45 protein-coding genes, 1 tRNA gene, 1 pseudogene and 1 riboswitch (2 of these 48 cut by a window edge) are annotated in these 57,671 nt (G+C 54.4%); of the genes and pseudogenes, 21 read left to right on the top strand and 26 right to left on the bottom strand.

The features are described 5' to 3' along the window. A riboswitch (FMN riboswitch) is annotated at window positions 1–63 on the bottom strand (it extends 113 nt beyond the left edge of the window). A gap of 132 nt (window positions 64–195) precedes the next feature. Next, the gene (ubiK, locus tag EYY67_RS08065; protein WP_131693274.1) at window positions 196–468 is read left to right on the top strand and encodes a ubiquinone biosynthesis accessory factor UbiK; all 273 of its coding nucleotides are present in this window, start codon (window positions 196–198) and stop codon (window positions 466–468) included. A 77-nt stretch (window positions 469–545) separates the two neighbouring features. Here the strand turns inward: ubiK and yjeH are convergent, their stop codons facing one another. The 4 genes from yjeH to EYY67_RS08085 form a co-directional block, all read right to left on the bottom strand. Then, window positions 546–1,796 carry an L-methionine/branched-chain amino acid transporter gene (yjeH, locus tag EYY67_RS08070; protein WP_095923560.1) on the bottom strand — a complete coding sequence of 417 codons (1,251 nt, stop codon included), beginning with the start codon at window positions 1,794–1,796 and terminating at the stop codon, window positions 546–548. 103 nt (window positions 1,797–1,899) lie between these two features. Beyond that, complete coding sequence (gene hldE, locus EYY67_RS08075; protein ID WP_095925217.1) at window positions 1,900–3,327, bottom strand: bifunctional D-glycero-beta-D-manno-heptose-7-phosphate kinase/D-glycero-beta-D-manno-heptose 1-phosphate adenylyltransferase HldE; 1,428 nt, start codon at window positions 3,325–3,327, stop codon at window positions 1,900–1,902. 87 nt (window positions 3,328–3,414) lie between these two features. Continuing rightward, complete coding sequence (glnE, locus tag EYY67_RS08080; protein WP_095923561.1) at window positions 3,415–6,252, bottom strand: bifunctional [glutamate--ammonia ligase]-adenylyl-L-tyrosine phosphorylase/[glutamate--ammonia-ligase] adenylyltransferase; 2,838 nt, start codon at window positions 6,250–6,252, stop codon at window positions 3,415–3,417. Between the two features lie 57 nt (window positions 6,253–6,309). Beyond that, window positions 6,310–7,617 carry a CYTH domain-containing protein gene (locus tag EYY67_RS08085; protein WP_131693275.1) on the bottom strand — a complete coding sequence of 436 codons (1,308 nt, stop codon included), beginning with the start codon at window positions 7,615–7,617 and terminating at the stop codon, window positions 6,310–6,312. A 279-nt stretch (window positions 7,618–7,896) separates the two neighbouring features. Between EYY67_RS08085 and EYY67_RS08090 the strand changes: the two genes are divergently transcribed. Then, window positions 7,897–8,517, top strand: a complete 621-nt coding sequence (locus EYY67_RS08090) for a TIGR04211 family SH3 domain-containing protein (RefSeq protein ID WP_095923563.1) — start codon at window positions 7,897–7,899, stop codon at window positions 8,515–8,517. A 129-nt stretch (window positions 8,518–8,646) separates the two neighbouring features. Next, entirely contained in the window at window positions 8,647–9,882 is a 1,236-nt protein-coding gene (locus EYY67_RS08095; protein WP_131693276.1) for a multifunctional CCA addition/repair protein, read from the top strand. A 79-nt stretch (window positions 9,883–9,961) separates the two neighbouring features. Here EYY67_RS08095 and bacA read toward each other — a convergent pair whose 3' ends face one another. After that, a complete protein-coding gene (bacA, locus tag EYY67_RS08100) occupies window positions 9,962–10,786 on the bottom strand; it encodes an undecaprenyl-diphosphate phosphatase (RefSeq protein WP_131693300.1) in 825 nt (274 codons plus the stop codon). A gap of 187 nt (window positions 10,787–10,973) precedes the next feature. Further along, complete coding sequence (gene folB, locus EYY67_RS08105; RefSeq protein WP_095923565.1) at window positions 10,974–11,330, bottom strand: bifunctional dihydroneopterin aldolase/7,8-dihydroneopterin epimerase; 357 nt, start codon at window positions 11,328–11,330, stop codon at window positions 10,974–10,976. A 107-nt stretch (window positions 11,331–11,437) separates the two neighbouring features. Between folB and plsY the strand changes: the two genes are divergently transcribed. After that, the gene (gene plsY, locus EYY67_RS08110) at window positions 11,438–12,067 is read left to right on the top strand and encodes a glycerol-3-phosphate 1-O-acyltransferase PlsY (RefSeq protein ID WP_112152105.1); all 630 of its coding nucleotides are present in this window, start codon (window positions 11,438–11,440) and stop codon (window positions 12,065–12,067) included. A gap of 202 nt (window positions 12,068–12,269) precedes the next feature. On the opposite strand, the gene tsaD is transcribed toward plsY, so the two are convergent. Then, entirely contained in the window at window positions 12,270–13,283 is a 1,014-nt protein-coding gene (tsaD, locus tag EYY67_RS08115; protein ID WP_095923567.1) for a tRNA (adenosine(37)-N6)-threonylcarbamoyltransferase complex transferase subunit TsaD, read from the bottom strand. Window positions 13,284–13,599: 316 nt separating this feature from the next. Between tsaD and rpsU the strand changes: the two genes are divergently transcribed. The 3 genes from rpsU (at window position 13,600) to rpoD (ending at window position 17,785) form a co-directional block, all read left to right on the top strand. Continuing rightward, on the top strand, window positions 13,600–13,815 hold the full coding sequence (rpsU, locus tag EYY67_RS08120) for a 30S ribosomal protein S21 (protein ID WP_001144069.1): 216 nt from the start codon (window positions 13,600–13,602) through the stop codon (window positions 13,813–13,815). A 135-nt stretch (window positions 13,816–13,950) separates the two neighbouring features. Next, on the top strand, window positions 13,951–15,699 hold the full coding sequence (dnaG, locus tag EYY67_RS08125) for a DNA primase (RefSeq protein WP_131693277.1): 1,749 nt from the start codon (window positions 13,951–13,953) through the stop codon (window positions 15,697–15,699). 247 nt (window positions 15,700–15,946) lie between these two features. Further along, complete coding sequence (gene rpoD, locus EYY67_RS08130; RefSeq protein ID WP_095923569.1) at window positions 15,947–17,785, top strand: RNA polymerase sigma factor RpoD; 1,839 nt, start codon at window positions 15,947–15,949, stop codon at window positions 17,783–17,785. Window positions 17,786–17,887: 102 nt separating this feature from the next. On the opposite strand, the gene EYY67_RS08135 is transcribed toward rpoD, so the two are convergent. The 4 genes from EYY67_RS08135 to mug form a co-directional block, all read right to left on the bottom strand. Then, window positions 17,888–18,355: a hypothetical protein gene (locus EYY67_RS08135; RefSeq protein ID WP_131693278.1), complete on the bottom strand. Its 468-nt coding sequence runs from the start codon at window positions 18,353–18,355 to the stop codon at window positions 17,888–17,890. Window positions 18,356–18,388: 33 nt separating this feature from the next. After that, window positions 18,389–18,991 carry a protein rhiA gene (locus EYY67_RS08140; RefSeq protein WP_095923571.1) on the bottom strand — a complete coding sequence of 201 codons (603 nt, stop codon included), beginning with the start codon at window positions 18,989–18,991 and terminating at the stop codon, window positions 18,389–18,391. A gap of 80 nt (window positions 18,992–19,071) precedes the next feature. Then, the gene (locus EYY67_RS08145; RefSeq protein WP_131693279.1) at window positions 19,072–19,563 is read right to left on the bottom strand and encodes a hypothetical protein; all 492 of its coding nucleotides are present in this window, start codon (window positions 19,561–19,563) and stop codon (window positions 19,072–19,074) included. 277 nt (window positions 19,564–19,840) lie between these two features. Further along, the gene (mug, locus tag EYY67_RS08150) at window positions 19,841–20,344 is read right to left on the bottom strand and encodes a G/U mismatch-specific DNA glycosylase (protein ID WP_095923573.1); all 504 of its coding nucleotides are present in this window, start codon (window positions 20,342–20,344) and stop codon (window positions 19,841–19,843) included. Between the two features lie 143 nt (window positions 20,345–20,487). Here mug and EYY67_RS08155 point away from each other — a divergent pair. Then, window positions 20,488–20,564 (top strand) — tRNA-Ile (locus tag EYY67_RS08155). A gap of 735 nt (window positions 20,565–21,299) precedes the next feature. Here EYY67_RS08155 and EYY67_RS08160 read toward each other — a convergent pair. Together EYY67_RS08160 and EYY67_RS08165 are read right to left on the bottom strand one after the other, a co-directional pair. Further along, window positions 21,300–21,692, bottom strand: a complete 393-nt coding sequence (locus tag EYY67_RS08160; protein WP_131693280.1) for a hypothetical protein — start codon at window positions 21,690–21,692, stop codon at window positions 21,300–21,302. Window positions 21,693–22,106: 414 nt separating this feature from the next. Next, a complete protein-coding gene (locus EYY67_RS08165) occupies window positions 22,107–23,624 on the bottom strand; it encodes an alpha/beta hydrolase-fold protein (RefSeq protein WP_165497953.1) in 1,518 nt (505 codons plus the stop codon). 238 nt (window positions 23,625–23,862) lie between these two features. Between EYY67_RS08165 and EYY67_RS08170 the strand changes: the two genes are divergently transcribed. From EYY67_RS08170 to EYY67_RS08190, 5 genes are all read left to right on the top strand, one after another. Then, window positions 23,863–25,968 (top strand): TonB-dependent siderophore receptor, encoded by a 2,106-nt coding sequence (locus EYY67_RS08170; RefSeq protein WP_131693301.1) that lies wholly within the window; start codon window positions 23,863–23,865, stop codon window positions 25,966–25,968. A gap of 122 nt (window positions 25,969–26,090) precedes the next feature. After that, entirely contained in the window at window positions 26,091–27,059 is a 969-nt protein-coding gene (fepB, locus tag EYY67_RS08175; protein WP_131693282.1) for a Fe2+-enterobactin ABC transporter substrate-binding protein, read from the top strand. Beyond that, window positions 27,059–28,060, top strand: coding sequence for a Fe(3+)-siderophore ABC transporter permease (gene fepD, locus EYY67_RS08180; protein ID WP_131693283.1), 1,002 nt, complete (start codon window positions 27,059–27,061; stop codon window positions 28,058–28,060). Before fepB ends, fepD begins: the two co-directional genes overlap by 1 nt. A gap of 2 nt (window positions 28,061–28,062) precedes the next feature. Further along, complete coding sequence (gene fepG / locus EYY67_RS08185; protein ID WP_131693284.1) at window positions 28,063–29,091, top strand: iron-enterobactin ABC transporter permease; 1,029 nt, start codon at window positions 28,063–28,065, stop codon at window positions 29,089–29,091. Continuing rightward, on the top strand, window positions 29,088–29,885 hold the full coding sequence (locus EYY67_RS08190) for an ATP-binding cassette domain-containing protein (protein WP_131693285.1): 798 nt from the start codon (window positions 29,088–29,090) through the stop codon (window positions 29,883–29,885). The genes fepG and EYY67_RS08190 overlap by 4 nt, the downstream gene beginning before the upstream one ends. Here the strand turns inward: EYY67_RS08190 and fes are convergent. Next, entirely contained in the window at window positions 29,859–31,199 is a 1,341-nt protein-coding gene (gene fes, locus EYY67_RS08195) for an enterochelin esterase (protein WP_131693302.1), read from the bottom strand. The two genes, EYY67_RS08190 and fes, sit on opposite strands and share 27 nt — an antisense overlap. Window positions 31,200–31,431: 232 nt before the next feature. Here fes and EYY67_RS08200 point away from each other — a divergent pair, with 232 nt between their 5' ends. Next, window positions 31,432–33,702, top strand: coding sequence for a TonB-dependent siderophore receptor (locus EYY67_RS08200; RefSeq protein WP_119823468.1), 2,271 nt, complete (start codon window positions 31,432–31,434; stop codon window positions 33,700–33,702). 67 nt (window positions 33,703–33,769) lie between these two features. Here the strand turns inward: EYY67_RS08200 and gdhA are convergent, their stop codons facing one another. From gdhA to EYY67_RS08225, 5 genes and pseudogenes are all read right to left on the bottom strand, one after another. Continuing rightward, on the bottom strand, window positions 33,770–35,113 hold the full coding sequence (gdhA, locus tag EYY67_RS08205; RefSeq protein ID WP_095923598.1) for an NADP-specific glutamate dehydrogenase: 1,344 nt from the start codon (window positions 35,111–35,113) through the stop codon (window positions 33,770–33,772). A 113-nt stretch (window positions 35,114–35,226) separates the two neighbouring features. After that, window positions 35,227–35,712, bottom strand: a complete 486-nt coding sequence (locus EYY67_RS08210) for a methylated-DNA--[protein]-cysteine S-methyltransferase (protein ID WP_131693286.1) — start codon at window positions 35,710–35,712, stop codon at window positions 35,227–35,229. A gap of 96 nt (window positions 35,713–35,808) precedes the next feature. Next, complete coding sequence (locus EYY67_RS08215; protein WP_131693287.1) at window positions 35,809–36,246, bottom strand: DUF2000 domain-containing protein; 438 nt, start codon at window positions 36,244–36,246, stop codon at window positions 35,809–35,811. A gap of 51 nt (window positions 36,247–36,297) precedes the next feature. Beyond that, window positions 36,298–37,137 carry an AraC family transcriptional regulator gene (locus EYY67_RS08220; protein WP_095923602.1) on the bottom strand — a complete coding sequence of 280 codons (840 nt, stop codon included), beginning with the start codon at window positions 37,135–37,137 and terminating at the stop codon, window positions 36,298–36,300. 197 nt (window positions 37,138–37,334) lie between these two features. After that, window positions 37,335–37,532: pseudogene (locus EYY67_RS08225) on the bottom strand (AraC family ligand binding domain-containing protein); the annotation flags it as partial. A 533-nt stretch (window positions 37,533–38,065) separates the two neighbouring features. Between EYY67_RS08225 and EYY67_RS08230 the strand changes: the two are divergent. Then, entirely contained in the window at window positions 38,066–38,323 is a 258-nt protein-coding gene (locus EYY67_RS08230; protein WP_119823331.1) for a helix-turn-helix domain-containing protein, read from the top strand. 183 nt (window positions 38,324–38,506) lie between these two features. On the opposite strand, the gene malM is transcribed toward EYY67_RS08230, so the two are convergent. The 3 genes from malM to malK all read right to left on the bottom strand — a co-directional run bounded on the left by malM (window position 38,507) and on the right by malK (window position 42,067). Then, window positions 38,507–39,403: a maltose operon protein MalM gene (gene malM, locus EYY67_RS08235; protein ID WP_095923603.1), complete on the bottom strand. Its 897-nt coding sequence runs from the start codon at window positions 39,401–39,403 to the stop codon at window positions 38,507–38,509. Window positions 39,404–39,632: 229 nt separating this feature from the next. After that, a complete protein-coding gene (locus EYY67_RS08245; RefSeq protein WP_165497954.1) occupies window positions 39,633–40,931 on the bottom strand; it encodes a maltoporin in 1,299 nt (432 codons plus the stop codon). A gap of 26 nt (window positions 40,932–40,957) precedes the next feature. Further along, entirely contained in the window at window positions 40,958–42,067 is a 1,110-nt protein-coding gene (malK, locus tag EYY67_RS08250) for a maltose/maltodextrin ABC transporter ATP-binding protein MalK (protein ID WP_095923605.1), read from the bottom strand. Window positions 42,068–42,444: 377 nt separating this feature from the next. On the opposite strand from malK, the gene malE reads away from it, so the two are divergent. The 3 genes from malE to malG all read left to right on the top strand — a co-directional run bounded on the left by malE (window position 42,445) and on the right by malG (window position 46,179). After that, the gene (gene malE / locus EYY67_RS08255) at window positions 42,445–43,644 is read left to right on the top strand and encodes a maltose/maltodextrin ABC transporter substrate-binding protein MalE (RefSeq protein ID WP_095923606.1); all 1,200 of its coding nucleotides are present in this window, start codon (window positions 42,445–42,447) and stop codon (window positions 43,642–43,644) included. Window positions 43,645–43,715: 71 nt separating this feature from the next. Next, on the top strand, window positions 43,716–45,275 hold the full coding sequence (malF, locus tag EYY67_RS08260; RefSeq protein WP_131693290.1) for a maltose ABC transporter permease MalF: 1,560 nt from the start codon (window positions 43,716–43,718) through the stop codon (window positions 45,273–45,275). 13 nt (window positions 45,276–45,288) lie between these two features. Next, entirely contained in the window at window positions 45,289–46,179 is an 891-nt protein-coding gene (gene malG, locus EYY67_RS08265; protein ID WP_095923608.1) for a maltose ABC transporter permease MalG, read from the top strand. Window positions 46,180–46,300: 121 nt separating this feature from the next. On the opposite strand, the gene EYY67_RS08270 is transcribed toward malG, so the two are convergent. The 4 genes from EYY67_RS08270 to malP all read right to left on the bottom strand — a co-directional run bounded on the left by EYY67_RS08270 (window position 46,301) and on the right by malP (window position 51,924). Then, window positions 46,301–46,861, bottom strand: coding sequence for a HipA domain-containing protein (locus tag EYY67_RS08270; RefSeq protein WP_268247585.1), 561 nt, complete (start codon window positions 46,859–46,861; stop codon window positions 46,301–46,303). Window positions 46,862–46,882: 21 nt separating this feature from the next. Further along, window positions 46,883–47,224: a helix-turn-helix domain-containing protein gene (locus EYY67_RS08275; RefSeq protein ID WP_095923610.1), complete on the bottom strand. Its 342-nt coding sequence runs from the start codon at window positions 47,222–47,224 to the stop codon at window positions 46,883–46,885. A 200-nt stretch (window positions 47,225–47,424) separates the two neighbouring features. Next, entirely contained in the window at window positions 47,425–49,512 is a 2,088-nt protein-coding gene (malQ, locus tag EYY67_RS08280; protein WP_095923611.1) for a 4-alpha-glucanotransferase, read from the bottom strand. 9 nt (window positions 49,513–49,521) lie between these two features. Next, entirely contained in the window at window positions 49,522–51,924 is a 2,403-nt protein-coding gene (gene malP, locus EYY67_RS08285; protein ID WP_131693292.1) for a maltodextrin phosphorylase, read from the bottom strand. A 322-nt stretch (window positions 51,925–52,246) separates the two neighbouring features. On the opposite strand from malP, the gene malT reads away from it, so the two are divergent. The 3 genes from malT to bglX all read left to right on the top strand — a co-directional run. Continuing rightward, a complete protein-coding gene (gene malT, locus EYY67_RS08290) occupies window positions 52,247–54,973 on the top strand; it encodes an HTH-type transcriptional regulator MalT (protein ID WP_095923613.1) in 2,727 nt (908 codons plus the stop codon). 251 nt (window positions 54,974–55,224) lie between these two features. Continuing rightward, a complete protein-coding gene (locus EYY67_RS08295; RefSeq protein ID WP_095923614.1) occupies window positions 55,225–55,509 on the top strand; it encodes a YjcB family protein in 285 nt (94 codons plus the stop codon). A gap of 379 nt (window positions 55,510–55,888) precedes the next feature. Next, window positions 55,889–57,671, top strand: the 5' portion of a protein-coding gene (gene bglX, locus EYY67_RS08300) for a beta-glucosidase BglX (RefSeq protein ID WP_131693293.1). The gene runs 515 nt beyond the window's last position; only the first 1,783 of its 2,298 coding nucleotides appear in the window; its start codon is at window positions 55,889–55,891; its stop codon lies beyond the right edge, outside the window.

The raw sequence follows: 57,671 nt of genomic DNA on the forward strand, positions 1-57,671 counted from the left end.
GATCCTTCCGATATTCCGTGGTTTACCGCCGGTGGGGACTTTCACCCCGCCCTGAGAATAAGCAAAGCAACTATAGCGCCAATAAATGAGCAGAGCAATCCTGTGGTTTGGCCAATTAGTGCCCCTGAAGGTTTATAGAAAGCGCGTCAGCGATTACACTAAGGAAAAGCACCTCCTTCGAGAAAAGGAAATAACATGATTGACCCGAAAAAAATTGAACAAATTGCCCGCCAGGTTCACGAGTCTATGCCTAAAGGGATCCGTGAGTTTGGTGAAGATGCCGAAAAGAAAATCCGTCAGGTATTGCAGGCGCAGTTCAGCCGGATGGATTTAGTCAATCGCGAAGAGTTTGACGTTCAGACCCAGGTTTTACTGCGTACCCGTGAAAAACTGGCTGTGATGGAACAACGTCTGGCCGCGCTGGAAGCCAAACCGGCTGACGCGGAAAAACCGCAAGATCCGGCCTGAGTTCTCCTGGCAGCGGATACAGAAAAGGCCTGCTGAGCAGGCCTTTTTGCTGTCTGTGATCCTGTATACGGCCCGCGTTATTGCGCGCGCAGTACCGTTCTGGTGCGCGGCAGTAACAGCCACAATCCGGCAAACACCAGCACGGCGTACAGAGCCTTCCAGCCGACCATGGCCAGCAATCCACAGCACAATACTGCGCCCAGCATTGCCATCCATTTTGCCCGTCCCGTCAGGATCCTCGTCCCTGCCAGCATGCACAGCAGGTAGATCAGAATGAAAATGCCGTTGGCGTAAGTGATCAATGCACCGAGCGGTAAATGCAGCCAGTAAATCAGCAACGTAAACAAGGCGCAGCACCCCACCACCAGATTCAGCGCCGCCACCGGCACCTGCTGGGCCGAGAGTTGCGCCAGTTTACTTTTTGGTTTCAACTGAGCCTGCGACCACACCAGGCGGGCGAAACTCTGGGTGTAAATATTGACGCTGGCAAAACACGCCAGATAACCAATGATGCAGGCAACCCACAGTGCTTTTTGCCCGAAAAGCTGCACGACGATCCCCGGCAGTGACGCCCCGGCTTCGCGCCCTTCTCCCCACGCGTGGAATTTCAGCACCGCCACGGTACAGCCCCAGTACACCGCCCCCGCCACCAGCATGCCGATCAGCAAGGCACGCGGAAAATCACGTTCCGGATTGCGGAATTCTGTCGCCAGATGCGCAAAGGCTTCCAGCCCGACAAAACACCAGAACATCACCGCCAGTGCGTCAAACAGGTTCGAGGGCGAAACGTCACGCACGGCGGGCAGCGGAATTTCCGGCAGAGAAATATCGCCTTTCCACCAGATCGCCACCACCAGCGCGACCACCAGCAAGGCAATGACTGTCTGAATATTGGCGCTGGAACCGGCACTGCGCGTGCCAAGGAACCAGATGACGAACAGCGTACCGAGTTGCACCAGCAGCAGGTTTTCACTGCTCCAGCCGAAAGCCGCCTGCCAGAAACCGGCAGCGATATGCAACGCGGCGGGCAAGCCGACCGGGATCACCGACAGAAATAACCAGCCGGTGACCCGCGCCATATGCGGCCCGAACGCTTTACCCACGAAATGCGCCGCACCGCCCGCACTCGGGAAGTGCCGTCCAAGCGCCGCAAAACCGATGGCGATAGGAAACACCAGCAGGATCAGCACCGGCCACGCCCACAGACTGTCGTTTTGCGCCAGTTGCGCCGCCAGTGCAGGCACCGCGAAAACACCGGTCCCCAGTAATGAGGTTGAAAGCAGCCCGACGCCCTGCGCCAGACTCAGTTCCTGTTTTAATCCGCTCACGAGGGCGTCACGTCCATTTAGCGTTAATGTTAGAAAAATCAAAAAGAAAAGGGCTTATCAGATAAGCCCTTCGGTACAAATGACATGATTCACCCGGAGGAAATCAGTCCTGCGATTTAATCTGATTGATGATTTTGGTGGTGGATAAGCCATCTTCAAAATTCAGCACACGCACTTCGCCGCCATTCGCCCAGACTTCCTGACAACCGGCAATCTGTTCAGGCTTGTAGTCGCCGCCTTTCACCAGCAGATCCGGCAAGATCCCGGCGATCAGACGCTGCGGGGTATCTTCTTCAAAGGAGACCACCCAGTCGACCGCGCCCAGCGCGCCCAGCACGATCATGCGGTTTTGCAGCGCATTCACCGGGCGGGTTTCGCCTTTCAGACGTTTGGTTGACGCATCACTGTTAACGGCCACGATCAGACGGTCGCCGAGTTTGCGCGCATTCGCCAGATACGAGACGTGTCCGGCATGCAAAATGTCGAAGATGCCGTTGGTCATCACGACTTTCTCGCCGCGCTGACGTGCCATCGCCACAGCGGCTTTCAACTGTTCTTCATTCATCACGCCAAAACCGACGTCTGAACGCCCGCCGATGGCATTTTCCAGTTCAACCGGAGAAACGGTAGAAGTCCCGAGTTTACCGACGACCACACCGGCGGCGGCGTTGGCCAGGAAACAAGACTCTTCCAGCGTATTACCGGCAGCCAGCGCGGCGGCCAGCGTACCGATCACGGTGTCACCGGCCCCGGTCACGTCATACACTTCCTGCGCCTGCGTCGGCATATGGAATGGCGCTTTGCCCGGCTGCAACAAGGTCATACCGTGTTCGGAACGGGTCACCAGCAAGGCGGAAAGCTCAAAATCAGCAATCAGCTGCATACCGCGCGTCACGATTTCTTCTTCGTTTTTGCAACGGCCCACAACGGCTTCAAATTCGGACAGGTTCGGCGTCAGTAAGGTCGCACCACGATAACGTTCGAAATCCGAGCCTTTCGGATCGACCAGCACCGGCACACCGGCTTTTCTCGCCAGCTGGATCATTTTCTGTACTTCTGTCAGCGCGCCTTTGGCGTAGTCAGACAGCACCAGCGCACCACTTTGCGGCAACGCCTGCTCGATTTTAGTCAGCATCGGCTGGAGATCGACGCCTTCAAAACCTTCTTCAAAGTCGAGGCGGATCAGTTGCTGGTTGCGGGACAAAATACGCAGTTTGGTGATGGTCGGATGCGTGGATAAGGCCACGAAATCGCAGTTTACTTTCACTTCCGCCAGACGCTCGCTCAGGGCGCGGGCGGCATCGTCCACACCGGTCAGACCGATCAGACGCGAAGAAGCACCGAGAGACGAAATGTTCATCGCCACGTTAGCGGCACCGCCGGGACGTTCCTCGATGGTGTTGACCTTCACGACCGGCACCGGCGCTTCCGGCGAAATGCGGTTGGTCGGGCCATACCAGTAGCGGTCTAACATTACGTCACCCACCACCAGCACACCGGCGCGGTGAAAATCAGGCAAAGTCACTTTCATCCCAAGACTCCAAAACAGATCAATCAAATCGGGTAAATACATTGCGCCGGATGATATCACAAGCGCCTGTTACCCGAATAAAAACCCTCAGCCCAGCCAGTTGGCCCAGCTGGCGCGGATTTGCGCACGCTCGGTGGCAAAACTGTCGGCGGCCACTTTGCCGCTGTGTTCCTGCAACGCCAGATGATGGATCTCATCGCGCAGCGTCACGTAAGCCTGCGTCAGATGGCGTGCTTCCTCTTCCGGCATAATATCGTATTGCGCCATCAGCTCGAAAATCCGCACGTTATCCGACCAGCGTGTCAGCTTAGGCTCGTCGTGCGCGAAGCGTAAGACCAGATATTGTGCAATGAATTCAATATCGGTGATGCCACCGGGATCGGCTTTCAGGTCAAACTCGTCGGCTTTTTTACTGCCCAGATGCGCATACATTTTTTCGCGCATTTCGCGGACTTCCTTACGCAACCCGTCACCGTCGCGCTGGCGGCAGAGAATATCCCGCCGCGTGGCGTTAAATTGCTGCGTCAGTTGCGGATCGCCGTAGACCACGCGCGCGCGCACCAGCGCCTGATGTTCCCAGGTCCAGGCTTCATTGGCCTGATAATCGGCAAAGGCTTCGATGGTGCTGACCAGCATGCCGGAAGCACCGGAAGGCCGCAGACGCGGATCAACTTCATAAAGAATGCCTGACGCGGTACGGGTGCTGAATAAATGCATAATGCGCTGCGCCAGCCGCAGGTAGAACTGACGCCCGTCGATGACGCGCTCGCCGTCGGTCATGACTTCCGGCGCACAGTCGAGCAGGAACACCAGATCCAGATCGGAACTGTAACCCAGTTCCCAGCCACCGAGCTTGCCGTAACCAATCACCGCAAAACCCCGCCCTTCACGCTGCTGAAGATGCGTCGGCTGGCCGTATTTCGCGACCATCTGTTCCCACGCCTGCTGCACCACCACGTCAAGAATGGCCTCCGCGAGATAGGTTAAGTGATCGCTGACTTTCATCACCGGCAGCGCGCCGGAAATATCCCCGGCGGCGATACGCAGATGCTGCGCCTGTTTGAACTGACGCACGGCTTCCAGCTGCTGCTCTTCGTCTTCCGTCGGCACCCGCATCAGATACTGACGCAGTTCGTCGCGGTAGGCGGTCAGTTCAACCGGCTGATAAAGCGTGCGCGGATCCAGTAATTCATCCAGCAATAAAGGATGCCGGGCAAGCTGACTGGCGACCATCGGCGAGGCCGCACAGAGGCGAATGAGCTGTTTGAGCGCGCCGGGATATTCCACCAGCAGCTCGATATAGGTGGTGCGCGTGACGATATTCAGCAGCAACTGCATCAGACGTTGCAACGTGACGTCGGCATTTTTATAGGTGCAGACCTGCGCCAGCAACCGCGGCATCAGCAAATCCAGCTGCTCGCGGCCACGCGGCCCGATAGTGCGTTTATCCACATCACGACGGAAATCGCCAATCTGCTGTAAAACATGCCGCAGCGCATTTTCATCCAGTTGCGGCACCAGCGGTGCCAGCTCGGCTGGTTCCAGCGCATCAATCCAGAGACTGCTGAACTGGGAAAGCTGCGCATCGTCTTCGGCGTCCGGCGTGTCATCACCAATCAGATCGTTAAACACCGCACGTACCGCCTGCATATGCGCATTGACGGCATCCAGCAGTTGCGGCCAGTCGTCATAATTCATTCCCCACGCCAGCCGCGCCTGATTGAGTTCATCCGAGGGCAAGGTTTGGGTTTGTTCGTCTGCGATGGCCTGCAACAGATTTTCCAGACGACGCAGGAACAGATAACTGGTGCGCAGCTGCAACACCTGTTCAACCGGCAACAACCCCAGATTTTCCAGCGCCTGCAACGTCGGCAATAAAGCGCGTTGCTGCAATGCCGGTTCACGGCCACCCCGGATCAGCTGGAATACCTGCACGATAAATTCGATTTCGCGGATGCCGCCCGCGCCGAGTTTGATGTTGTCCTTCAGACCACGGCGGCGCACCTCACGGGCGATCATGCCTTTCATGTTGCGCAGGGACTGGATCACGCTGAAATCGATATAGCGACGGAAAACAAAAGGCTTCAGCATTTTGCGCAGTTCCTGACTGGCGGGATCTTCCGCGCCGCCCATCAGCCGCGCCTTCACCATCGCGTAACGCTCCCAGTCGCGTCCCTGCTCCTGATAATAATCTTCCAGCGCCGGGAAACTCATCACCAGCGGACCGCTGTCGCCAAACGGACGCAAACGCATGTCCACGCGATAGACAAATCCGTCAATCGTCGGCTGATCCAGTGCTTTGATCAGCCGCTGGCCAAGACGGGTGAAAAACTGGGCATTGTCGAGTTCACGACGCCCGCCACGGGTCTGGCCATTTTCCGGATAGGCAAAAATCAGGTCGATATCGGAAGAGAAATTCAGTTCGCCGCCGCCGAGTTTGCCCATCCCGAGGATCAGCATTCTCTGCTCTTCGCCCGCCGCATTCACCGGCGTGCCGAACTCGCGACAGCAGGCGGCATACAGCCAGTCGCGGGCGCTGACGATCAGCAATTCTGCCAGTTCACTCAGCTGGTGCAAGGTGTCTTTGGCTTCGCTGGTTTGCGCCGACTGCGACCAGGCAATCCGGGTCAGAATGCGGCGGCGGAACAGGCGCAACGCCTTCATCAGCCCGGCTTCGTCGGTCACTTGTGACAGCGATTCATCCAGCCACTGACGGTAAAGTTGCCACTCCTGCGCCTGAGGAGGATTTTGGTCGATTTCATGCCACCACTGCGGGAACGCCAGCACACTGTCCGTCACGAATTCACTGCTGCTCAGCACCGCCAGTTGGCTGTCGTCGGGCAGGGGCAGGTTTTCAGGATGTTCACGCCAGCGTTCAGGCAAACTCTGCGCATGGCTTTGCAAAACAGGAGAAAGTGGCAACATGAAGTCAGATTCCTTGCAAAAAAAAGCCCGGGCAATTTGCCCAGGCTTATCAGTCAATTAACGAGGTTGTCCGTTTAACCAGAAGGCGTCCATCATCACGGCGTGAGAACGGGCCGAATCCTCCCAGGCGTGTTGCTGCTGGACGATAGCCTGCTGCAGATCGACCCAGCCCGCGATATAGGTCGCGACATCTTTGTCCGGATAAGCACCGGCCAGCAGATGGAAGGTAATGATCTGACGTTTCAGGCGTGCCAGTTGGTCACGATAACCTTCTTCGGTCAGCGGCTGCGAGAAGGCATCTTTCAGATCAGCGGCAGTACGGCCCAGCATGATGTCAGCGAAACGCTTGAAGGAACCTTCCAGTTTTTTCGCCGATTTGTCGTCAATGAACGGCGTCCAGCCTGACGTTGCCAGCCATGAAGTAAGCACTAACTTGCATTTCAGATACGCCGCGCTGTAACAAATTTCCTGCGCATCCGCAGATTTCTGTTCCAGCACCGGCACCAGATCGGTCAGCAAGGTACGCAGTTCAGAAGACGCTTTACGCGGCACCAGCCCGCCGAACAGCACCAGAACCTGACGCACGGTTTCTACCGCCTGCAACACCGTCAGACGCGCCGTTTTATCGCCCCGCACCCATAATTCTTCGTGATATTGCCAGTGATCCAATGCCAGTTCGAACATCGCAGACATGGCCTGTTCAACCGTGGCTTTCGGCTGCGCTTTAAACACCGGCAGCGGTTTGATTTCGCGCGCAGGATTGCCCTTCGCCAGATGATAGCCGCGGGCCGCTTTGCTGAATCCGCCCTGACGCAAACCACCATGAGCACCTATTTCAGCCGCCAGCGCCAGCAAATCGGCGGTGTTGCCTTTTTTCAGCTCAAGCTCGATTTCGGCCAGCGCTTCGGTCAGTTCACCGGCGACCACTTCGCCCTGATCTAACCCCAGTTCAATCTCGCTTTCACCGTAAGTGATCACCCACTTCTCGCGGGTGAAATCCGTGCGGAACAGCGGTGAGAGTTCTTTCTGTAACGCGGCAGGCTTGCAGCCTTCCGGCCAGATATCTTTCGGGAACGCGCTGAGTTTCAGCACCGGCTTTTTCAGCTCAACGTTATATTCCGGACGCTGATGCAGGCCACCCACCACTTTGCCGCCGGTTTTGATGGTCATTTCATATTGATCGTCAAAACCACGGATACGCAGACCGATGTCGTGGGAACGTAAATAGTTATCCGCAGTCTCAAAATAGATGTTGGTCAGTTTCGAAGGCGCGGTGTGCTCGCTGTTAAATCCAGCGAGTTGCGAAGGTAATTCGGCGATTGCCGCCGGGGTGGCGATAAATTTTAATTCTATTTCTACGGTCATATGAGTCTTCACACCGATTCTTTGCTGCCAAAAGGGATTAACGCGTCGCTGTAATTCTATCATAAGCACAGCGCGCAAGCCGCATGTTGCGGGATTGTAAGATAGTTCTCATTCCGGTTTATACATTGCGTCGTCACACTGTTGCCCTTACTATCGGTCTCCGAACTTTTAGTACCTATATGAGTGCAATGGCCGGACAGAGGCGGTTGCCAGAAGACGTATCCTGATAAAACGGATCCACACTTCACGTTCCCTCATTCACAAAGAAACGATGAAATAATGCAGAAATTACGCCTAATTGGTTTCGCTTTGCTTGGTTTAAGCATCACATGGGGCGCTCACGCTGATGAGAAGCGCTATATCTCCGACGATTTGATCACCTATATCCACAGCGGTCCGGGTAATCAGTATCGCATTGTTGGCACCCTGAATGCCGGTGAAGAAGTGACCCTGCGCAGTGTTAACGACAGCACGAAATACGGTGAAATCATTGACTCAAAAGGGAAAACCGCCTGGATCCCGCTTGATCAGTTAAGCAATGTGCCGAGCCTGCGTACCCGCGTTCCGGATCTGGAACAACAGGTGAAAACGCTGACCGACAAGCTGACCAATATCGATTCCAGCTGGAACCAGCGCACGGCAGAAATGCAGGGCAAAGTCTCTTCCAGTGACGGCATCATCAACGGCCTGAAAAAAGAAAATCAGGACCTGAAAAACCAGCTGATCGTGGCCAAAAAGAAAGTCGACGCCGTGAACGTTCAGCTTGATGACAAGCAAAGAACCATTATTTTGCAATGGTTTATGTATGGTGGCGGTGTGGCAGGCGTCGGTCTGGTTCTGGGTCTGCTATTGCCACATCTGGTTCCGCGTCGCAGGAAAAAAGATCGCTGGATGAGCTGAAGTTCACCCTCCTGAATCATACCCTAAGGCACTTCGGTGCCTTTTCGTGTTTCCATCAATCGGGAAATCTTCAGCGCAACTTTGCTATGATGAAAACAGAGTCCCTTGGCTAATTTCAGGAGTTATCGCGTGGAGATTTACCTGGTCGGCGGCGCAGTCCGAGACAGTTTATTAAACCTGCCTGTGTCTGAACACGATTGGGTGGTGGTGGGCGCGACGCCTGAATACATGCTGGAAAACGGCTATCAGCAGGTCGGCAAAGATTTCCCGGTTTTCCTGCATCCCCGTACCCGCGATGAATATGCCCTGGCGCGTACCGAGCGCAAATCAGGTTCCGGTTACAACGGTTTTACCTGTTACGCCGCGCCGGATGTCACGCTGGAACAAGATCTGATGCGCCGTGATCTGACCATCAATGCCATCGCCCGCAGCAAAGACGGCGAACTTGTCGACCCGTATCACGGACAGCGCGATATCGAACAACGCCTGTTACGTCACGTTTCCGATGCGTTCGGCGAAGATCCCCTGCGCGTGCTGCGCGTTGCCCGTTTTGCTGCCCGCTTCGCACATTTAGGTTTCACGGTCGCGCCGGAAACCCGGACGCTGATGCAGCAGATGGCGGAAAGCGGTGAACTCGAAGCCCTGACGCCGGAGCGCGTATGGAAAGAAACCGAGAAGGCGTTGCAGACGCAGGATCCTCAGGTCTTTTTCCAGGTGCTGCGCGACTGCGGTGCCCTGAAAGTCTTGTTCCCTGAAATCGATGCATTATTTGGCGTGCCTGCGCCGGAGAAATGGCACCCGGAAATTGATACCGGTGTCCATACGCTGATGACGCTGAAAATTGCCAGTACGCTGACGCCCGATGTGGATGTGCGTTTTTCGGCGCTTTGTCATGATTTGGGTAAGGCGCTGACGCCGCCGCAATTCTGGCCTGCCCATCACGGCCACGGCCCGGCGGGCGTGAAACTGGTGGAAAATATCTGCCAGCGTCTGAAAGTACCGACGCATATCCGCGATTTAGCGAAACTGGTGGCGGAGTTCCATGACCTGATCCACACCGTCAATAAACTGCGCCCAGAAACCCTGTTAAAGCTGTTTGATACCATTGATGTCTGGCGCAAACCGCAGCGCCTTGAACAGATGATCATGACCAGCGAAGCCGATGCGCGCGGGCGCACCACCTTTGAAAATAATCCCTATCCGCAGGGCGATTATCTGCGGGAAGCCTTTGAGGTGGCGAACAGCATCGGCAATAAAGAAGTGCTGGATGACGGTTTCCAGGGCATCGCTATCCGCGATGAACTGAAGAAACGCCGCATTCAGGCACTCGCCGACTGGAAACAGAAACAGGACGTGGCGATTTAACGCTGACGTTTGCCTGATCAAAAAAGCCCCGCACGGTCATTCGCCGGCGGGGCTTTTTTATCGCATCAGGAAACACCTGTCAGGCGATAAACACCACATAGACGGCGATCGCCACGAAGAAGCGGTAAATCGCAAACGGGATAAACGAAATGCGTTTAATCACCGCCAGGAAGGTTTTAATGGCAATCAGCGCGACAAAAAACGCGGAGATAAAACCGGTGGCGAACATCGGCAAATCAGCCAGCGTCAGGAAGCTGTAGCTCTTGTATAAGTCCAGCGCTGTGGCACCCATCATCATCGGCACGGCCAGCAGGAAGGAGAATTCAGACGCGGCAAAACGGCTGATCCCCATTAACATCCCGCCACTGATGGTGGCGCCTGAACGGGAAAATCCCGGCCAGAGCGCCAGACACTGGAACACACCGATCATAAACGCCTGCAGGTAGCTGATATCATCCAGCCCCTCGGCACGCGGTTTCTTCGGCTTCAGCAGCTCAGCGGCAATCAGTAACACCCCGCCGACCACCAGCGAATACATCACAAACTTTGGTTCAAACAACGACTTAATTTGCGAATGAAACAGCAAGCCGATGACGGTGGCCGGGATCATTCCCAGAATAATATGCAGTAAATTCAACCGGCGGGAACCTGTTCCTTCATGCACCGGCGGCTTGCCAAAATGCAGGCCAATCATGCTGAACAGACGACGCCAGAACATCACCACCACAGCCAGAATCGATCCTAACTGAATGACCACTTCAAATGATTTTGAGGTATCTCCGGTGAAGCCCAGGAGATTGCCCGCAATGATCAGATGCCCCGTAGAAGAGACTGGCAAAAACTCTGTCAGCCCCTCAACCACCCCTAAAATAGCCGCAACAAGTAAAGAATGACTTTCAACAATCATTACCGCACCCTACCCTGTTAAATATCCGCTGATGGGAAAACATGCTCAAAATAAAGACAACAAAAAAGCGGCATCCCACATAGCCGCTCCGTTAAAGAAAGGCCGAAAATCCGGACTTTCCTTTTTAACGCTTCTTTATGACATTAAATAGACAAGCATTTTCTAAATTGTATCCATCACAGGATTAAAAACGTTTTCCACGCTCGATGATCACACCCACATTTGCCGCCTGCGCCACAGCGCCCGGTTTGCTGAGTTTGATGCGTACCCATGGCGAATTAAAACGGCTGAGAAGCAGCGTGGCGACCTCTTCAGCGACGCGTTCCACCAGCGCGAAGTTCTGTGAGGCGACGTGTTCAATCACTGCATCACTGACGTCAGCATAGCTTAAACAGTCATTCACATCGTCGCTGGCAGCGGACTTACGGTTATCCCAGGCCATTTCGATATCGAATACCAGTTTCTGTTTAATGGTCTGTTCCCACTCGTAAGCGCCAATGGTGGTGATTACATTTAGTTGCTCAATAAATACGATATCCATCACGCGATTCTCTGTTTTTGGCCCAGCCGGATACCACTTCCAGCAGAAAATGCGTATTATCCATGGATGTTGCGATTAAAACGACCCTTATTAGACGGAACGGCTTTATGAGTGCTACCGCGCTTGGAATGATTATTTTCGCCTACCTTTGCGGCTCGATTTCCAGTGCGATTCTGGTCTGCCGGGTAGCCCGCTTACCTGATCCGCGCACCGCGGGGTCCGGTAACCCTGGTGCCACTAACGTTTTGCGTCTGGGTGGCCGGCTGGCCGCAGCGGCCGTTCTGATTTTCGATGTGCTCAAAGGTATGCTGCCGGTCTGGCTGGCGTATCGCCTGAACATCCCGCCGATGTACCTTGGCCTGACGGCCATCGCGGCGTGTCTCGGTCACATCTATCCGGTCTTTTTCCGCTTTAAAGGCGGCAAAGGCGTCGCTACCGCGTTCGGTGCCATCGCCCCTATCGGCTGGGACTTAACCGGCCTGATGACCGGTACATGGCTGCTGACCGTGCTGCTCAGCGGTTACTCTTCGCTGGGCGCGATTGTCAGCGCGCTGATTGCGCCATTTTATGTCTGGTGGTTCAAACCGGAGTTCACCTTCCCGGTCGCCATGCTTTCCTGTCTGATCCTGTTACGCCATCACGACAATATTCAGCGTCTGTGGCGTGGGCAGGAAGGAAAAATCTGGGACAAACTGAAGAAGAAACGTAAAGCGGCGAAAGAAGATAAGACCGAATAGCGGATAACGTCAGATTTCAGACATAAAAAAACGACCTCAGGTGGGTCGTTTTTTATTGGTTTTTTAACTCAGCCAGCCTGGCTGAGCGGGAGCGAGACAAGGCGTCAGGAGACCTGAAAGCGCAGCATACTCAAGTATGTGAGCATTTCGGGTCGACGCAGCAACGCAGTCGCAGCCCCGCTCAGACTGGCGGAAGCCTGACTCAAACTGGCGGAAGCTCCGCCAGAGGCCAGCGCGGACGTACTGTCACACCCAGTTCAGGGGTGCCACCACTTTTCAACCGCACCATGCCCGCATAGGCGATCATCGCGCCGTTATCGGTACAAAATTCAGGACGCGCATAAAATACCTGACCGCCTCGTTTCGCCATCACTTCCGCCAGTTTGGCGCGTAATGTGCGATTGGCGCTGACGCCACCGGCCATCACCAGCTGTTTAAAACCCGTCTGATCCAGTGCGCGTTTGCATTTAATCGCCAGCGTATCCACCACCGCATCTTCAAAAGCGCGGGCAATGTCGGCATGCGTCTGCGGGTCGCTGTCATTGCCACGAATGGTATTGGCTGCAAACGTTTTAAGGCCGGAGAAACTAAAATCCAGCCCCGGACGGTCTGTCATCGGACGCGGGAAGGTAAAACGTCCTGCTACGCCCTGAGCGGCCATTTTTGACAGCAACGGACCACCGGGATAATCCAGACCCAATAATTTCGCTGTCTTATCAAAGGCTTCACCAGCGGCGTCATCAATCGACTCCCCAAGCAAGGTGTATTCACCAATGCCGGTAACGCTGATTAACTGCGTATGCCCACCGGAGACCAGCAGCGCGACAAACGGGAAATCTGGCGGATTATCTTCCAGCATCGGAGCCAGTAAGTGGCCTTCCATATGATGCACCGGCACCGCAGGCACATCCCAGGCAAAAGCTAACGACCGGCCGATGGTTGCGCCCACCAGCAATGCGCCAACCAGACCAGGACCGGCGGTATACGCCACGCCATCGATGTCCTGAGCGGTCAGCCCGGCTTCTTTCAGCGCGGCCTGAATCAAGGGTACTGTTTTACGCACGTGATCACGCGATGCCAGTTCAGGCACCACACCGCCGTAATCTGCATGCAGTTTTACCTGACTATACAGTTGGTTGGCTAATAAACCGGCTTCGCTGTCATAAACTGCAATTCCGGTTTCATCGCAGGACGTTTCAATACCCAGTACTCGCATCACTCTATCCATCATGTTTTCGCGCTAACTCGCGGCGCGCAGTTTAGCACACAAGCCTCGGCGCGTGCTGCACCGGAGTGGGAATTCCTTGGTTCCCGGGCCAATTAATGTCGAGCAATTTCGATTGATTGGTATATAATCGCCGCCCGACGCAAAAGCGAGCGCACAATGTTGCAGAAGGGTTGCAGATAGCGCCTGTTTCAATTTGCCGTTATGCTTTACAAGACGACGCGAATTGGAGTAAAATTCCGCACCATTTTGAAATGTGCTGGTACAACATCAGCAAACAAACCGATTTTATCGAGGTGAGAGGCACATGCCTGTAATTAAAGTACGTGAAAACGAGCCGTTCGACGTAGCTCTGCGTCGCTTCAAGCGTTCCTGCGAAAAAGCAGGTGTTCTGGCAGAAGTTCGTCGTCGTGAATTCTATGAAAAACCGACTACCGAACGTAAACGCGCTAAAGCATCTGCAGTAAAACGCCACGCCAAGAAACTGGCTCGCGAAAACGCACGCCGCACTCGTCTGTATTAATCTTCGGGGGCAACCCCAAATCGCGTGATTTGCAATATTAAGAACGCGCAGACTGCGTAGTAGCATACGAAGGCCGTGCTTTCCGAAAGGAATGCGCGGCTTGTTCTCGTTTATAGGCTAGTGAGTAAGGGGCTTATGGCTGGGAGAATTCCGCGCGTATTTATCAATGACTTGCTGGCTCGCATCGATATCGTCGATTTGATCGACGCCCGGGTAAAGCTCAAGAAACAGGGTAAAAACTATCACGCGTGCTGCCCTTTCCACCATGAGAAAACACCCTCATTTACCGTAAATGGCGATAAGCAGTTTTATCACTGTTTCGGCTGTGGTGCCCACGGCAATGCCGTCGATTTCCTGATGAACTATGACAGACTTGAGTTTGTCGAAAGCATTGAGGAACTGGCGACAATGCAGGGTCTGGAAGTGCCGTATGAAGCAGGCACCGGTCCAAGCCAGATGGAGCGTCATCAGCGTCAAAGCCTCTACCAGTTGATGGCACCGCTCAGCGAGTTCTATCAGCAATCACTTAAACAGCCTGCAGGTGCCCCCGCACGGGAATATCTTGCCCGGCGTGGTTTGAGTGAAGACGTCATCAATCACTTCGCTATCGGTTTCGCCCCACCGGGTTGGGACAACGCATTAAAGCGTTTCGGTAAAAATGCCGATGATAAAGCGTCCCTGATCGATGCCGGTATGTTGGTCACCAATGACAATGGCCGCAGCTACGATCGTTTCCGCGAACGGGTAATGTTCCCGATCCGCGATAAACGTGGCCGCGTGATTGCCTTTGGCGGCAGGGTGTTGGGTGACGGTACGCCGAAATACCTCAACTCACCGGAAACCGAAATTTTCCATAAAGGCCGCCAGTTGTATGGCCTGTATGAAGCACAGTTAAAGCACCCGACACCGGCGCGTTTGCTGGTGGTTGAAGGGTATATGGATGTTGTCGCTCTGGCGCAGTTCGGCATTGATTACGCCGTTGCCTCACTGGGCACGTCCACGACAGCCGATCATATTCAGCTGATGTTCCGCAGTACGGATAACGTCGTGTGTTGTTACGACGGCGACCGCGCGGGACGTGAAGCCGCATGGCGCGCACTGGAAACGGCCTTGCCGTATCTCAATGATGGCCGTCAGCTGCGATTTATGTTTTTACCCGACGGCGAAGATCCGGACACGCTGGTACGTAAAGAAGGCAAAGAAGCGTTCGAACAACGGATGGAACAGGCGATGCCGCTGTCCACTTTCCTGTTTGATTCGCTGATGCCGCAGGTTGATTTGAGCAGCCCTGACGGGCGCACCAAATTGAGCATGCTGGCATTGCCGCTGATCCGCCAGGTTCCCGGTGAAACGTTACGGATGTATTTGCGTCAACAGTTAGGGAATAAGCTCGGCATTTTAGATGACAGCCAGTTGGAAAAGCTGATGCCTAAACAGGCAGAAAGTAGCAATGTCTATCAGGCGCCCCAGCTAAAACGCACAACCATGCGTATACTTATAGGGTTACTGGTGCAAAATCCACAACTGGCTACACTTATACCCTCGCTGCAAGGTTTGGAGCAAGCGAAGCAACCAGGATTGGATCTGTTCAGCGAGTTAGTGACCACTTGCTTAGCCCAGCCGGGGCTGACCACAGGCCAGTTACTGGAGCTGTATCGCGACAATAAGTTCTACCAACAGCTTGAAACTCTGGCGACATGGAACCACATGATCGTAGAGGACATGGTCGAAGAGGAATTTCGTGCCACGTTAGCCAGCCTGTATGACTCTATTTTAGAGCAGCGGCTAGAAACCTTGATTGCCAAAGCCAGGACGCACGGCCTGAGTCCCGAGGAACGAACCGAAGTCAGTTCCCTGAATCAGGTGTTAGCGAGAAAAAGTTAAAATTTCATAACAAGAACATAATTTATCCCAAATGATTCGAGTTGCAGGAAGGCGGCCAACGCATCTACGGCTCGAAGTATGACGGGTAAAACAGAAAACACGGCTTAAGTGCCGATAAAAAGCGGGGCACGGCCCTGCGCAGAGCCGCCCTGGTGGGCCGCGGCACAATAAACGCCCCTAACGTTATTGTTGGCGATGTTACCCGACCGACACCAACCCAAATACTCTGAAGTGTGGATACCGTCTTATGGAGCAAAACCCGCAGTCACAGCTTAAGCTACTTGTCACCCGTGGTAAGGAGCAAGGCTATCTGACCTATGCTGAGGTCAATGACCATCTGCCGGAAGATATCGTCGATTCCGACCAGATCGAAGACATCATCCAGATGATTAACGACATGGGCATCCAGGTACTTGAAGAAGCACCGGACGCCGATGATTTGATGCTGGCCGAAAACCGCCCTGATACTGATGAAGACGCTGCAGAAGCCGCGGCGCAGGTGCTTTCCAGCGTTGAATCCGAAATTGGCCGTACCACCGACCCTGTGCGTATGTATATGCGCGAGATGGGTACCGTTGAGTTGCTGACCCGTGAAGGCGAAATCGACATCGCCAAACGTATCGAAGACGGTATCAATCAGGTCCAGTGCTCCGTTGCTGAATATCCTGAAGCTATCACTTATTTGTTAGAGCAATATGACCGTGTGGAAGCAGGCGAAGTACGTCTGTCTGACCTGATCACCGGTTTTGTTGACCCGAATGCCGAAGAAGAAATCGCACCAACTGCGACTCACGTGGGTTCTGAACTGACCACTGAAGAGCAGAATGATGACGACGAAGACGAAGATGAAGACGACGACGCTGAAGACGACAACAGCATCGATCCGGAACTGGCTCGCCAGAAGTTCACCGAACTGCGTGAACAGCATGAAGCGACGCGTCTGGTCATCAAGAAAAACGGCCGTAGTCACAAGAGCGCAGCAGAAGAAATCCTGAAGCTGTCCGATGTGTTCAAACAGTTCCGTCTGGTGCCAAAACAGTTCGATTTCCTGGTTAACAGCATGCGTTCCATGATGGATCGCGTTCGTGCTCAGGAACGTCTGATCATGAAAGTGTGCGTTGAACAGTGCAAAATGCCGAAGAAAAACTTCGTCAATCTGTTCGCCGGTAACGAAACCAGCGATACCTGGTTTGATGCCGCTCTGGCAATGGGTAAACCATGGTCTGAGAAGCTGAAAGAAGTCACCGAAGACGTGCAACGCGGCCTGATGAAACTGCGTCAGATCGAAGAAGAAACCGGCCTGACTATCGAACAGGTTAAAGACATCAACCGTCGCATGTCGATCGGCGAAGCGAAAGCCCGTCGCGCGAAGAAAGAGATGGTTGAAGCAAACTTACGTCTGGTTATTTCTATCGCCAAGAAATACACCAACCGTGGTCTGCAGTTCCTTGACCTGATCCAGGAAGGTAACATCGGCCTGATGAAAGCCGTTGATAAGTTTGAATATCGCCGTGGTTATAAGTTCTCAACTTATGCGACCTGGTGGATCCGTCAGGCTATCACCCGCTCCATCGCCGACCAGGCGCGTACCATCCGTATCCCGGTACATATGATTGAGACGATCAACAAACTCAACCGTATTTCCCGTCAGATGCTGCAAGAGATGGGCCGTGAACCGACGCCGGAAGAACTGGCTGAACGTATGCTGATGCCGGAAGACAAAATCCGCAAAGTGCTGAAAATTGCCAAAGAGCCAATCTCCATGGAAACGCCAATCGGCGACGATGAAGATTCGCATCTGGGCGATTTCATCGAGGATACCACCCTCGAGCTGCCACTGGATTCTGCGACGTCTGAAAGCCTGCGTTCTGCAACGCATGACGTTCTGGCTGGCCTGACTGCACGTGAAGCGAAAGTTCTGCGTATGCGTTTCGGTATCGATATGAACACTGACCACACGCTGGAAGAAGTGGGCAAACAGTTCGACGTTACCCGTGAGCGTATCCGTCAGATCGAAGCGAAAGCGTTGCGTAAACTGCGCCACCCGAGCCGCTCCGAAGTACTGCGCAGCTTCCTGGACGATTAATCGTTTTCAGATTGCCAGTCGCAAACAGAAAGCCCCGGCAGAAACGCCGGGGCTTTTTTATTACAGGTAACTGACACAGTCCATCATGGCTGCTATTTGCTGCTAGCTGTTTTCCAGATCGACATTAATCCATTTCGAGTCGTCAGGTAATGGAATAAGATCATTACTCACGCCGGTAATACCCAGAACTTTCGATGCCTGATGATCAGCATGAAAATCCAGATAAAATGTTTCGGCGAAGCTAAGCAGGTCTTCAGTACTGTCTGCGGACTCACAGGCATCAATATAAACATTCCCTTTATAATTCTCAGGAATAATCTCTTTGATGTTCAGGTAAAGTGCATCACCATTTAAATAAAATGCTTTTTCTTTATCACCGATCACTGGCCGGTCATTATCACCCTGGAATGCGCCATGAGAAATAATAAACAAATTCTCATCTTTTCTCAGTGCCCTTAGCTGAGAGTGAAATATCTTATAGGTTGCGCCATAGATACCAGGATAACGACGCAATGTTTCTCTCGCTACATGTTCCAGTTCCGGATCATCAGTACATACGATAAGTATCATAATTCTACCCCATCTTTAAATGAAATTAATGGCTCAGCCAACGCTCCAGGTATTATCACTTTTCAGCTGAACGTTCAGGCTGTAAGTGTTCGGCGCAAACTCAAGCTGTTGCTTATTGGTGATCTGCCCAACATCCAGCACCTGGCCCGGCGTATAGTTACCAAAAGTGATCCAGTACGTTGGATGCGGTGTAAAGGTCAGGTTGATGTTCGGCTGCGCCTGTACCACAAAGGTACCGGCACCCGACATACCGACCCCGACCGAGGCCTGATTGAGCGGCAGACTGCTGTCATTGGTGATATACAACGTGCCGTTCTTACCGCCGGTGGTCTGTTGTTCGAACTCGAACGCCCCCGCGGAATAGCTCAGCGTCACCTGATTATTGCTCGTCAGGCTGGCAGGAAGGGTCTGAGAGGCATCGAATGTCACACCGGGGATCAGCACACCGGTTTCATCCCAAACAAAACTGTAATCAATGCCCCAGTCAAACTGCACTTTGGTTTTTGGGTGTGCCACTTTGGAGAACCATGCCAGCGACATCACCCGAGGATCGCTGATATCCGGAGACGTTTGATAAATACAAATTGCGCCGGTATTTACAGAGTTGTTTGCTACAGTGACAGAATATTGAGTCATAATATTTACCTTTTATATTTAAATGAATGAGAAAATAATTGTGTGTAGTCTTTGCCTTCTCTTAACTTCCTCTACCTCCTTTACAGACACGCGTTGCGTGATTTAATAAGCCGGATACTTCTCATCGTGATACCAAAAGTTTGTGTGAGTAGCTTTGCCGGAATATCTTCTTTCATCGCCACTTGCATTGCTGCGCGGCGAATGGCGATAAACACACCCCAGTTGGATGGCGTATCCAGATATCCTGAAGAATCAATTTTTTTATAAATCCTGTTATATTTATTTTGCGGAATATTAACCCCGTAAATCTGATAAAACTTCTCTGCCTCTTTGGGCATGTATATTTTTCGCCCTCCGTGGAGATGAATAAAATGAAATAATCCGGAGAACCCTCCGTGTTCAGCAAACTCTGATACGATCCAGGGCATCACCGACATAATGCTGACACGGTTTTTTTCACAAAAGCTGATTAACCTTGTTTCTCTTTCCGAATGCCGGAGCGGTAGCCCTGAAAATAATTCGAACCATTCCTCCAGATTCTCCTGCCTTTCTTCTGTTTCAACATTAGCCATATCTCCTGCTCCTGAAGAATCACATTGCCCGACTGCTCTGCTGCTCACCCCGAATGAAGTGATGGAATAAGTTTTAGCTCAGTTGGAGGCATTCACACGGGGGAAGCATTCCTCTTACATTAAATATACAAATGTATGGGTGGGGATTTCATGGGTTGGGGAGCGGATTTAAAAGTGGAATGAATTGACTGACACCCTAAAAGCAAAACGATCCTTTAAAATGGATCGCTTTATCAGGGTTTTATATCTCAACCAACATCAGAACGACGTTGCGGGATTATGAATCGCGTTGTAATGATAAGCATAGCTCACGGTATGCCGATACCAGCTCATCCAGTGTCGCCCGGTTCAGTCCGCTGGTATTCGGCAGCACCCAGACCTCAGTGCGACCCATTTTCAGCGGCTGACGGCCCCAGCTCACTTTGCTGATACCAAAAGCCTGGCTGAATGCCTGCTTACCTAAAATGGCTAACGCCCGTGGCTGATGGCGCAGGATCTTCTCTTTTAACACTTCGCCGCCTTCGCGCAATTCATCGCGCATTAACTCACTGGCTGCCACCGTCGGACGCGCCACCAGCGCCGTGATACCGCAACCAAAATCCTTTAACTGCTGCCACTGTTCCGGCATTAACTGACGGCCGGTAAATCCAGCCTGATGGATAACCTTCCAGAAACGGTTGCTGCCATTGGCAAAAGGATAGCCCTTATGGGCTGACGAAAGACCGGGATTGATGCCGCAGAACACAACTAAAAGATCGTCGGCAATAATATCTGTAATCATTATTCTATCCTGAGATGTATTTACCGGACTTATCGGTAAAAAAATGCTGCGAACACAACAGACTACAACTGTGCACAAAACGCGCATACAAACCGAACACATATAGACCTGTAAGCCGGGTTTACCGTATAATCCCGCACCTCGGCCCTTTAGCTCAGTTGGTTAGAGCACGCGACTCATAATCGCTTGGTCGCTGGTTCAAGTCCAGCAAGGGCCACCAAATTTTAGCTTGAAATTCAAACGATTAAGCCACTTCGCAAGAAGTGGCTTTTTGTTGGTCAGTCAGCGGCTCCATTTTTGTCTCATAAAGAGCCTTTTATCAGGTTTTTTCTGCCCTTCCCGGTATCAGGGACGCTGTTCCGCAACAAACGATCGTATAGCCTTTCCTGGTGGCTTCCTTATTGAAAATATCGGCAACCACACATCAAACCGCTACATGGATGGACAAAGAGTTTTATCAGCACTGACAATTCAGCGTCTTTATCATTTTAAAATCAATTAATTTTTAAAATACATATAAGGCCAATTATTTCGATAATTTATTAATTATTCGGGAAGTATATAAATACTTATTTTCAACCATAATTTGATTGTATAAAACCTTTCACAGGAGTATGTTTTCCACTCGCACGCTTGTTTTAAAAGTAAACCATCTTCATAGGGGAAATGAATGATATAAAATACCATCCAATTACAATAAGCAAACCCAATGATAGATCTACGCCTTTATTGATGATTGGGATATCTAATAATGAACACATGAAAATGACTAACGAAAAACAAATGACATCCAGCAGTTGCATGCCAAAAAAAACACTTTACCGTTCAACTTACATGCGCAACCATAAATGACGCGCCCCCATAATATTGCAGGTACAACAGGTTATAGTGTTTGTGATGAAAGATCTTATTGATAAATGACGCCATCGATATAATAGAAATCGATGGCGTTATCTCACTCATCGCAAACAGACTTATCTTCTGTTAAAAATTTATCATTATGGAAAACTTCTAATCTGACGGGTACTCCACATTTTGAATTTATGTCATCTCCATCAGAAGGCACCTGTATTAGGGTGTATGTATATGTTTTATTCTTAAATATATACCCTAAATACCGCCCGGTAGAGCTATACCATCCCGTTCCTTTCAACCTTAACTCGGAATTATTTTTCTTATTAATAGAGTGATACTCAAACTCATCACATTGTTCATCATTTAAAGGACAGAGAGCTTTTACATAAACAATAAACTTACTTCCATTTAACTCTAAATCCTCAGGGTTATCGCTTGCCCTCGAAAAAGCTGGCATTAACATCATGACAATAATAAAAATCCTCGCTACCATCTTGCCTATACACCATTGTTATAAATATTAAGTTCACAATTACGCCTGTTGAGAACCCCGGCTAAAGCGACCCTGGCTATGAGAATAACTTCTCCACTGGGCATCCAGACGCCCCTCTTACTTCATCCTTATATTCATAACACCCTCCTTTTTTTACTCTCCCTGAACCTCGCAATATCAATTATCTGCCGATAATGTAGAAAAACCATACTTATTTAGTGGCTGACACAAACTGCAACAATTGAAATATCTCATAACTTACAGGGTCATCACCGTTCTCTGGAAAATACATTTTAATAAAAACCGGATCCCCTGAGGAGTATTAACATTCACGTTATTAATTCATAATGAAAATGCTAAATCTAAGTTAACAGGGTAAATAAGCGGCGTGGAATAGTTATCTGGACAGCTATATTAATTTATCCCCCTCTGCAAATGCCTGACCCCGTCGATCATCGCTTCGCACCAGGCGGCATAGTCGTGACCGCTGGCATAGGGGCGGAATACCACTTCATAACCCTTTTCACGCAACGCGTCTCGCAGATGGATGTTATTACCCAAAATACCCCCTTCTTCCCCTTTGTTTTCAAACAGGCCCGCCTGCAGATAAAACCTGAGCGGCAATGTATGCCGGGCAGAATACTCACGAATTAACCATTCCGGTTTTTCGCCTTCCGGAGCCCACCAGTAAGAGCCTGACAGGCTGAGCACATTGCCAAAGATCTTCGGATAACGCATTGCCACCCATGCCGACGCCAGTCCGCCATAGCTGGAACCCGCAATGACGGTGTGGTTCGCCACCGAAGTGAAGCCCTGCTGTTGAAGCCACGGTATCAGTTCGTACGCCATAAAATCGCTGAACGCCGGATTGGGCGGAAGCTCGCGCCCGCGGCGTTCACCATCAAGGCTGTCGATAAACACAATGCGCAGGGGTGCGATGTCGCCTCTGGCAGTCAGTCGCTCAAAGGCTTCATGTAGCCGGTATTTTTTCTGGTAGGTTTTACCGTCAAAAACCAGCAATAACGTGCTGTCCGGTGTGGCATCCGGCGACTGATAAAGGGTGATTTCCCGCAGATTGCCCAGAATGGCACTGTTAAATTGCACGCTGCGCAGGCTGCCTTTCAGCGGTTCACGGCCTTCAGGTGGCAACAGACAATGAGTTTTATGTTGTAGATTCAGCAGGGAAGAACGGGTAAAAACATCATCGGCGTCCGTTAAAGCTACCTGTTTATTTAAGGGATCGGCCTGAGCTGTCACCAGTAACGCCAGACGCTGTTCGCGTCCGCCTTCCGGTACCTGCGGGATATCCGGCGCAAGCTGATACTGCATCAGCGTATCGTCAGGCACGACATAGCTGCGAAACCAGATATCTGTGCCCGCCAGATGAAATAACGGATCATGATCTCCTTCCGGCGATCCCATCAGAAATACGTTTTTCTTCGCGCCGCGCCACAGAAATGTCACGCGCTTATGATGCGTGTCAAACGGCTCAATCAGCGGCGTGCCTTCGCGGCTAGTCCGCAGCCAGAAGTCAGCGAGGTTCGCGGGAGTCACTGCCTGTAACGTCGGGCTGAGCGGGATCAGCGCCTGATCTTTATCCAGCGGGTTCAGCGGCTTTTGCTGATAACGCAGATGCCAGTTTTGCCGTGCCGGTCCCTGAAGAGTGACGTGCTGGATATCGCCGGACGGCACTGTGCTCCGCAGCATCTGCGGGCCATCGACGGGCGCGTCATTGAGCAATGTCCGCCAGTGCTGGCCGTTTTTATCCCGCATCCTGAGGACCTGTACACCCGTGATTTCACCGGTGAAATAATGCCCCGCCACGATGTGCAATGTCAGGAAGGCATTGCCCTGCCCATCAAATACCCCATGCAGGTCTTCAGCGGAAAAAGCACCCGCCTGAGATGACATTCCGATCAGTAAAGTTGCCATTGTCCCCCACTCCTTTACGCCCATTCCCGCCTCAGAAATATTGCTCAAACCCCACAAATGCTAATGTAAATACGAATGATTAGCAATTGCATAAAAATGTATGCTAATGTTTCGAAAAATAAAAAACGTTCCATTTCAATACTTAAAAACTCAAATCTGTAACAGGATGATAACTTTTATGGCCAGTATGAAAAAAATCACGTTGAAGGGGCTGACTCTTCTGGGGTCTGCTGTGTTGATGCCGCTGGGGGCAACGTATGCTGCGACAAGTACCGAGGAAACTCTGGTCGTCAGTGGTAACACGCAGGTGAGTGAAGACCCTACCCTGCCGGTGAAAGGTATGGTGGCAACGAAATCACTTTCAGCGACCAAAACGCCGACTGAAATCCTGAAGACGCCGCAATCGGTCTCCGTGGTCACCCGCGATCAAATGGATGCGCAGGATGCCTCCTCCGTATCGCAGGCGTTACGCTATTCTTCCGGTGTTTTTACCGAATATCGCGGCAGTTCGAACCGTAATGATGAGGTTTTTGTTCGCGGTTTTAGCTACGTACCGAAGTTTCTTGATGGCCTGAGCTATGGCGCCACCGCATCGTCGCAAACCGGCAGTCTGGATCCGTGGCTTCTGGAGCGCGTTGAAATCATCCGTGGTCCGGCTTCTGTCCTTTATGGTCAGGTTAACCCCGGCGGTCTGATCGCCATGACCAGCAAACGTCCGGTGGCGGAAGACATCCATAAAATCCAGATCAAAGCGGGCAACCATAAACTGGCTGAAGGTGCGTTCGATTTAGGTGGCGTGCTGACCGATGACGGGCGCGTGCTGTATCGTCTGAATGGCATCGGACGCTATCAGAACAGTCAGGTGCAGGATAATAAAGAAACGCGTTATGCCATCGCGCCAGCCATTACCTGGCTGCCAAACGACAACACACGGTTCACGTTACTCACCAGTTTCCAGAAAGACCCGGACGCCGGTTACCGTAACTTCCTGCCAGCAACAGGCACCGTGACAGATACCGATGCAGGCCAGATCCCGTGGGATTTCAATGTCAGTGACCGCAATTACAATCAGTCATGGCGTGAGCAGAAAAGCATCGGCTACGAATTTGAGCATATCTTCAATGAAATGTTCACCTTCCGCCAGAATGCCCGTTACAGCGAGATCGAGCAGAAATACAAATATCTGGTGTATACCACGTCTAAAAGCGATTACGTCCTCGGACGCCGCCCGCAGCGTGAAACCCGCGACACCAATGAGTTCGTGATCGACAACCAGTTGCAGGCGCAGTTTGATACTGCGCAGGTCGCGCACACAATCCTCGGAGGCATGGATTATAAAACCAGTAAGGATCGCCAGAACCTGTGGCGCGGCTCATCCGACGGTTACGATATCGACTGGCGCAACCCGGTTCGCGGCGTGACGGTGGATGAATCCACCATGACCCATTCTACCGATGAGCAGCAAACGCTCGATCAGCTGGGCCTGTATGTGCAGGATCAGATGGAATGGAATCAGTGGAATCTGTTGCTGGCAGGGCGTTATGACTGGACAGAAGTGCGCACCGATGACTTCCAGGCCAGCGAGCAGACGCAACAGAATGACAGCAAATTTACCGGTCGTGCGGCGCTGTTGTATGCCTTCGACAGCGGAATTTCGCCGTATATCAGTTACAGCACGTCGTTCGAACCGAACCTGCAAACCAACCGTGCGCCGGGCGTTGCCCCATTTGCGCCGACCAACGGCAAACAAACCGAAATCGGCGTGAAATATCAGCCGGTGGGTTCGCAGACGCTGCTGACCGTTGCGGCTTATCAGTTGCGTCAGGATAACGTCGCGACCTATAACAGCGCGGAAGGCTGGTACGAATCGGCCGGTGATATTCAGTCACGCGGTATTGAAACTGAGTTGCATTCCGCGCTGACCGAATCCATCAATCTGATCGCGTCTTATACCTATACCGATGCGGAAACCAAAGAAACCACCGTGGCGAACACCAAAGGGAAAACACCGGCACGTATTCCTGAACATATGGCATCACTGTGGGGAAGCTACACCTATAATCACGGCGTGTTACAAAGCCTGACCATCGGCGTCGGCGCCCGTTATATCGGCACCAGCTGGGGCGATGCGCAAAACACTTACAAAGTGCCTTCCGTCGATTTGTACGATGCGATGGTCAGCTACGATTTAGGTCAGGTAAGTCACAGCCTGAACGGCGCGTCCGTGCAGGTTAACGTGAACAACGTGTTTGATAAAAAATACGTCGCGTCCTGTGCATCGACCTCTGCCTGCTTCTATGGCATCGGCCGCACTGCGTCCGCCACCTTCAATTACAGTTTCTGATCCCGCAAAACGTTGCCCGGCCAGTGTCCGGGCAACGTTTTGCCGTCCCTCTGCGATTGACCTTACCCCCGCCAGATATAATAATGATAACCATTAACATTAAAAATTCAGGAATGGATCCAATGACAAGGGCCGGTTTTCGTCGTTTTTCAGGGACAGTGGCACTGCTTTTATCACTGATGTTCACCACGCAGGTTTTCGCAGATGGCTGGCCGCGTAAGATCATGACCCCGAAGGGCAGCATCACGTTACAACAACCGCCTCAGCGTATTGTCTCAACCAGCGTGACCGTCACCGGGACATTGCTGGCGATTCATGCGCCGGTCATCGCCAGCGGAGCCACCGCGCCAAATAATCATGTTTCCGACGCGCAGGGCTTTTTCCGCCAGTGGGGCGATATTGCGAAACAGCGCGGCGTGCAGCGGCTCTATATCGGTGAACCCAATGCCGAAGCCATTGCCGGTGAGGCACCTGATCTCATTATTATCGCGGCCACCGGCGGCGATTCAGCCCTGAAACTCTATGATCAGCTGTCGGCCATTGCGCCGGTCATGGTGGTCAATTACGACGATAAAAGCTGGCAGGAACTCGCCACCGAATTAGGTCAGGCGACAGGTAAAGAAGCCGATGCCGCCAGCGTCATTGCACAGTTTTCACAACGTGAAGCGCAGGTGAAAAAGGCCATAACACTGCCGCCGCAGCCGGTCTCCGCGCTGGTATACGGATCTGATGGCAAAAGTGCCAATCTCTGGACGCCGGTTTCGCCACAAGGTCAGCTCCTCCAGCAACTGGGGTTTACCCTCGCGCCGGTTCCGCTGAATCTTGCCGCCAGCTACAGTCAGGGTAAACGCCATGACATCATCCAGCTTGCCGGTGAAAAAATGCCGGATGCAATGAACGGCCAGACGCTGCTGTTATTCTCCGCGAATCAGGCCGATGCACAGCGTCTGCTGACCAATCCCTTTCTGGCGACGTTACCCGCCGTGCAGGCGGGGCGGGTGTATGCGATGGGCGATGACACCTTCAGGCTCGATTATTACAGCGCCAGCAATATGCTGAATCAGCTTGAAAAATTGTTCGTTACGCACTGATGCCCCGCTCAATAAAAAATCTTACGACGCTGTGTTTTGCGCTGTTGCTGCTCTGCCTGATGATGGCGCTGAGTCTGGTGCTGGGTGAAAAATCACTGCCGCTCAGCACCGTCATCTCCGCGCTGCACGGTCAGTGTACGGGCGCGGATTGCATGATCGTCACGGATGCCCGTGTACCGCGCACGCTGGCCGGTTTACTGGCCGGCATGGCGCTCGGACTATCGGGCGCGCTGATGCAGATCCTCACCCGCAATCCGCTGGCCGATCCCGGCATTCTCGGCGTCAACGCCGGTGCCGCCTTCGCGGTGGTTATCGGGATAGCCTTCTTTGGCGCAACGGATGTCAGCCATTATCTGTGGTTCGCTTTTGCCGGTGCCCTGCTGGCGACATTACTGGTCGCCATGATCGGGGCGCTGGGGCGCGGAAAACTGGATCCGGTACGCCTGACCCTCGCGGGCGTCGCGCTCGGCGCGGTGCTGGAAGGCATGTCTTCAGGGATTTCCCTGCTCAACCCGACCGTCTACGACCAGTTGCGATTCTGGCAGGCCGGCTCGCTGGATATCCGTAACATCGCGGTGATCAACACCGTCACGCCGCCGGTGATTTTTGCTGTTGTTCTGAGCTTACTGATGACCCGCGCGCTGAATAATCTGTCGATGGGCAGCGAACTGGCGACGGCGCTGGGTACCAAAATCGCCACCACGCAGTTGCTGGGATTACTGGCGATTACCCTATTGTGCGGCAGTGCGACGGCCGCCGTGGGGCCGATCGCCTTTGTCGGCCTGATGGTGCCGCACATAGCGCGCTGGATCTGTCGCGCGGATCCACGCTGGATGCTGCTGTGGACGCTGGTGTTAACGCCGACATTGCTGCTGGCGGCGGATATCGCCGGACGTTTTCTGGTGACCGGCGAATTACGGGTTTCCGTGGTGGTGGCCTTTATCGGCGCGCCGGTGCTTATTTTCCTTGTACGCCGTCCCGGCGGATTACGCAGAGGTTAATCATGAGCCAGATCCTGACAACACCTCGCCCGCTGAAAAAACCTGTGCTGTTGTCGCGCCCGTTTCTGACCGCCTGCGGGCTGGTGTTGTGCCTGATTTTACTGGCGATTTACGCGCTGGGGAGCGGCACACTCGCGCTGACCCCGTCGCAGGTAATCTCTGCCCTGCTCGGCGACGGGCCGAAAAACCTGAGCATTATTGTCACCCAATGGCGTCTGCCACGCGTGGTGATGGCGATGGTGCTCGGTGCCGCGCTCGGTGTCAGCGGCGCGATTTTCCAGTCGCTGCTGCGCAATCCGCTGGGCAGCCCGGACGTTATCGGTTTTAACACCGGCGCGTATACCGGTGTTCTGCTGGTCATCGTGTTGTTTAACGGCGGCGCAGGCGAAACCGTGTCCGGCGCGATGGCGGGTGGCGTACTGACCGCGCTGGTGGTTTACGCGCTGGCATGGCGTCAGGGCGTCGAAACCTTCCGCCTGATTATTGTCGGTATCGGCGTACGCGCGTTGCTGATTGCAGCCAATACCTGGCTGATTATTCACGCCTCGCTGGAGTCGGCACTGACGGCTGGCTTGTGGAATGCCGGTTCGCTTAACGGCATCACATGGGAGAAAAGCCTGCCGGTGGCGGGGATGATCGTCGCCGCCTGCATTCTGGCGCGTTGCTTATCCGCGCCGATGCGGCTGCTGGAAATGGGCGATGATGCCGCCTGTGCGCTGGGCGTTCCGGTTGAGCGTTCCCGCCTGCTGCTGATGCTGGCGGGTGTGGCGCTGACCGCCGCTGCCACCGCGCTGGCCGGGCCGATCTCCTTTATAGCGCTGGTCTCACCGCAGATTTCACGCCGCCTGTGCGCCAGCCAGCAACATGCGTTGTTCTTCGCCGCACTGACCGGCGCCCTGCTGTTGCTGGCCGCCGATGTCACCGCACAACGGCTGTTCCTGCCCTATCAGTTACCTGTGGGCGTGCTGACCGTCAGTCTCGGCGGCATTTATCTGATTGGGTTGCTCATCCGGGAGTCACGACGCTCATGAATACTGAACACGCTTCACCGTTGTACGCGGAAGATCTGACGCTGGGCTACGATAAAAAAATCGTCGCCCGCGACCTCTCTGTGTCCATTCCGCAGGGCAAGCTGACGGTGATTATCGGGCCGAATGCCTGCGGCAAATCCACGCTATTACGCACGCTCAGCCGCCTGATGCAGCCGCAATCCGGCGCGGTATTTCTCGACGGTAAGCTGATTGGCGATTACGGCACCCGGGACGTGGCGAAACGCCTCGGCCTGCTGCCGCAAAGCTCAACGGCACCGGGCGATATCAGCGTGGCGGATCTGGTGGCTCGCGGGCGTTACCCGCATCAGAGCCTGTTCCGCCGCTGGACGGCACAGGATACGCTGGCGGTCAGCGAGGCCATGCGCGCCACCGGCGTCGCTGACCTGGCGGAAAGCACCGTTAATTCGCTTTCCGGCGGCCAGCGCCAGCGGGTGTGGATCGCCATGGTGCTGGCACAACAAACGCCGCTGCTTCTGCTGGATGAGCCGACGACCTGGCTGGATATTGCCCATCAGATTGATTTGATGGAACTGATGTGTCGTCTGAATCAGGAAAATGGCCGCACGCTGGTGGTGGTGTTACACGACCTGAATCAGGCGTGCCGTTACGCCGGACACCTGATTGCTATGCGCGATGGCAAAATACTGGCGGAGGGCGCACCGGCGGATATCGTCACACCGGCGCTGATCGAACAGGTTTTCGGGCTGCGCTGCGCCATTATCGACTGCCCGGTTTCGCATACGCCGTTAATCATCCCGCTGGGTAACGGCTGAATCTCCGGCGCCCGATGGCGCTTCATTCCACAGACATTGAAGGCCATCGAGTAAACCGCCGCGCCAGCTGAGCGCGTCATGACCGGCATCCACCACCCGATAACGCACGCTGTTTCCGGTGCGACCCAGCAGCTCCTCCATCTGGTTATTCACCTGATAAATCAGCCGCTCATTGCTGCCCGCCTCCATGAAAATTTTCAGATGGCTGGCCGCGCCCAGCCCGTTGCTCACCTCACGCAATAACAGATCGGCGTCGTCAGGATGTTCCTCCTGCTGCGCTTTATTGCGTCGCGGCCACCAGAAAGAGCCGGACTGACTGAGCACGCAACCGAACCGCTGCGGCCAGTGTAAACCGGCATACAGCGACGAAAGGCCGCCGAAACTCTGCCCAGCCACCACCGTTTTGTCCGCGCTGTCACTGTGCGGCGCGAGCGCGGCCACGGCGGGCAATAATTCCTCCTGTATCGCCTGCCAGAAATCCGCATTACAGGTCAGTTCGCGGCTGCGGGTTTGCGTATCAATCACGTCGATCAGAACGTAGACCGCCTGCGGCAGGCTGCCCTCCTGCGTCAGTTGCATCAGCGGCTGCCAGACCGGCATCTGCTGCGCCCAGAACTGGCCGTCGAGCAGTAATGCCAGCGGGCGCGACGCCAGATCCTGACTGTCACCGGTGGTGTAAATCCAGACCTTGCGCCGGTTTCCCAGACGCGCGCTGTTCCACTGATAGATTTGCAGTTTTGCCGGTGCCTGCGGCGGTTGAGCGCCGTGCAGATCAAACTCGCGCCAGGCGGGTTGCGGCATGGCATCGGGCATATGCAAAGGCGACAGCGCGTGAGATTTTGCTCCCGGCCACGGATGATTCAGATTGAGCGGATCGTGGATCGCATGGGCGAACATATCCTTCCACCAGTCGCGTGCCGCCAGCATCGCGGTATACGCATCAGGATCCTGCGGGAACTCGCCCCCCGTTTCCGTCCGTGGGATCAGGCTGTAGCTGCCGCGCCAGCCGGAACGCAACGCGATATGCAGGAACCAGACGTCTGTGCCCGCCAGCCGTTGCAAACTCTGCGGCGGCTTCGGCTGATGATGATCGGTGATGCCGTTGATGTTGATCCACACGCGCTGGAAATCCGATGTCGCCTCACTGCCTTGCGGATCCCGCCAGAAGAACGTCACGTTGCACAGGCCATCGACCGGCCGTTCGATCCACGGCGATCCCTGCGTGTTAATTTCATTCCACCACGCCGCGCTGCCCGCATCACCGGCGGATAAGAGGGTCTGTGCGGTCGGTTTTTCCGCAGACGAGGATTTCATCATTTTTTCGCTTTGCCGCCTTTTACATCGTGAAGAACAGACACTCCCTGTCGGAGCCTTTACACAATCCCAACAAATAAGGAATGGGAATCGTATTGATAATTATTTTCAATTGCAATAGTGTGTAACCGCCCGTAAAACGGGACGATAAAAAATACACATACAACAGGCCATCCTCCTGTTCATTGAGACGATATTGCAGGAAAGGATGGATTTCAGGGCAGAATCCAATATGAAAAGCAGGCTACCACACTATTCTCTGGCAACCTTAATCGGGCTGGGATCGGCGCTCACTTTACCCGCCAGCGCAGCTGAAACTTCCGCAACCGACACAGCAGAAGCCAGCCAGACCACCGAAGACGCCACGAAAGACACCGGCGATACGCTGGTAATCACCGCCGCACAACAAAACCTTCAGGCTCCCGGTGTATCGACCATCACTTCCGACGAAATCCAGAAACGCCCTCCGGCACGCGACATCAACGAACTGATCCGCACCATGCCCGGCGTCAACCTGACCGGCAACTCCACCAGCGGCCAGCGCGGTAATAACCGCCAGATCGACATCCGTGGCATGGGCCCGGAAAACACCCTGGTGCTGATCGACGGTAAGCCGGTAAACAGCCGCAACTCGGTGCGTCAGGGCTGGCGTGGCGAGCGCGATACCCGTGGCGACACCAGCTGGGTTCCGCCGGATATGATCGAGCGCATCGAGGTGATCCGTGGCCCGGCAGCCGCCCGTTACGGCAACGGCGCTGCAGGTGGCGTGGTGAACATCATCACCAAAAAAGACACGCAGGAGTGGCACGGTTCCTGGAATACCTACCTGAACGCGCCGCAGCATAAAGACGAAGGCTCGACCAAACGTACCGACTTCAGCCTCTCCGGCCCGCTCAACGATCAGTTCAGTTTCCGTCTGTTCGGTGGCTACAGCAAAACGCAGGCCGACGCGCAGTACATCAACGACGGTCATCAGTCCGAACGTACCGGCACCTATGCCGACACCGTACCGGCAGGCCGTGAAGGTGTGATCGATAAAAACATCGATGCCCTGCTGCACTGGGATTTCGCCCGAATGCAGTCGCTGGAATTTGAAGTGTCCAACAGCCGTCAGGGCAACCTGTATGCGGGCGACACGCAAAACACCAACACCAGTGCGCTGGTGAAAAGCATGTACGGCAAGGAAACCAACCGCATTTACCGCCAGTCTTACTCGGTGACCTACAAAGGCGCGTGGGATAACGGCGTGACCACCAACAACTATGTGCAGTATGAGAAAACCCGTAACTCGCGCATGGATGAAGGGCTGGCGGGCGGTACCGAAGGCATCTTCTCAGACGAAGACTTCAACACCATCGCGCTGGGCGATATTCTCGCGCACAGCGAAGTCAGCGTACCGTTCGAACTCGGCGTGCCGCAAACCGCCACATTCGGTACCGAATGGAACCAGCAGAAGATGAAAGATCCGTCTTCTAATACGCAGGCCATGCTCGGCGGCGCGATTGACGGTATCGACAGTACCGACCGCAGCCCGTATTCGCAGGCGGAGATTTTCTCGCTGTTTGCTGAAGACAACATTGAGCTGACCGACAGCACCATGCTGGTGCCGGGACTGCGTTTCGATCACCACTCCATTGTCGGCAATAACTGGAGTCCGTCCCTCAACCTGTCGCAGGAACTGGGTGACGATTTCACGCTGAAAATGGGCATCGCCCGCGCCTATAAAGCGCCGAGCCTGTATCAAACCAACCCGAACTACGTGCTGTACAGTAAAGGTCAGGGTTGTGCGGCCAGCGGCGGCGGCTGCTATCTGGTGGGGAATAAAGATCTGGATGCCGAAACCAGCATCAACAAAGAGATCGGGCTGGAATTCCACCGTAACGGTTATCAGGCGGGCGTGACCTATTTCCGCAACGATTACCGTAACAAAATCGAATCCGGCTACCTGCCGGCCGGCACTTCTTCCACCGGCACCACCGACGTGTATAAATGGGAAAACGTGCCGAAAGCCGTGGTACAGGGCCTGGAAGGCACGCTCAACATTCCGGTCAGCAGCACCGTTTCCTGGAATAACAACGGCACCTACATGATTGAAAGTAAAAACAAAGAGACCGGCGATTACCTGTCGATCATCCCTGAATTTACCATCAACTCCACGCTGAGCTGGCAGGCAACGGAAGATCTCTCCCTGCAATCCACCCTGACCTGGTATGGCCGTCAGAAGCCGAAGAAATACAACTACAAGGGTGAAGCCGTTACCGGCAGCGAGAAGAATGAAGTCAGCCCGTATTCCGTGGTCGGCATGAGCGGCACCTACACCGCGACCAAAAATGTCAGCGTCACGGCGGGTATCGATAACGTCTTCGACAAACGCCAGTTCCGTGCAGGTAACGCCCAGACTGTGGGTAACGCCACCACCGGCGCCTATATGTATGGCGCAGGCGCAGCCACCTACAACGAACCGGGCCGCACGTTCTACATGAGCCTGAATACGCACTTCTGAGTATGCTGATCGCATAAAAAAGCCACCTGCAAAGGTGGCTTTGTTGTTTCTGAAACCTGAATCCGGATTACAACACGCCCTGCGCCAGCATGGCATCGGCGACTTTCACGAAACCGGCGATATTGGCCCCGCGCACATACTGGGTCTGTTTGCCTTCACCCCCGAACTCCACGCAGGAATGGTGGATATCCAGCATGATGTGACGCAGACGCGCATCCACTTCGTCGGCTTTCCAGCTCAGACGTGCAGCGTTCTGCGCCATCTCCAGGCCGGACGTGGCCACGCCACCGGCATTCGCCGCTTTACCCGGCGCGAACAACACGCCTGCGTCGGTAAACAGATCGGTTGCTTCAATCGTGGTCGGCATGTTTGCGCCTTCCGCCACCGCTTTCACACCGTTGGCGATCAGCACGCGTGCCGCAGAGGCATCCAGTTCATTTTGTGTCGCACAGGGCAGCGCGATATCCACCGGCACGTTCCACGGCTGCTGGCCTTCGAGATAGGTCAGGCCGAGTTTTTGGGCATAATCGGCTACGCGGCCATCGCGGCTGGCTTTGATTTCGGTCAGCAGCGCCAGTTTTTCTGTCGTAAAACCGGCTTCATCCACCACGGTGCCATTGGAGTCTGAGGCAGTAATGACCCGTGCGCCCAGTGACATGGCTTTTTCAATCGCGTATTGCGCGACGTTACCGGATCCGGAAACCGCCACGCGCATGCCTTCGAAATCCAGACCATGGCGTTTGAGCATCGATTCAGTGAAATAGATCAGGCCGTAACCGGTGGCTTCCGGGCGGATCAGGCTGCCGCCGAACGACAGCCCTTTGCCGGTGAATACGCTGGCGGTGTTGTTGGAGAGCTTTTTCATCATCCCCGCCATATAGCCGACTTCACGCCCGCCGACACCGATATCGCCCGCAGGCACATCGGTATCCGGCCCGAGATGGCGATAAAGTTCCAGCATCAGCGCCTGACAGAAACGCATGATCTCGCCTTCGCTTTTGCCCTTCGGATTGAAATCACTGCCGCCCTTCCCGCCGCCCATCGGCAACGTGGTCAGCGCATTTTTGAAGGTTTGTTCGAAACCGAGGAATTTAAGAATCGATAAATTGACCGACGGATGGAAACGCATCCCGCCTTTATACGGGCCGATGGCCGAGCTGAACTGCACGCGCCAGCCACGGTTCACCTGCACCTGATTTTTGTCATCCACCCACGCGATGCGGAACTGAATGACACGCTCCGGCTCCACCAGACGCTCGAGTAACGCAGAACGGCGGTATTGCGGATGTTGTTCGAGGAAAGGCCATAGCGTGGTCATAACTTCACGTACGGCCTGAGAGAATTCGACCTGATGCGGGTCGCGTTGTTGCACTGAGGATAAGAACTGTTCGAGGGATTGAATCTGATCCATTAAGGTAAAACTCCGTCTGTAAGTGATGTTGTCTTTTTTATTTACTGCTTATTTTTTGACTATGCATCGACTGACAAGCGGACATCAAGAAATTTATTTCCTCAATAAAGACCCTACGATTTGCGACCTTCCAGCTTCAGCAGCAATGCCTTGTTATCCAGCCCCCCGGCAAAGCCGGTTAACTTACCGGAAGCGCCAATCACACGGTGACACGGTGCGACAATGGAAATCGGGTTACGGCCATTGGCGGCACCGACTGCGCGAACGGCTTTCGGGCGGCCGATCCGGCGGGCGATATCGCTATAACTGCGCGTTTCACCAAAAGGAATTTCCAGCAACGCCGCCCAGACTTCCTTCTGGAATGCGGTGCCGGTGAAATCGAGTTCCAGTTCAAAACAGGTACGTTCGCCTGCAAAATATTCGTTCAGCTGTTGCTCGGTTTTCAGCAGGATTGGAAACGCCGGGTCTTCAAGCATCTCGCCTAACGGCACACGACCGTCGATTTCACATTCCCACAAAATCGCCGTCAGTTTGTCGCCTTTCGCTGCCAGTGTCAGCTGCCCGACCGGTGATGCCATGCGCTTGAATCTGTATTCCATCAGTCCCTTCCTCTGCGAGTTTTACGCTCCACACTTTACCGGAAAGGCAGGAACCGACGAAAATTATTTCAGGCTTATCGGGTTAAATGACAGTCATCAGCCCAGCAATCCCAGTTTGCCGGTCAGTTTGCGCACCACTTTCTTTTTGCCCGCCAGCGCGATGCCCAGCAGTTGCAGATTGTCCGTCGGCACAACCGACACGGCCTCGCGAAAAGCGGCGTAATCGGTGGTTTGCTGGCCTTCGACCGGGAAAATAATGCCGTCCATTTCCTCATCATTAAGCAGATGCTGATGAAGTTGCGTGAGTTGTTCGCTGTCGGCAACCAGAACGCTGATACCAATCGGGATCAGCCCCGGATGGGTGCGGTTATCAGCATCAATCAGCGGCTCGCCCACCAGCGCGGGATGGCGCTGTCCGAGCGTCAGCGCCAGTACGGCGGCGGCATTGGCGGCATGTCCTGCGGCAAGTTGCTGATTGATCACAATCACGCAGCGTTCAGGGGATGAGGGAAGAAGGGTTGCAGGGGTATTCATGATGACAGGCTCCGGTTCAGTTGAAATCTGAGCTTAACCCGTCACTTTTTCTTAATCTGGAAGATTTGTGCACAGACGCCGGTAATGCGCTGGCGTGAGCTGATACGCACGGCGGAACCAGCGCCCGAGATGGCTCTGATCGGCAAACCCTAAATCGGCGGCCACGGCAGCCGGCGTACGCCCGAGCGCCAGCCCTTCGCGGGCGCGGGTCAGTTTCAGCTGAATAAGATAGGCGTGCGGCGGCAATCCGAATTCGGCTTTAAACGCACGGCTGACCACAAAACGGCTTTCACCGGTTGCCGCCGCCAGTTGTTCGAGGCCGACGTCTTCATGCAGATGCGCATGCAGATATTCCCGCGCCTGATGCGCCACCCGCGACCAGGGCGCATCCCCCAGAAGCCGCGGCGGTTGCCAGGTGAGATGCCCGCCCAGCGCACTGAGCAAGCCGTCGAGCGCAGTCTGGCGCACAATGCGCAGCTCTTTACCGTGCAGCGCCTGAAACGCCCGCGAGGTCGCCTGCGCCAGTTGCGGATCCTGCGCTAAGGTATTTTCGAAACTCGGGTCACCGGCAGAAGACAGCGAATCGCGCCGCGCCGCCAGTTCACGGTTCAGCCATTGCGGATCGAGATACAGCATGTGATAGGTAAAACCGCCAGGCTGCACGGCATCGCCGTCATGAATTTCACCCGGCTCGAGCATAAAGACTTTGCCCGGCAAACTCTGGTGCTTCTGGCGGCGGCAACTGAACTGCTGCAAACCGTACTGGGTAACGCCGACCAGATAGCTGTCATGCCAGTGAGGATCGTACGCATGGCCTTCGAAATGGGCGTGGATCGTTTCGATCCCGCTGTCTTTATCTTTCGATAAGTCGACCCAGTTTGCAGACGCCATACATCCCCCGCTGAATGAATTAACAACAGGGTAACAAATAGGCGGAGTGAATAAAACTCGGGCGGCTCCCTCCCCTGCGAAGGGGAGGGCTGGGGTGGGGTATTAAGGTCAGATCGCAATGCGTAAACATCGACTATTTTATGGTTTGCTAAACCCCCTCCCTGCCTCCCCCTTCGCAGGGGGAGGAGCTAAAAACCGACTACAAAGACTTTGCCCGGCAAACTCTGGTGCTTCTGGCGGCGGCAACTGAACTGCTGCAAACCGTACTGGGTAACGCCGACCAGATAGCTGTCATGCCAGTGAGGATCGTACGCATGGCCTTCGAAATGGGCGTGGATCATTTCGATCCCGCTGTCTTTATCTTTCGATAAGTCGACCCAGTTTGCAGACGCCATACATCCCCCGTTGAATGAATTAACAACAGGGTAACAAATAGGCGGAGTGAATAAAACTCGGGCGGCTCCCTCACCTGCGAAGGGGAGAGAGATACACTGCAACTCACTGCAACAACTAAAATTTCTCTGGAAAGCAACTCCCAATACGCCACTTAGCTGGTTGGTTTAAGACGCCTATTTACGCTATAGTCGCGCCGCTGCGGAAAAATCCGTGGCCGGGATTTGCACCCCGGAAACTATAAGGGCGCACTTGATGATATGCATTGAGTGTCAATGCTTGTGCACACCTATTGTTTGCGCAGTATAAATACTGTACTCACAATATCAATGGTGGCTCAGGCAGGGCTGACTTCGGTCAGGCCGGTGTCCTTGTAGGCCGGTAGTGCAAACCCTGTCTGAGCTATCACCATGAGATTTGCACCTCCGGTGATAGTCGTCACGACTACAAGGAGATGTATCAATGAAACTGCCACACAACCCTACTTTCCTGCCCTATCTCGTTCCTGTTCAGTCTTTATCAGGAGCATTCAATTATGACTAGTCACGACTGGCATCCGGCCGACATTATTGCTGCATTGCGCAAGAAGGGCACCACGCTGGCAGCCGTCTCACGTGCGGCTGGCCTGAGTTCATCGACGCTTTCGAATGCCCTTTCCCGCCCATGGCCAAAAGGCGAAATGCTGATTGCTCAGGCCATTGGTGTACAACCTTCGCTTATCTGGCCGAGCCGGTATTTTGATCAGGAAACGATGACGTTTATTGAGCGAAAAATCAGGGTACGGGGAAAATAAAACTCGGGCGGCTCCCTCCCCTGCGAAGGGGAGGGCTGGGGTGGGGTATTAAGGTCAAAATCAAGAAGTTAAAGTGTGATTTAACAAGGTGTTAGTCATTAAAACCCCCTCCCTGCCTCCCCCTTCGCAGGGGGAGGAGCTAAAAACCGTCTGCTTTATCTCCTGCACTTGCAGGGTAGGAAGTTAGTGCTTCACGCTTTCAATAAAGGTTTTACGGGCAGTTTTAGAACCCAGACGTTCGGCTTCGTCCAGCAGTTTCAGGGCCTTATCGACGTCCCCGGCTTTCACCGCTTTCTTAATCGCGTCATTGAAGTAGGTTTCTGAATCGCTGAGCATTGGCTCGCTCGGTTTTGCCGGTGCTGCGGCAGGCGCAGGCGCTTGTGTGCTGCCGACGACGACCGGTGCAGCGGCGGCTGGTGCGGAAGACGGGAAGATCTGACCAATCATCACGTTACCGGTTTTCTGCTCGGCGGTGACTTTCAGGCTCAGCGTGCCGGTCGGGGTATGACGGGCAATCGGATCCGGGATATCCGGTACGGCGTTACCCACGCCCGCAGCGAAAGCTTTCGCCGGGTTGACCATCTGCGTGGTTTCTGCCAGATCTTGACGGGTGGTGTACACCAGCAGATAAATTTGTTTCTGACCCAGTGCCGGTGTCAGTTTCAGTGTGCCTTCCAGACGGTCGCTCGAGACGATGCCCGGTTTCTGATACGGGAAATAGCTGGAAGGGTAAAACGCAGCCGGACGCATCTGCTCATCCAGCACCAGAACATTTGGCGCATACACGGTTTTACCGGTCGCGATACTGGTCAGTGTAATTTCAAGCGAACCCCGGTCGGCTGGCAACGCGAAAGCCCCGACGGCGCCCTGAATCTCACCCTGATTGATTTCAACACTGGACGTCCCCAGCGTCACATCCTGCGTCACTGGCGGAACCAGCGGCGTCCATGAAAGGTTGCGTAAGGTCTGGCTGGAAATAGCCGGTGCCGTATTCGCATCATTTTGCGCAGCATTCACCACCGCAGGGGCAGCAGCCAACAGGCTCAGCGACAGACACAGTGACAGCAGATTCTTTTTCATTATTGTTTCCTTTGAAATCACCATGAAGGCTGGCGGTCATCAGCGATAATCCGCCAGCCAGCACATCTTCTTTACTGCGTTTTTTAAAGCTTACATTGCCATTTTTCCAAACTCTTTCGGGTTGCCGGAAGGCGGCAAGCGTCCAAGTCCCCGGGAGCGTAGACAACTACGTGACCGGGGCGAGGACGCGCAGCCAACGCATCGGCAGCGCGAAGGAGGAAGGAAAAAATTACCACCAGATTTCCATTTGGGCGCCGAAGGTTATTTCGTCGTCATTACCACGGCTGAAGGTACGGGTGCTTGTGTCATTCATTGCTAAGCCATTGCTTGCGCCGCTGTCAGTGTCGTAGCCCCATTTCTCATCCCAGTTCGCATAGGTTGCGAACACACGGATGGCCGGACGTGACCAGATGCTGTCGCCCGCCTGCCATTGTTGCGCCAGGGTGACTTTGTACTGACCGTTTTTGTCGCCAGTACGCTGGGATTTCACGTTGTCGTAACCGACTTCCAGCAAGGTGCTCATGATCGGGGTCCATTTGTACATCGGACGGACACCGACGGTGTACCAGGTGGTGCCATTGTTGTTATCGCGGTCAACGTCCTGATACATCGCCACGTACATCAGGCTCCAGGTGTCGTTGAAGTCGATCGCACCGTGGTCGAGCACACGAACCATGCTGCCGTTGTTGTTGATGGCTGCACCGTTGGAGTGGCCGTTCGCTGCGCCCTGACCCGGATCGGTCATGGAATCAGACGCGTATTGCAGTACGAATTTGTTGTAGCCGTTATAGATGCTTTGCGTATGTTCTGCGGTGACCAGGAAACCGTCTTTGGTCGCGTCGTCAGCCAGGGTGTAACCGTCACGCGCATTGGCACGACCGTAATCCACACCTAACTCCAGCACGCCGCCCGGGTTCGTTTGCAGACCTGCCAGACGCACGTCGAACACGTCATTGGAGGTTGGCACTTCGTCACGCTGATCGGCGATGTAACCGTATGAACCGCCACTTTCGGTGTTACGGGTTGCCGCCAGAGACAGCTTACCGAAGCCCAGATCGATATCTTCCAGACCGGCACCAGGACCTGAAATATCCCAGTAGTAGAAGTCGATCATGTGAACGTCATGACGTTGGTAGAAACGCTTACCGGCCCAGATGGTGGAACCCGGCAGCCATTCGATCAGGTTTTTACCCTTCACGTTTGCTTCGCGGAAAGCCGGATCGGTTGACTCCCAGTCGTTCTGTTGTGAGACGGAATACGCCACGTTGGTGTCGAAGTAGAAGCTCTTATCCCCTTCTTTCCACACTTCCTGACCCAGTTTCAACTCTGCATAGGTCTCACATTCGTTACCGAGACGGTATTTGCTGTCTGCGCCCGTTGCTTTGAAACATTGCTGTTCGCCGCCGCTGCCGGTCCAGCCAATACCCGAACGGGCATAACCTGTGAAATCCACCGCCATTGCTTGTGTAGAAAGGATGCCAGCAGCCACTGCCAGCGCCAGGGAAGAACTACGCATTGTGATCATCATTTTCTCCTGTAGGGGATCGCGTGCTTTCAAACACCAGGTTCGGGGTGTAACCGGCGACATGCGGTTCCGTCTTCACGGAACAGATGGCAGCGGTGTGGCGGCAAACCGATGGCGAATGTTGCACCTTCTTCTACCAGCACCACGTCGTTCTGGCGGTACACCAGGTTCTGACGAATTGCCGGAATTTGGATGTGGATCTGTGTTTCGTTACCCAGTTGCTCGACGACCTGCACTTCACCGGACAGCGTCACTTCCGCGACGTCGCTGGGCAGAAGGTGTTCAGGGCGAATACCCAGTGACAGGTTGCTGCCGACTTTCACGTCAGTACCTTCCACCGGCAGCCAGACTTGCTGGCGGTTTGGCAACTCGACCTGCACACGCGCAGGTTCAGCACCGGTGACTTTCACCGGCAGGAAATTCATTTTTGGTGAGCCGATAAACCCGGCGACAAAACGGTTGGCAGGATAGTGATACAGCTCGAGCGGCTTACCGACCTGGGCGATATGTCCGGCATCGAGCACCACGATTTTATCGGCCAGCGTCATCGCTTCAACCTGATCGTGGGTCACGTAAATCATGGTGCGTTTCAGGCGCTTATGCAGGCGCGAAATCTCAATGCGCATCTGCACACGCAGCGCGGCATCTAAGTTAGAAAGCGGTTCATCGAGCAGGAACACCGTCGGTTCGGCCACCAGCGTACGGCCAATCGCCACGCGCTGACGTTGTCCGCCGGACAGGGCTTTCGGGCGTCGGTCGAGCAGGTGCGCCAGTTGCAGCACTTCGGAAACCTGATTGACCCGCTGGCTGATTTCAGCTTTTTTCGCCCCGGCCAGTTTCAGGCCAAACGACATGTTTTCTGCGACAGACAGATGCGGATACAGCGCATAAGACTGGAACACCATGCCGATGCCGCGATCGGCCGGTGGCACTTCGTTCATGCGTTTATCGCCAATCTTCAGCTCGCCGGACGTGATGTCCTCCAGACCGGCAATCATGCGCAGCAGAGTGGATTTACCGCAGCCGGACGGACCGACAAACACCACAAACTCGCCTTCTTCTATTTCCAGATTGATGTCGCTGGAAATCACAGTATCGCCAAAGGCTTTGTACACGCTGTTAAGGGAAACGCTCGCCATCCTGAACTCCTGTACTTGCTGCCAGCGAGAAAACTCAATGCAACGAAGAGTGAAGGATTAGCGGTTAAGCGTAATCATCCGTAACAAAGTTTTTCATGGGGGAGGAGCAGGGAGGATGACGGTTTCCCGCAACCGGATGAAAGTTCAGACCAAAAATCAAATTCGTGATCTGAATGGCAAAAAACGAAGCATATTTTTGAGTGATGAGCCACATAACGCCTGAGACTGTCGGCGGGATCACACTCTGAGAGGCGGGGGCGTAGAGGGGGGGATGATGAAGCACCGGCGGGTTGAATCCACACTGGCATCGTACCCTGTCTTTTCCGTCTCAGACGGCAGAAAAACCGACTCCTCACAGGAAATAAAAGGATTGGATTATGACCCTCAGCATTAAGAAAATGGTTAAACACACACTGGCACTCTCGGCGCTGGCTACGCTGGTGTTGTCATCTTCCGCTTTTGCCAAAATAGAAGAAGGTAAGCTGGTCATCTGGATCAACGGTGACAAGGGCTATAACGGCCTGGCGGAAGTCGGTAAGAAATTCGAAAAAGACACCGGCATTAAAGTCACGGTAGAACATCCGGACAAGCTGGAAGAAAAATACCCGCAAGTGGCAGCCACCGGCGGCGGCCCTGACATTATCTTCTGGGCGCATGACCGTTTTGGCGGCTACGCACAATCCGGCCTGCTGGCTGAAATCAGCCCGGATCAGACTTTCAAAGACAAACTGTTCCCGTTCACCTGGGATGCGGTCACCTTCAACGGCAAGCTGATCGGCTATCCGGTCGCGGTTGAGGCGCTGTCACTGATTTACAACAAAGACATTATTAAAGAAGCGCCAAAAACCTGGGAAGAAATCCCGGCGCTGGACAAAGAGCTGCGCGCCAAAGGCAAGAGCGCCATCATGTGGAACTTGCAGGAACCCTACTTCACCTGGCCAATCATTGCCGCTGACGGCGGTTATGCCTTCAAATATGAAAACGGCAAATACAACATCAAAGACACCGGCGTGAATAACGCAGGTTCACAGGCTGGCCTGCAATTCATCATCGATCTGGTGAAAAACAAACACATTAACGCCGACACCGATTATTCCATCGCCGAAGCCGCCTTCAACAAAGGCCAGACCGCCATGACCATCGACGGTCCGTGGGCGTGGTCAAACCTCGACAAGAGCAAAATCAACTATGGCGTAACGCTGCTGCCAAGCTTCCACGGCAAGCCGTCTAAACCGTTCGTCGGCGTGCTGACTGCCGGGATCAACGCCGCCAGCCCGAACAAAGAACTGGCGAAAGAGTTCCTGGAAAACTACCTGATCACCGACGAAGGTCTGGCGGTGGTGAATAAGGACAAACCACTGGGTGCCGTGGCGTTGAAAACCTATCAGGAACAGCTGGAAAAAGATCCGCGTATCGCCGCAACCATGGCGAACTCGAAGAACGGCGAAATCATGCCAAACATCCCGCAGATGAGCGCCTTCTGGTACGCAGAACGCAGCGCCATCATTAACGCAGTGAATGGCCGTCAGACGGTGCCGCAGGCGCTGAAAGATGTAGAAACCCGCATTACCAAGTAATGCCAGCGTTTTAGCTCAATGAACGGTACGGAGCCGACCTGCTCCGTACCGCCACTACAAGGATTGTCCCTATGCCAGTAGCCAAAAAACGGCCGTTCAGCAATGCGTTTAAGTGGCTGATCATCGCCCTGCTCGCCTGCCTGACCGGTTATCTGATCGTGCTGATGTATGCGCAGGGTGAATACCTCTTTGCCGTTCTGACCCTGATCCTTTCCGGCGTCGGCTTATACATTTATGGCAACCGCCGCGCCTATTCGTGGCGCTACGTCTACCCCGGTCTGGCCGGGATGTCGTTGTTCGTGCTGTTCCCGCTGGTCTGCACCATCGCGATTGCCTTTACTAATTACAGCAGCACCAACCAGCTGACTTTCGAGCGCGCACAGTCGGTCCTGATGGGGCGTGAATTCCAGGGCGGCAAGGCGCTGAATTTTGCGCTCTACCCTGCTGGTGAAAAGTCTGCCGGTGATAAATGGCAACTGGCGCTGACGTCGCCGGATAACAGCGAAACGCTGGTGTCTCCGCCTTTTGCTTTCGATGCTCAGACACCGCAAACGCTGGAGATGCTGCCGCAAACCGCGCCGTCGGCTGAAAAAGCCGGGCTGCGGGTGGTGACACAAAACCGTCTGGCGCTCGGTCAGATCTCTGCAAAATTACCCGACGGTGAAACGTTGCGCATGAGTTCCCTGCGCCAGTTCTCCGGCACCCAGCCACTGTACAAACTCGGCGAAGATGAAAAACAGCTGACCAACGTACAAACCGGCACCCTTTACCGCCCGAACATGGACAGCGGTTTTTATCAGGCCGTAAATGCGCAGGGCGAATGGCAGGCTGAAAAACTCAGCCCCGGCTTTACCGTCAGCATCGGCTGGGGCAACTTCCTGCGCGTATTGCACGACGAAGGGATCCAGAAACCCTTCCTGTCGATTTTCGTCTGGACCGTGGTGTTCGCGCTGCTGACCGTGGTGCTCACCGTCGCCGTCGGCATGGTGCTGGCCTGCGTCGTCCAGTGGGAGGAGCTGAAAGGCAAGGCGGCGTACCGCATCCTGCTGATCCTGCCGTATGCCGTTCCCGCGTTCATTTCGATTCTGATTTTCAAAGGGTTATTCAACCAGAGCTTTGGTGAGATCAACCTGATGCTCAGCGCCCTGTTTGGCATCAAACCGGCGTGGTTCAGCGACCCGTGGACTGCCAAAAGCATGATCATCATCGTCAACACCTGGCTCGGTTATCCGTACATGATGATCCTGTGCATGGGCCTGCTGAAAGCCATTCCTGACGACCTTTACGAAGCGTCAGCCATGGACGGCGCGACGCCGATGCAGAACTTCTTCCGCATCACGCTGCCGCTATTGATCAAACCGCTGACCCCGCTGATGATCGCCAGCTTTGCGTTTAACTTTAATAACTTCGTGCTGATCCAGCTGCTGACCAACGGCGGCCCGGACATGCTCGGCACCACCACGCCTGCGGGTCATACCGATTTGCTGGTCAGCTACACCTACCGCATCGCCTTCGAAGGCGGCGGCGGACAGGACTTCGGGCTGGCGGCGGCAATCGCCACGCTGATCTTCCTGCTGGTGGGTGCGCTGGCTGTCGTGAACCTGAAAGCCTCACGCATGAAATTCGACTAAGGAGAAACAGACAATGCCCATGGTTAAACCTAAGTCGCAGAAAGTCAGATTGCTGGTCACGCATCTTTTACTGCTGTGTTTTCTGGCGCTGATCCTGTTCCCGCTGCTGATGGTCTTCGCCATCTCGCTGCGCCCCGGTAACTTCGCCACCGGCAGCCTGATCCCCGATCAGGTGTCGTGGGATCACTGGAAACTGGCGCTCGGCATCGCGGTCACCAACAGCGACGGCAGCATCACGCCGCCGCCGTTCCCGGTCATGTTGTGGCTGTGGAACTCGATCAAGATCGCCGGGATCACTGCGGTTGGTATCGTGGCGCTGTCCACTACCTGCGCCTACGCCTTTGCCCGCATGAAATTCCGCGGAAAAAGTTCGCTGCTCAAGGGGATGCTGATTTTCCAGATGTTCCCGGCGGTGCTGTCGCTGGTGGCGTTATACGCCCTGTTCGACCGCCTCGGCATGTACGTGCCGTTCCTCGGGCTGAACACCCACGGCGGCGTGATCTTCGCGTATATGGGCGGCATCGCCCTGCACGTCTGGACCATCAAAGGCTATTTCGAAACCATCGACGGTTCGCTGGAAGAAGCCGCCGCGCTGGACGGTGCCAGCCCGTGGCAGGCGTTCCGGCTGGTGCTGCTGCCGCTGTCCGTGCCGATTCTGGCGGTGGTATTTATTCTGTCGTTTATCGCGGCCATCACCGAAGTGCCGGTGGCGTCTTTACTGCTGCGTGATGTGAACAGCTACACCCTGGCAGTGGGTATGCAGCAATATCTGAACCCGCAAAACTACCTGTGGGGCGATTTCGCGGCAGCCGCCATATTGTCCGCTATCCCGATTACGGCAGTGTTCCTGATTGCTCAACGCTGGCTGGTCGGCGGCTTAACGGCAGGCGGTGTGAAAGGTTAACGGTAAGGCTAATGCGCTTTGTAATACTTGATCAATTCCCTGTGTCTTGGGCGGCTGAATAAGCCGCCTTTTTTTATTACATCCTCTGAATTCTAATAATTAACTCAATCATTTATAAGACTTAATCGCAAAGCCCAAGCTCTTTTCCTCCGATTTCACGAATATGCCTGAAGGCACTTTTTACCGAATCAATATCCTGCCCGCCTACCGCAAATTCCTCGAAACAATTACGCCATTCGCGAACCGCTTTCCACACTGAATCAATTTCATTGATCGCCAGCTGGCGGCTGAGGCCAAAACGCTCAGACCAGGAAACCGCATTAATCAATGTTGCTTCCCGGCCAAACTGGCCCACACCTAAATGCAGAAGACGAGAATAAGTGCCACTTGGGCGCGGAACAACGTCATATAAAGGGCTGAGACGCCATGCCAGAGAAACAGATTGCGGGGGTTCCTGACACGCAGAAACTGCCAACTGAGCGGGATCATCCATCAGAATAAAACCATGATTTCTTAAATGATCATCGTCGTTGTTAATTAAAATATTAAATATCATTCGTTTAAACAGCTCAGTTAAATCCTGCTGAAGAAACTTTGCGTTCAGATGCATTCTCATGGCATCAGCCATATCCGCATAACTGCTTTTCGGTGAGTCCATCTCATGCAAGTCCATGAATGTCAGCGCGGAATTAAAAAAGTGCTTTCAGAAGTCATAATCTTTAAGTTCCCTCTCGGATAATGCACGGGCGCGCTGAGGTCTGATTTTCTCATTCATCGACTGTACGACGTTGTCTTCCCCTGATAAGAGGTCGGCCAAAGTTACTCCCGGACGAATGGCATCGAGATAACGCAGAATTTGTCCTATTGCGACACTTGTATCTCCATTCTCAATCCTGCTGACAGTATTTCTGCCAAGGTTGGCTCGCACCGCTGCTTCGGATTGCGTCATCTTTCGTGCAATCCGGCTTTCAGCGAGCAAGCGTCCCATTTCGCGGAGTTGCTGCAAAAGATTTTCCGATACCAGCAAAGATTGAGAACGTTTCATATTGCACCTTAAAATAAACATTATGTCATTAGTGATTACTTTAAGGTGCAATGAAAACTAAGCAAGATAAAGTTTGGAGTGCTGCGGAAAGCCTGACCGCAGTCTTTATCCGGGTTTTGTTATTGGTTGATTTATAAGCACAAATAAAAAAGGAGCACTCCCTCACGGCAGCACTCCCTTTTTCACTTCTTTTTTAAACCTCAGCTTACCGACACTTTCCGGCGGCGTTTATCGAGGTCTTTAATCAGCTTATTTACCTGCTCATCAGCGAACATCTCTTCGAGCGTGTGGGAAAGCTTACGGCGCCAGTTCGGGTATTCGTCGCTGGTGCCGGGCACGTTGACCGGTGCGTCCATGTCCAGCCAGTCTTCCGGTTGCAGGCCGAGCAAGGCACAGGCGCTGTCGGCGACGTAACGTTGCAGGCCACGATTCAGTACCGGGGTCATTTCCATCAGTGCCGCTTTGCGTCCGGTTTTCTTCGGGATGCAGTCGTAATGATGTAAACCGTCGAGCAACCCCTGACGCGCACGGGCGCGGTCGGCGTACAGCTCCTGCAAAACGGCTTCGTCACGGTATAAACCGAGCGTTTTACCCAGCGCCAGATCGTCGCTTTGCCAGTAACCGCGCAGCGTCGGCAGGTCATGCGTGGTGATGGTTGCCATCGCCTGCACCGGATATGACTGCGGCGCACGGAAATTGTTTTCCTCATCGCGCTCGAAATACAGCACCTTGTAGGAATACACGCCGCCTTCGCGCAGCTTACTGACGATTTCCACCGGTACGGTGCCCAGATCCTCGCCGATCACCATGCAGCGGTGACGCTGACTTTCCAGCGCCAGGATCGCCAGCAGATCGTCCACCGGATATTGCACATAGGCGCCTTTATCCGCCGTTTCACCGGCCGGGATCCACCACAGGCGCAGCAGGGTCATCACATGATCGATACGCAACGCCCCGCAACTGGTCATGTTGGAACGCAGAAGATCGATAAACGGCTGATAGCCGCGTCTGACCATCACGTGCGGATCCATCGGACGCAGATCCCAGTTCTGGCCGAGCGGACCGAGAATGTCCGGCGGTGCGCCAACGGAGGCTTTCAGGCAATAGAGTTCGCCGTCGCCCCAGGTTTCAGACCCGCCCTGCACCACGCCGACCGCCAGATCACGATACAGTCCCATCGGCATCTCGTGTTGCTGGCTGGTGTGATAGCACTGCGTAAACTGGGTTTCCGCCAGCCATTGCAGCCACAGGTAAAACTCCACGTCCTGCGCATGTTGTTCGCAGAAAGCGCGCACGGCCGGGCCGCGGGCGTCATGGTATTTTTCCGGCCAGCGGTTCCAGCCCAGCGCCACATCGCTCTCCTGCGCCAGATGCTCGTACAGCGCATCAAACGCCGCCTGTAAATACAGGCTTTCACCGCCCTGTTTGACGAAATGGCGCAGGGATTTCACCTGCGGATCCTGCGCCTTACGGCTCTGGAAATGTGCGTAAGCCAGACGCAGACCTTCTAATTTCAGCGGCATGACGCTGGCGTAATCCACCCAGTCGTTGGCGCGGACGGCCTGCAAACGCTGTTGCGTCACCGGCTGATGCCACCACTGTTGCGCCGCGTCGCTGAGACGAAAATCCTCCACCGCGCTGACGTCGATATAAATCACGTTCAGCCAGCGGCGGGACGACGGACTGTACGGGCTGGCCGCCACCGGATTGGCCGGATACAGCGCGTGGATCGGGTTCAGCCCTACAAACGCGCCACCGCGTTCGGCGACGTTTTTCAGCATCAGATTCAGATCGCCGAAATCGCCGATGCCCCAGTTGTTCTCCGAGCGCAGCGTATAAAGCTGCACGCAGGCGCCCCACAGTTTTTTACCGGCCAGCAGGGCGTCCGGTTCGTAACAGCGTTTCGGCGCGACAATCACCCGGCAATCCCACTGCTGTGCATCCTGCTTCAGCGTCAGCTGGTGATAACCGGTTGGGATTTTGCCCGGCAGCGCCAGCGTCATTTTGCCGCTGATGCGCCCGCTCTGCGTTGTGCCGCTTTCCAGTTTCAGTGTCCAGGCATACTCGCCTTCCCCGCCGACCGGCAATGCCAGACGGCTGCCGGTGACGAACACTTTGACCGCCGGGACCGGCGTGGCCGCCGGGCGTTTACCGGCCACCCAGCCCATCGCCGACAACAGTTCACGCTTGGTTTCAGGGGCAATCGCCTGCTGCTTGCCATGCGCGTTAATGAAGCCAGAGGCAATCCCCGCCTCTCTGGCCGCCTGTTCCAGTGCTTTGTTCTCCATGCGGACTCCTTATCGCTTCGCCTGCCAGATCCGCTGCTGATAATCGCGGATCGAACGGTCGGAACTGAACATCCCTACGCGGGCCGTGTTGAGGATTGTTTTACGCGTCCACTCATCCTGATCGCGATACAGCACGTCCACTTTCTGCTGCGCCGCGCAGTAATCCGCAAAGTCCGCCAGCACCAGATACGGATCGCCGCCGCCCAGCAGGCTGTCGAGCATCAGGCTGAACGCCTGCTTGTCGCCATCGCTGAAGAAGCCGTTTTCCAGTTCTTTAAGGATCTTATCCAGATGCTTGTCTTTCTTACGGATTTTCAGCGGATCGTAACCTTTAGCCTGCAAGGCTTTTACCTGATCGACGGTATTGCCGAAGATGAAGATGTTGTCTTCCCCGACCTCTTCGGCGATCTCGACGTTCGCTCCGTCGAGCGTGCCGACGGTCAGCGCGCCGTTCAGCGCCAGCTTCATGTTGCCGGTGCCGGACGCTTCTTTACCGGCAGTCGAAATCTGCTCGGACACGTCAGCCGCCGGGATCATCAGTTCGGCCACGGACACGCGGTAATCCGGGATAAACACCACTTTGATGCGGTCGCGGACCCGCGGATCGTTATTCACTTTTTCCGCCACTTTGTTGATGGCGTAAATGATGTTTTTCGCCAGGTAATAACCCGGTGCGGCTTTCGCGCCGAACAGGAAGACGCGCGGCACCATGTCCATGTCCGGATTATCGCGCAACTGGCGGTACAGCGACAAAATGTGCAGCAGGTTGAGATGCTGACGTTTGTATTCATGCAGGCGTTTGATCTGCACATCGAAAATCGCGTCCGGGTTGAGCGTCAGCCCCATGACGTTTTTCACATAACCGGCCAGTTTGATTTTGTTCTGGCGCTTAATCGCCTGATAACGCTGACGGAATTTTTTATTCTCCGCAGAACTTTCCAGCCCTTTCAGCGCATCGAGATTGTTCACCCATTCGGTTTTCAGCGTGTCGTCAATCAGTGAAGACAACGCCGGGTTGCACTGTTTCAGCCAGCGGCGTGGCGTGATGCCGTTGGTGACGTTATGGAATTTGTTCGGCCACAACTGGTGATATTCCGGGAACAGATCTTTCACCACCAGCTCGGAATGCAGCGCCGCGACACCGTTCACCGCAAAGCCGCTGACCACGCACAGATTAGCCATGCGCACCTGTTTGTTCTGGTGAACTGACAGTTTCTCCCACACCGCTTTGTCGCCCGGCCACTGTTTGTCGACCACTTTTTTGAAGCGGGCGTTGATGGCTTTGATCAGCGAGAAATGGCGCGGCAGCAGGCTGCGCACCAGTTTTTCATCCCAGCACTCCAGCGCTTCCGGCATCAGCGTGTGGTTGGTGTAGGCAAACGTCTGGCTGGTGATCGCCCAGGCGGCGTCCCATTCCAGCTGGTGTTCGTCGAGCAAAATACGCAGCAGTTCAGGAATGGCGATGGTCGGGTGCGTGTCGTTGAGCTGGATAACTTCGAATTTCGGTAAATCTTCAATTTTGCGGCCGAGGAAATGATGACGGCGCAGGATATCGCCGACGGAACAGGCGCACTGGAAATACTGCTGCATCAGGCGCAGGCGTTTACCGGCGTCATGATTGTCATTCGGATACAGCACTTTGGTGAGCTTCGCGGCATCAATGCCTTTCTGCTCCGCTTTGAGGAATTCGCCGTCGTTAAACAGCGTCAGGTCAAACGGATGCACGTCGGTGGCCTGCCACAGACGCAGCGGCTGGGTGACCCCGTTTTGGTAACCGACCACCGGCAGATCCCAGGCTTCACCGCGCAGGGTGAACGCCGGATGCCACTGTTCTTCGCCCTTTTCGTTTTTCGTCAGCTTGCCGCCAAAGGCGACATCGACGGACAGCGAACTGTTGTGGCGGAACCACGGATAGCTTTCGCGGTGCCAGTTATCCGGCGCTTCCTGCTGTTTGCCTTCGCTGAAGGACTGACGGAATAAACCGTACTGATAGTTCAGGCCGTAGCCGGTCGCCGGTTGCCCGACGGTGGCCATCGAATCGAGGAAACAGGCCGCCAGACGGCCTAATCCGCCATTCCCCAGCGCCGGATCGGTTTCCTGCTCCAGCACGTCAGCCAGCTCGACACCCTGTTCTTTCAGCGCCTGACTGACCGTGTCATACCAGCCGAGATTAATCAGGTTATTCGCGGTCAGGCGCCCGATGAGGAATTCCATCGAAATGTAGTTAACGTGGCGCTGCGGCTGTTTCGTGTCTTCTGGCGCGGGCTGCGCGCTCAGTTGTTCGGATAATGCGGCACTGGTGGCCTGCCACCACTGATGCGGAGTCATATCCTGTGCCTGTTGCAAACCGAACCCCTGCCACTGGCGTTTCAGCGCGGCTAAAAACTGTGTCTTATCCAAAGTCACCTGCATCACATGCCTCTTTATCCGGAAATTTGTTGGGAAAGTCTGATGTTGATTATCACTATGCTGACGCGTGTGTCGGTGAGCAGCATCATCCCGCCAAAGATTAGGCAGGGAGGAGAAACGGGGCGTAGCCGGAGGAGACGGGGCATCAGGGCGAATGCCCGAAAATTTGTATTAAGAAGTGTGATGCAGAGCAACTTAACGGCATGTAAAAACGTAACATTCTTGCAATCAATGTTTCAAAGGAGGACTTTAGAAAAAGTGATTAATTACACGCTGTGAAATAAATAACGCCCCTTCTGTCTTTCTGTCAAAAGAATCGAAAAAAATGCTGATCCCGTCAAAATTGAGCCGCCCGGTGCGGCAGCAAAATACAGTGGTTCGCGAGCGTCTTCTGACCAGGCTCTCGACTGCGCCCAATTATCGTCTGACCCTGGTCGCCAGTCCGGCGGGCTATGGTAAAACGACACTGGTGGCGCACTGGGCAGCAGGTAAAAGCGATCTCGGCTGGTATTCTCTTGATGAAAGCGACAACCAGCCGGAGCGGTTTGCCAGCTATCTGATTGCGGCGGTACAGCAGGCGTGCGGCGGGCATTGCGTGAAAAGCGAGGCGCTGAGCCTCAAGCATCAGTACGCCAGTTTACCGGCGCTGTTTGCCCAGCTTTTTGTCGAGCTTTCCGACTGGCATAGCCCGCTGTTGCTGGTCATTGACGATTATCATCTGATTTCCAATGACGCCATTCATGAAGGCATGCGTTTTTTCCTGCGTCATCAGCCGGAGAACCTGTCGCTGGTGGTGCTCTCGCGCACCCTGCCGCCGCTGGGCATCGCCAATATGCGTGTGCGGGATCAACTGCTGGAACTCAACGCCTCACATCTGGCGTTTACTCATCCCGAAACCCAGCAGTTTTTCGATAACCGGCTGAAAGACCCGATTGATCAGGCAGACAGCGGACGCCTTTGTGATGAAGTCGCAGGCTGGGCCACCGCGCTCCAGCTGATCGCCCTGTCGGCACGCCAGTCCTCCCACTCTTCACAGCATTCGACCCAGCAATCCGCGCGCAAACTGGCCGGACTCAATGCCAGTCATCTGTCGGAATATCTGGTGGATGAAGTGCTGAATCGCGTTGACGCGCCGACCCGTGACTTTTTACTGCGCTGCTCGCTGCTGCGCTCAATGAATGATGCGCTGATCGTGCGCCTGACCGGCAGCGAAAATGGTCAGCAGCGTCTGGAAGAACTGGAGCGTCAGGGATTATTCATCAACCGGATGGATGACAGCGGCGAATGGTTTAACTTCCACCCGCTGTTTGCCACTTTCCTGCGCCAGCGTTGTCAGTGGGAACTGGCGACCGAACTGCCCGCCATTCACCGCGCGGCGGCAGAAGGCTGGCTGGCGCAAGGCTTCCCGGCCGAAGCCATTCATCACGCGCTGGGGGCGGAAGACACCAATATGCTGCGCGATATTCTGCTGCAACATGCCTGGTCGTTGTTCAATCAGAGCGAACTGGCGTTGCTGGAAGAGTGTCTGGCGGCGCTGCCTTACGACCGGCTGATCCAGAACCCGAAACTGGTGTTGTTACAGGCGTGGCTGGCGCAAAGTCAGCACCGTTATGCCGAAGTGGAAGCCTTGCTGGTGCGCGCGGAAAGCGAAATGCAGCAGCGTAATATCGTCATGGAACAGGAACTGGCGGCAGAATTTGATGCCCTGCGCGCGCAGGTGGCGATCAACGATGGCCGTCAGGATGAGGCGGAAAAACTGGCCGCCGACGCCCTGCGTTATCTGCCGTATGAAAGTTATTACAGCCGCATTGTGGCGACGTCGGTCACCGGCGAAATCCAGCACTGCAAAGGCGATCTGACCCGCGCCCTGCCGCTGATGCAACAAACCGAACAGATTGCCCGCCGATACGAGGCCTATCATTACGCCCTCTGGGCGCTGTTGCAGCAGAGTGAAATCCTGATTGCACAGGGCTTTTTGCAGGCCGCGTTCGAGATGCAGGATCGCGCCTTTGAACTGGTGCGCGAACAGCATCTTGAGCAGTTGCCGATGCACGAATTTTTACTGCGTCTGCGTTCACAATTGCTGTGGTCGTGGTCGCGCCTTGATGACGCCGAAGAAGCCGCCCGTCAGGGGCTGAGCGTGCTGACTAACTTCCAGCCGCAACAACAGTTGCAGTGTCTGGCGATGCTGGCGAAATGCTCGCTGGCGCGTGGTCAGCTCGACAATGCCCATCATCATCTGCAACGCTGCGAAACGCTGCTGAAAACCGGTCAGTATCATATCGACTGGCTGACCAATACCGACAAGCCGCGGGTGATTTACTGGCAGATGATCGGCGATAAAACCGCGGCGCGGCAGTGGCTGCAACAGGCGCGCAAACCCGACATGGCCGACAACCATTTCCAGCAAGGCCAGTGGCGCAATATTGCCCGCGTGCAGATTTTGCTGGAGAAGTTTGATGAAGCCGAAGTGGTGCTTGATGAACTGAATCAGAACGCCCGCCAGTTGCGCCTGACCAGTGATCTCAACCGTAACCTGCTGCTAAGCAATTTGCTGTACTGGCATACCGGCCGCAAAAGTGATGCCCAGCGGGTGCTGATTGAAGCCCTGACGCTGGCGAACCGCACCGGTTTTGTCAGCCATTTCGTCATTGAAGGCGAAATGATGGCGCAACAGCTGCGTCAGCTGATCCAGCTCAATCTGCTGCCGGAACTGGAACAGCGTCGCGCCCAGCAAATTCTGCGCGAAATTAACCAGCATCATCGTCATAAGTTTGCCCATTTCGACGAAGGCTTCGTGAACAAACTGCTGACCCATCCGCAGGTGCCGGAACTGATCCGCACCAGCCCGCTGACTCAGCGCGAATGGCAGGTTCTGGGGCTGATCTACTCCGGTTACAGCAATGACCAGATTGCCGGTGAGCTGGACGTGGCCTCCACCACCATCAAAACGCACATCCGAAATCTGTATCAGAAACTGGGCGTCGCACACCGTCAGGAAGCGGTGCAGCAGGCGCAGCATCTGTTACAGGTCATGGGGTACGGCGCGTAAATTCCCTTCAACAATCCCGGTGATATTTCTACTTTTCATAACACATCAGCGAAATAAGTTGATGTGTTATGCCTATTTTTCATTAGCGAACATTTTTCGCTCAAAAATAAAATCCGGTGATATAATGTGACAATCATCACATTTTTGTAATTCACCATTTCTTCAGTAAAGCCCGGTGCCAACCCGTTGTCGCAGCCTTCCGGCTGATTGTGGCTTCGCGCAAGCGGCTGTAGTGAGTAAGGATTTTATCGATGGGTACATTAACTGCCGGGATTTTAATGATGCGCTGGGAACTGCTGAGCGCCTTTTTGATGTTCTGCACCAGCCAGCTGAATATTGTGTGTCGCCAGTCCAGCCGGAATACCATGGCTTTCGTTTGCAGTGGTGTCGGTCTGACCGTGACCTGCTTCTTCGTCATGAGCCTGATGGGCATGAGCTACGATGCCGCCGCCGTGGCGCAATTCTGGGCAAACACCAAAGACGTCTTCTTTGACGTGATGAGCAAAACCCCGACCGATATGTCTTACTACTATTAATCCGATGACCTGAACGGTTATTGCGAATTATGCCCGGGCAGAACAATGCGTTCTGCCTTTTTTATTGCCTGTCCTTTTCCCTGCCGCCGCATTGATGTTTATTTGTTCAGCGGTATATCACCTAATCCTAAATTTAAAAATTTGCGTGGCATATCGACTGTCTTCTTGTATCTGTCATGCGGATTACCTGTAAATTGCAGGCTGTCCCGAAGGATAAAAAGATATTGTGCGCAGGCCATAAACTATTCATTGCTAATAGTTGAACGGTCGTATTAGATTCTCACATTATGTTTTTCTTAGAATGATCATTGCTTTGTTTGCTTCAGGCTGCTGAATTTTCTCTGATTTGGCTCCCCTGCTTATGGCTGAAGGAATTCCGATGAATACGCATCACATGCTTGGCGCGTTCGTGTTACTGGTAAGTTCTGCTTCTACATTTGCCGTTGAAACAACGGGTATCCCTCAGGATCAGGTAAAAGAGCGCAACGCGTTCATTGCCGACCTGATGAAAAAAATGACCCTTGATGAAAAAATCGGTCAGCTGAATCTGGTGACTGTGGGGACGGATTATCCGAAAGAAGCCATCATGGCCGATATCCGCGCCGGTAAAGTCGGCGGTGTGTTTAACACGGTGACCAAACCCGATATCCGTCGTCTTCAGGACGAAGTGAAATACAGCCGCCTGAAAATCCCTCCTTTCTATGCCTATGACGTGGTCCACGGCCAGCGCACGATTTTCCCGATCAGCCTTGGCCTTGCCGCCAGCTGGGATATGCAGGCCGTCGCCACCAGCGCCCGTATTTCTGCGCTGGAAACCGCCGCCGATGGTCTGAACATGACCTTCTCGCCGATGGTGGATATCACCCGTGATCCGCGCTGGGGCCGTGTGTCCGAAGGCTTTGGCGAAGATACCTACCTGACCTCGCGTCTCGCTCATGAAATGGTTACCGGTTATCAGGGCAAAGACCCGTCTGCGCCGGACGCCGTGATGGCTAACGTCAAACACTATGCGCTGTACGGTGCCGTCGAAGGTGGCCGCGAATACAACACCGTGGACATGAGCCTGACCCGCATGTTCAACGATTACATGCCGCCTTATAAAGCAGCAGTCGATGCCGGTGCCGGTGGGGTGATGGTGGCGCTGAACAGCGTGAACGGCATTCCTGCCACCTCAAACACCTGGCTGCTGAAAGATATCCTGCGCGACGACTGGCAGTTCAAGGGCCTGACCGTCAGCGACCACGGTGCCATCGGCGGGCTGGTCAAACACGGCGTGGCCGAAGACGATCGTCAGGCGGCCGCGATGGCGCTGAAAGCCGGTGTCGATATGGACATGGCCGACAATATGTACGGTAAGTACCTGAAAGGTTTACTCGCCGACGGTCTGGTCAGCCAGCAAGACATTGACCGCGCCGTGCGTGACGTCCTGGCCGCGAAATGGGACATGGGGCTGTTTGTCGATGAATATCGCCATTTAGGCCCGCAGTCGAGTGACCCGGCAGACACCAACGCCGAAAGCCGTCTGCATCGTCAGGAAGCCCGCGAAGTGGCGCGGACCTCGCTGGTGCTGCTGAAAAATAGCAACCAGACATTGCCGTTACAGAAAAAAGGCACCATTGCCGTGATCGGCGCGCTGGCTGACAGCAAACGCGACGTGATGGGGAGCTGGTCGGCAGCCGGTAAAGCGGCACAGGCCGTGACCGTGTTGCAGGGCATGAAAGACGTGCTCGGCGATCAGGGCACTATCTTGTATGCGCGTGGCGCGAACGTCACCAACGATCAGGGAATGGTGGATTTCCTCAACTCTTACGACAAACAAGTGATCAACGATCCGCGTAAACCGCAGGAAATGATCGACGAAGCGGTGAAAACGGCGGAGAAATCTGACGTCGTGGTCGCGGTAGTGGGCGAAGCGCAGGGCATGGCACACGAAGCCTCCAGCCGTTCTGACATCAACATTCCGCAGAGCCAGCGTGACCTGCTGAAAGCCCTGAAAGCCACCGGTAAACCGCTGGTGATCGTGCTGATGAATGGCCGTCCGCTGACGCTGACATGGGAGAATGAGATCTCTGACGCCATGCTGGAAACCTGGTTCAGCGGCACCGAAGGCGGCCATGCCATTGCCGATGTCCTGTTTGGCGATTACAACCCGTCCGGCAAAT

Source organism: Rahnella victoriana (assembly GCF_004330295.1).
GTDB lineage: Bacteria > Pseudomonadota > Gammaproteobacteria > Enterobacterales > Enterobacteriaceae > Rahnella > Rahnella victoriana.

Bases quoted from the DNA above. Each gene is read 5' to 3' on its own strand.
- ubiK (WP_131693274.1), top strand. From the start codon at position 196: ATGATTGACCCGAAAAAAATTGAACAAATTGCCCGCCAGGTTCACGAG.
- hldE (WP_095925217.1), bottom strand. From the start codon at position 3,327: ATGAAAGTGACTTTGCCTGATTTTCACCGCGCCGGTGTGCTGGTGGTG.
- glnE (WP_095923561.1), bottom strand. From the start codon at position 6,252: ATGTTGCCACTTTCTCCTGTTTTGCAAAGCCATGCGCAGAGTTTGCCT.
- EYY67_RS08085 (WP_131693275.1), bottom strand. From the start codon at position 7,617: ATGACCGTAGAAATAGAATTAAAATTTATCGCCACCCCGGCGGCAATC.
- EYY67_RS08090 (WP_095923563.1), top strand. From the start codon at position 7,897: ATGCAGAAATTACGCCTAATTGGTTTCGCTTTGCTTGGTTTAAGCATC.
- folB (WP_095923565.1), bottom strand. From the start codon at position 11,330: ATGGATATCGTATTTATTGAGCAACTAAATGTAATCACCACCATTGGC.
- plsY (WP_112152105.1), top strand. From the start codon at position 11,438: ATGAGTGCTACCGCGCTTGGAATGATTATTTTCGCCTACCTTTGCGGC.
- tsaD (WP_095923567.1), bottom strand. From the start codon at position 13,283: ATGCGAGTACTGGGTATTGAAACGTCCTGCGATGAAACCGGAATTGCA.
- rpsU (WP_001144069.1), top strand. From the start codon at position 13,600: ATGCCTGTAATTAAAGTACGTGAAAACGAGCCGTTCGACGTAGCTCTG.
- dnaG (WP_131693277.1), top strand. From the start codon at position 13,951: ATGGCTGGGAGAATTCCGCGCGTATTTATCAATGACTTGCTGGCTCGC.
- rpoD (WP_095923569.1), top strand. From the start codon at position 15,947: ATGGAGCAAAACCCGCAGTCACAGCTTAAGCTACTTGTCACCCGTGGT.
- EYY67_RS08135 (WP_131693278.1), bottom strand. From the start codon at position 18,355: ATGATACTTATCGTATGTACTGATGATCCGGAACTGGAACATGTAGCG.
- EYY67_RS08140 (WP_095923571.1), bottom strand. From the start codon at position 18,991: ATGACTCAATATTCTGTCACTGTAGCAAACAACTCTGTAAATACCGGC.
- EYY67_RS08145 (WP_131693279.1), bottom strand. From the start codon at position 19,563: ATGGCTAATGTTGAAACAGAAGAAAGGCAGGAGAATCTGGAGGAATGG.
- mug (WP_095923573.1), bottom strand. From the start codon at position 20,344: ATGATTACAGATATTATTGCCGACGATCTTTTAGTTGTGTTCTGCGGC.
- EYY67_RS08160 (WP_131693280.1), bottom strand. From the start codon at position 21,692: ATGGTAGCGAGGATTTTTATTATTGTCATGATGTTAATGCCAGCTTTT.
- EYY67_RS08165 (WP_165497953.1), bottom strand. From the start codon at position 23,624: ATGGCAACTTTACTGATCGGAATGTCATCTCAGGCGGGTGCTTTTTCC.
- EYY67_RS08170 (WP_131693301.1), top strand. From the start codon at position 23,863: ATGCCGCTGGGGGCAACGTATGCTGCGACAAGTACCGAGGAAACTCTG.
- fepB (WP_131693282.1), top strand. From the start codon at position 26,091: ATGACAAGGGCCGGTTTTCGTCGTTTTTCAGGGACAGTGGCACTGCTT.
- fepD (WP_131693283.1), top strand. From the start codon at position 27,059: ATGCCCCGCTCAATAAAAAATCTTACGACGCTGTGTTTTGCGCTGTTG.
- fepG (WP_131693284.1), top strand. From the start codon at position 28,063: ATGAGCCAGATCCTGACAACACCTCGCCCGCTGAAAAAACCTGTGCTG.
- EYY67_RS08190 (WP_131693285.1), top strand. From the start codon at position 29,088: ATGAATACTGAACACGCTTCACCGTTGTACGCGGAAGATCTGACGCTG.
- fes (WP_131693302.1), bottom strand. From the start codon at position 31,199: ATGAAATCCTCGTCTGCGGAAAAACCGACCGCACAGACCCTCTTATCC.
- EYY67_RS08200 (WP_119823468.1), top strand. From the start codon at position 31,432: ATGAAAAGCAGGCTACCACACTATTCTCTGGCAACCTTAATCGGGCTG.
- gdhA (WP_095923598.1), bottom strand. From the start codon at position 35,113: ATGGATCAGATTCAATCCCTCGAACAGTTCTTATCCTCAGTGCAACAA.
- EYY67_RS08210 (WP_131693286.1), bottom strand. From the start codon at position 35,712: ATGGAATACAGATTCAAGCGCATGGCATCACCGGTCGGGCAGCTGACA.
- EYY67_RS08215 (WP_131693287.1), bottom strand. From the start codon at position 36,246: ATGAATACCCCTGCAACCCTTCTTCCCTCATCCCCTGAACGCTGCGTG.
- EYY67_RS08220 (WP_095923602.1), bottom strand. From the start codon at position 37,137: ATGGCGTCTGCAAACTGGGTCGACTTATCGAAAGATAAAGACAGCGGG.
- EYY67_RS08230 (WP_119823331.1), top strand. From the start codon at position 38,066: ATGACTAGTCACGACTGGCATCCGGCCGACATTATTGCTGCATTGCGC.
- malM (WP_095923603.1), bottom strand. From the start codon at position 39,403: ATGAAAAAGAATCTGCTGTCACTGTGTCTGTCGCTGAGCCTGTTGGCT.
- EYY67_RS08245 (WP_165497954.1), bottom strand. From the start codon at position 40,931: ATGATGATCACAATGCGTAGTTCTTCCCTGGCGCTGGCAGTGGCTGCT.
- malK (WP_095923605.1), bottom strand. From the start codon at position 42,067: ATGGCGAGCGTTTCCCTTAACAGCGTGTACAAAGCCTTTGGCGATACT.
- malE (WP_095923606.1), top strand. From the start codon at position 42,445: ATGACCCTCAGCATTAAGAAAATGGTTAAACACACACTGGCACTCTCG.
- malF (WP_131693290.1), top strand. From the start codon at position 43,716: ATGCCAGTAGCCAAAAAACGGCCGTTCAGCAATGCGTTTAAGTGGCTG.
- malG (WP_095923608.1), top strand. From the start codon at position 45,289: ATGCCCATGGTTAAACCTAAGTCGCAGAAAGTCAGATTGCTGGTCACG.
- EYY67_RS08275 (WP_095923610.1), bottom strand. From the start codon at position 47,224: ATGAAACGTTCTCAATCTTTGCTGGTATCGGAAAATCTTTTGCAGCAA.
- malQ (WP_095923611.1), bottom strand. From the start codon at position 49,512: ATGGAGAACAAAGCACTGGAACAGGCGGCCAGAGAGGCGGGGATTGCC.
- malP (WP_131693292.1), bottom strand. From the start codon at position 51,924: ATGCAGGTGACTTTGGATAAGACACAGTTTTTAGCCGCGCTGAAACGC.
- malT (WP_095923613.1), top strand. From the start codon at position 52,247: ATGCTGATCCCGTCAAAATTGAGCCGCCCGGTGCGGCAGCAAAATACA.
- EYY67_RS08295 (WP_095923614.1), top strand. From the start codon at position 55,225: ATGGGTACATTAACTGCCGGGATTTTAATGATGCGCTGGGAACTGCTG.